The 57,671-nt window shown below is 47.1% G+C and carries 51 protein-coding genes and 1 pseudogene (1 of these 52 running past the window's edge); 18 read left to right on the plus strand and 34 right to left on the minus strand.

Annotated features, from left to right (window positions below):
• Positions 1–106: 106 nt before the first annotated feature.
• Both M3P05_RS14975 and M3P05_RS14980 read right to left on the minus strand, forming a co-directional pair.
• Positions 107–1,012, minus strand: coding sequence for a protein kinase domain-containing protein (locus M3P05_RS14975; protein ID WP_249700683.1), 906 nt, complete (start codon positions 1,010–1,012; stop codon positions 107–109).
• A gap of 179 nt (positions 1,013–1,191) precedes the next feature.
• Positions 1,192–1,836 carry a hypothetical protein gene (locus tag M3P05_RS14980; protein ID WP_249700684.1) on the minus strand — a complete coding sequence of 215 codons (645 nt, stop codon included), beginning with the start codon at positions 1,834–1,836 and terminating at the stop codon, positions 1,192–1,194.
• A 183-nt stretch (positions 1,837–2,019) separates the two neighbouring features.
• Here M3P05_RS14980 and rnr point away from each other — a divergent pair, with 183 nt between their 5' ends.
• Together rnr and rlmB are read left to right on the plus strand one after the other, a co-directional pair.
• On the plus strand, positions 2,020–4,611 hold the full coding sequence (rnr, locus tag M3P05_RS14985; RefSeq protein ID WP_249700686.1) for a ribonuclease R: 2,592 nt from the start codon (positions 2,020–2,022) through the stop codon (positions 4,609–4,611).
• A 138-nt stretch (positions 4,612–4,749) separates the two neighbouring features.
• On the plus strand, positions 4,750–5,493 hold the full coding sequence (rlmB, locus tag M3P05_RS14990) for a 23S rRNA (guanosine(2251)-2'-O)-methyltransferase RlmB (RefSeq protein ID WP_249700688.1): 744 nt from the start codon (positions 4,750–4,752) through the stop codon (positions 5,491–5,493).
• A 1,834-nt stretch (positions 5,494–7,327) separates the two neighbouring features.
• On the opposite strand, the gene M3P05_RS21265 is transcribed toward rlmB, so the two are convergent.
• From M3P05_RS21265 to M3P05_RS15035, 8 genes and pseudogenes are all read right to left on the minus strand, one after another.
• Positions 7,328–7,681, minus strand: a complete 354-nt coding sequence (locus tag M3P05_RS21265) for a DUF819 family protein (protein ID WP_408635923.1) — start codon at positions 7,679–7,681, stop codon at positions 7,328–7,330.
• A gap of 169 nt (positions 7,682–7,850) precedes the next feature.
• Positions 7,851–9,818, minus strand: a complete 1,968-nt coding sequence (locus M3P05_RS15000) for a bifunctional 2',3'-cyclic-nucleotide 2'-phosphodiesterase/3'-nucleotidase (protein WP_249700691.1) — start codon at positions 9,816–9,818, stop codon at positions 7,851–7,853.
• A gap of 246 nt (positions 9,819–10,064) precedes the next feature.
• Positions 10,065–11,792, minus strand: a complete 1,728-nt coding sequence (locus tag M3P05_RS15005) for a CyaA/EF/ExoY family adenylyl cyclase toxin (RefSeq protein ID WP_249700693.1) — start codon at positions 11,790–11,792, stop codon at positions 10,065–10,067.
• Positions 11,793–11,863: 71 nt separating this feature from the next.
• Positions 11,864–12,789, minus strand: a pseudogene (locus M3P05_RS15010) (dicarboxylate/amino acid:cation symporter).
• 100 nt (positions 12,790–12,889) lie between these two features.
• Complete coding sequence (locus M3P05_RS15020; protein WP_249700698.1) at positions 12,890–13,111, minus strand: hypothetical protein; 222 nt, start codon at positions 13,109–13,111, stop codon at positions 12,890–12,892.
• 214 nt (positions 13,112–13,325) lie between these two features.
• A complete protein-coding gene (locus M3P05_RS15025) occupies positions 13,326–13,535 on the minus strand; it encodes a cold-shock protein (RefSeq protein WP_249700699.1) in 210 nt (69 codons plus the stop codon).
• 349 nt (positions 13,536–13,884) lie between these two features.
• On the minus strand, positions 13,885–14,826 hold the full coding sequence (locus tag M3P05_RS15030; RefSeq protein ID WP_249700701.1) for a dihydrodipicolinate synthase family protein: 942 nt from the start codon (positions 14,824–14,826) through the stop codon (positions 13,885–13,887).
• A gap of 347 nt (positions 14,827–15,173) precedes the next feature.
• The gene (locus tag M3P05_RS15035; protein ID WP_249700702.1) at positions 15,174–15,479 is read right to left on the minus strand and encodes a DUF962 domain-containing protein; all 306 of its coding nucleotides are present in this window, start codon (positions 15,477–15,479) and stop codon (positions 15,174–15,176) included.
• A gap of 130 nt (positions 15,480–15,609) precedes the next feature.
• Between M3P05_RS15035 and M3P05_RS15040 the strand changes: the two genes are divergently transcribed.
• Positions 15,610–16,782, plus strand: a complete 1,173-nt coding sequence (locus M3P05_RS15040) for a hypothetical protein (RefSeq protein ID WP_249700704.1) — start codon at positions 15,610–15,612, stop codon at positions 16,780–16,782.
• 38 nt (positions 16,783–16,820) lie between these two features.
• Here the strand turns inward: M3P05_RS15040 and M3P05_RS15045 are convergent, their stop codons facing one another.
• Complete coding sequence (locus M3P05_RS15045; RefSeq protein WP_249700706.1) at positions 16,821–17,915, minus strand: glycerol dehydrogenase; 1,095 nt, start codon at positions 17,913–17,915, stop codon at positions 16,821–16,823.
• A gap of 272 nt (positions 17,916–18,187) precedes the next feature.
• Here M3P05_RS15045 and M3P05_RS15050 point away from each other — a divergent pair, with 272 nt between their 5' ends.
• Positions 18,188–19,057, plus strand: a complete 870-nt coding sequence (locus M3P05_RS15050; protein WP_249700708.1) for a class I SAM-dependent methyltransferase — start codon at positions 18,188–18,190, stop codon at positions 19,055–19,057.
• 86 nt (positions 19,058–19,143) lie between these two features.
• The gene (gene selD, locus M3P05_RS15055; protein WP_249700710.1) at positions 19,144–20,178 is read left to right on the plus strand and encodes a selenide, water dikinase SelD; all 1,035 of its coding nucleotides are present in this window, start codon (positions 19,144–19,146) and stop codon (positions 20,176–20,178) included.
• A gap of 63 nt (positions 20,179–20,241) precedes the next feature.
• Here the strand turns inward: selD and M3P05_RS15060 are convergent, their stop codons facing one another.
• The 9 genes from M3P05_RS15060 to M3P05_RS15100 all read right to left on the minus strand — a co-directional run bounded on the left by M3P05_RS15060 (position 20,242) and on the right by M3P05_RS15100 (position 28,291).
• Positions 20,242–20,493: a hypothetical protein gene (locus tag M3P05_RS15060; protein WP_249700712.1), complete on the minus strand. Its 252-nt coding sequence runs from the start codon at positions 20,491–20,493 to the stop codon at positions 20,242–20,244.
• Between the two features lie 168 nt (positions 20,494–20,661).
• Positions 20,662–21,090: a secondary thiamine-phosphate synthase enzyme YjbQ gene (locus M3P05_RS15065; RefSeq protein WP_249700714.1), complete on the minus strand. Its 429-nt coding sequence runs from the start codon at positions 21,088–21,090 to the stop codon at positions 20,662–20,664.
• Positions 21,091–21,147: 57 nt separating this feature from the next.
• The gene (locus tag M3P05_RS15070; protein WP_332842020.1) at positions 21,148–21,480 is read right to left on the minus strand and encodes a sigma 54-interacting transcriptional regulator; all 333 of its coding nucleotides are present in this window, start codon (positions 21,478–21,480) and stop codon (positions 21,148–21,150) included.
• 61 nt (positions 21,481–21,541) lie between these two features.
• Entirely contained in the window at positions 21,542–23,014 is a 1,473-nt protein-coding gene (locus M3P05_RS15075; RefSeq protein WP_249700716.1) for a WD40 repeat domain-containing protein, read from the minus strand.
• A 150-nt stretch (positions 23,015–23,164) separates the two neighbouring features.
• Positions 23,165–23,386, minus strand: a complete 222-nt coding sequence (locus tag M3P05_RS15080) for a hypothetical protein (RefSeq protein WP_249700718.1) — start codon at positions 23,384–23,386, stop codon at positions 23,165–23,167.
• 152 nt (positions 23,387–23,538) lie between these two features.
• Positions 23,539–25,959, minus strand: a complete 2,421-nt coding sequence (gene ptsP / locus M3P05_RS15085) for a phosphoenolpyruvate--protein phosphotransferase (RefSeq protein ID WP_249700720.1) — start codon at positions 25,957–25,959, stop codon at positions 23,539–23,541.
• Positions 25,960–25,968: 9 nt separating this feature from the next.
• Entirely contained in the window at positions 25,969–26,601 is a 633-nt protein-coding gene (dhaL, locus tag M3P05_RS15090; RefSeq protein WP_249700722.1) for a dihydroxyacetone kinase subunit DhaL, read from the minus strand.
• 91 nt (positions 26,602–26,692) lie between these two features.
• Complete coding sequence (gene dhaK, locus M3P05_RS15095) at positions 26,693–27,760, minus strand: dihydroxyacetone kinase subunit DhaK (RefSeq protein WP_249700724.1); 1,068 nt, start codon at positions 27,758–27,760, stop codon at positions 26,693–26,695.
• 330 nt (positions 27,761–28,090) lie between these two features.
• The gene (locus tag M3P05_RS15100) at positions 28,091–28,291 is read right to left on the minus strand and encodes a hypothetical protein (RefSeq protein ID WP_249700726.1); all 201 of its coding nucleotides are present in this window, start codon (positions 28,289–28,291) and stop codon (positions 28,091–28,093) included.
• 163 nt (positions 28,292–28,454) lie between these two features.
• Here M3P05_RS15100 and M3P05_RS15105 point away from each other — a divergent pair, with 163 nt between their 5' ends.
• Positions 28,455–28,820, plus strand: a complete 366-nt coding sequence (locus tag M3P05_RS15105) for a hypothetical protein (protein ID WP_249700728.1) — start codon at positions 28,455–28,457, stop codon at positions 28,818–28,820.
• On the plus strand, positions 28,817–29,155 hold the full coding sequence (locus M3P05_RS15110; protein WP_249700730.1) for a hypothetical protein: 339 nt from the start codon (positions 28,817–28,819) through the stop codon (positions 29,153–29,155). The genes M3P05_RS15105 and M3P05_RS15110 overlap by 4 nt, the downstream gene beginning before the upstream one ends.
• 67 nt (positions 29,156–29,222) lie before the next feature.
• Here M3P05_RS15110 and pfkB read toward each other — a convergent pair whose 3' ends face one another.
• Positions 29,223–30,182: a 1-phosphofructokinase gene (pfkB, locus tag M3P05_RS15115; RefSeq protein ID WP_249700732.1), complete on the minus strand. Its 960-nt coding sequence runs from the start codon at positions 30,180–30,182 to the stop codon at positions 29,223–29,225.
• Between the two features lie 241 nt (positions 30,183–30,423).
• On the opposite strand from pfkB, the gene M3P05_RS15120 reads away from it, so the two are divergent.
• Entirely contained in the window at positions 30,424–30,606 is a 183-nt protein-coding gene (locus M3P05_RS15120; protein ID WP_249700734.1) for a hypothetical protein, read from the plus strand.
• A gap of 186 nt (positions 30,607–30,792) precedes the next feature.
• Here the strand turns inward: M3P05_RS15120 and M3P05_RS15125 are convergent, their stop codons facing one another.
• Both M3P05_RS15125 and glnK read right to left on the minus strand, forming a co-directional pair.
• On the minus strand, positions 30,793–32,064 hold the full coding sequence (locus tag M3P05_RS15125) for an ammonium transporter (RefSeq protein WP_249700736.1): 1,272 nt from the start codon (positions 32,062–32,064) through the stop codon (positions 30,793–30,795).
• A gap of 122 nt (positions 32,065–32,186) precedes the next feature.
• A complete protein-coding gene (gene glnK, locus M3P05_RS15130; RefSeq protein WP_249700738.1) occupies positions 32,187–32,525 on the minus strand; it encodes a P-II family nitrogen regulator in 339 nt (112 codons plus the stop codon).
• Between the two features lie 532 nt (positions 32,526–33,057).
• Between glnK and M3P05_RS15135 the strand changes: the two genes are divergently transcribed.
• Entirely contained in the window at positions 33,058–33,378 is a 321-nt protein-coding gene (locus M3P05_RS15135) for an accessory factor UbiK family protein (protein ID WP_249700740.1), read from the plus strand.
• A 22-nt stretch (positions 33,379–33,400) separates the two neighbouring features.
• A complete protein-coding gene (locus M3P05_RS15140) occupies positions 33,401–33,655 on the plus strand; it encodes a hypothetical protein (RefSeq protein ID WP_249700742.1) in 255 nt (84 codons plus the stop codon).
• A 1,115-nt stretch (positions 33,656–34,770) separates the two neighbouring features.
• On the opposite strand, the gene M3P05_RS15145 is transcribed toward M3P05_RS15140, so the two are convergent.
• From M3P05_RS15145 to dbpA, 6 genes are all read right to left on the minus strand, one after another.
• Positions 34,771–35,478, minus strand: coding sequence for a phosphotransferase (locus M3P05_RS15145; protein ID WP_249700743.1), 708 nt, complete (start codon positions 35,476–35,478; stop codon positions 34,771–34,773).
• A gap of 1,284 nt (positions 35,479–36,762) precedes the next feature.
• Positions 36,763–37,014, minus strand: a complete 252-nt coding sequence (locus M3P05_RS15150) for a YfhL family 4Fe-4S dicluster ferredoxin (RefSeq protein ID WP_249700746.1) — start codon at positions 37,012–37,014, stop codon at positions 36,763–36,765.
• Positions 37,015–37,039: 25 nt separating this feature from the next.
• Positions 37,040–37,519: a pantetheine-phosphate adenylyltransferase gene (gene coaD, locus M3P05_RS15155; protein ID WP_249700748.1), complete on the minus strand. Its 480-nt coding sequence runs from the start codon at positions 37,517–37,519 to the stop codon at positions 37,040–37,042.
• 361 nt (positions 37,520–37,880) lie between these two features.
• Positions 37,881–39,332 carry a coniferyl aldehyde dehydrogenase gene (locus M3P05_RS15160; protein WP_249700750.1) on the minus strand — a complete coding sequence of 484 codons (1,452 nt, stop codon included), beginning with the start codon at positions 39,330–39,332 and terminating at the stop codon, positions 37,881–37,883.
• A 905-nt stretch (positions 39,333–40,237) separates the two neighbouring features.
• The gene (locus tag M3P05_RS15165) at positions 40,238–40,459 is read right to left on the minus strand and encodes a DUF2835 family protein (protein WP_249700751.1); all 222 of its coding nucleotides are present in this window, start codon (positions 40,457–40,459) and stop codon (positions 40,238–40,240) included.
• Between the two features lie 149 nt (positions 40,460–40,608).
• Entirely contained in the window at positions 40,609–41,988 is a 1,380-nt protein-coding gene (gene dbpA / locus M3P05_RS15170) for an ATP-dependent RNA helicase DbpA (RefSeq protein WP_249700753.1), read from the minus strand.
• 357 nt (positions 41,989–42,345) lie between these two features.
• On the opposite strand from dbpA, the gene M3P05_RS15175 reads away from it, so the two are divergent.
• The 4 genes from M3P05_RS15175 (at position 42,346) to M3P05_RS15190 (ending at position 47,088) form a co-directional block, all read left to right on the plus strand.
• Entirely contained in the window at positions 42,346–43,767 is a 1,422-nt protein-coding gene (locus M3P05_RS15175) for a COG3014 family protein (RefSeq protein ID WP_249700755.1), read from the plus strand.
• Positions 43,768–43,784: 17 nt separating this feature from the next.
• The gene (gene lpoB / locus M3P05_RS15180) at positions 43,785–44,405 is read left to right on the plus strand and encodes a penicillin-binding protein activator LpoB (RefSeq protein ID WP_249700756.1); all 621 of its coding nucleotides are present in this window, start codon (positions 43,785–43,787) and stop codon (positions 44,403–44,405) included.
• Between the two features lie 72 nt (positions 44,406–44,477).
• Positions 44,478–45,896, plus strand: a complete 1,419-nt coding sequence (locus M3P05_RS15185) for a DUF6844 domain-containing protein (protein ID WP_249700758.1) — start codon at positions 44,478–44,480, stop codon at positions 45,894–45,896.
• A gap of 13 nt (positions 45,897–45,909) precedes the next feature.
• Complete coding sequence (locus M3P05_RS15190; RefSeq protein WP_249700759.1) at positions 45,910–47,088, plus strand: CsgG/HfaB family protein; 1,179 nt, start codon at positions 45,910–45,912, stop codon at positions 47,086–47,088.
• Between the two features lie 60 nt (positions 47,089–47,148).
• On the opposite strand, the gene M3P05_RS21270 is transcribed toward M3P05_RS15190, so the two are convergent.
• Complete coding sequence (locus tag M3P05_RS21270) at positions 47,149–47,445, minus strand: DUF1097 domain-containing protein (RefSeq protein ID WP_408635924.1); 297 nt, start codon at positions 47,443–47,445, stop codon at positions 47,149–47,151.
• 784 nt (positions 47,446–48,229) lie between these two features.
• Here M3P05_RS21270 and M3P05_RS15200 point away from each other — a divergent pair.
• The 3 genes from M3P05_RS15200 to M3P05_RS15210 all read left to right on the plus strand — a co-directional run bounded on the left by M3P05_RS15200 (position 48,230) and on the right by M3P05_RS15210 (position 52,547).
• On the plus strand, positions 48,230–49,564 hold the full coding sequence (locus tag M3P05_RS15200; protein ID WP_249700763.1) for a glycine/sarcosine/betaine reductase component B subunit: 1,335 nt from the start codon (positions 48,230–48,232) through the stop codon (positions 49,562–49,564).
• 14 nt (positions 49,565–49,578) lie between these two features.
• Positions 49,579–50,895, plus strand: a complete 1,317-nt coding sequence (locus M3P05_RS15205) for a glycine/betaine/sarcosine/D-proline family reductase selenoprotein B (protein ID WP_249700765.1) — start codon at positions 49,579–49,581, stop codon at positions 50,893–50,895.
• 140 nt (positions 50,896–51,035) lie between these two features.
• Positions 51,036–52,547 (plus strand): BCCT family transporter, encoded by a 1,512-nt coding sequence (locus M3P05_RS15210; protein ID WP_249700768.1) that lies wholly within the window; start codon positions 51,036–51,038, stop codon positions 52,545–52,547.
• A gap of 64 nt (positions 52,548–52,611) precedes the next feature.
• On the opposite strand, the gene M3P05_RS15215 is transcribed toward M3P05_RS15210, so the two are convergent.
• Together M3P05_RS15215 and M3P05_RS15220 are read right to left on the minus strand one after the other, a co-directional pair.
• Positions 52,612–53,664 (minus strand): metallophosphoesterase, encoded by a 1,053-nt coding sequence (locus M3P05_RS15215; protein WP_249700770.1) that lies wholly within the window; start codon positions 53,662–53,664, stop codon positions 52,612–52,614.
• A gap of 184 nt (positions 53,665–53,848) precedes the next feature.
• A complete protein-coding gene (locus tag M3P05_RS15220) occupies positions 53,849–54,640 on the minus strand; it encodes an inositol monophosphatase family protein (RefSeq protein WP_249700773.1) in 792 nt (263 codons plus the stop codon).
• Positions 54,641–55,145: 505 nt separating this feature from the next.
• Here M3P05_RS15220 and M3P05_RS15225 point away from each other — a divergent pair.
• Positions 55,146–55,880: a YHYH protein gene (locus tag M3P05_RS15225; RefSeq protein ID WP_249700775.1), complete on the plus strand. Its 735-nt coding sequence runs from the start codon at positions 55,146–55,148 to the stop codon at positions 55,878–55,880.
• Here the strand turns inward: M3P05_RS15225 and M3P05_RS15230 are convergent.
• Positions 55,877–56,620, minus strand: a complete 744-nt coding sequence (locus M3P05_RS15230; RefSeq protein WP_249700777.1) for a hypothetical protein — start codon at positions 56,618–56,620, stop codon at positions 55,877–55,879. The two genes, M3P05_RS15225 and M3P05_RS15230, sit on opposite strands and share 4 nt — an antisense overlap.
• A 390-nt stretch (positions 56,621–57,010) precedes the next feature.
• Positions 57,011–57,671: the final stretch of an NADPH-dependent 2,4-dienoyl-CoA reductase gene (locus M3P05_RS15235; RefSeq protein WP_249700779.1), read on the minus strand. 1,403 nt of this gene lie beyond the right edge of the window; only the last 661 of its 2,064 coding nucleotides appear in the window; its start codon lies beyond the right edge, outside the window — the gene reads right to left on this strand; its stop codon occupies positions 57,011–57,013.

Consider the following 57,671-nt stretch of genomic DNA (forward strand, 5'->3'; position numbering starts at 1 on the left):
TAGGGAATTAATTATTCAGCGGGAATTGCTGACTCAGAGCGTGTCTCAACGACAGGATAAGGCACTTATTGCTTGAATCCAGCCATATCATTCGTTATGTATACAATTACTCAGCAAAAACATCCAGGCTACTTCTAGGATAAAAAGGTGTCTCCTTTTCCAATAATTCTTCCAGAATTTTCTTATCTTTAGAAAAGCATTTTATTAAAAAGTCTCGTGTTCTATCTGGAATATCAGAAAGCCATATATCTTGATCTGATCGTAATTCAAGCATTTTCATGTCACAGTCATCATCACAGCTATACGTAATCAACTTATAACTACTTTCCAAGTAATTAAAATTATTGCATTTATGCAAAATTTTAAGCTGTAAGTTTATTAACTCAAAAGAGACTCTATGAAGAACTTTCGTAGTGTCACTAGGCCTGTCTTTTTCTTCCGTATGTGAATTCTCAAAGTCTATCAGCTTTATAACTCTTTCCTTCTCAAAAAACACCATATTTTCAAATTTATAATCACCCCCGTATTGTATTTTCAGTTGGTGTAACTGTTGAGCTGCTGCAAACAACTGGTGAGAAATTTCATTAAAATCTTCTACTGTTAAAAAATTAATTTTTTTCGATATAAGTTGAGCAAGGTTATCACCTCCTTTCTCAAAAACAAAATATCTGTGTCTACCTTCATTAAAAAAACCAAAAAAACATATCAAATTATGTTTAGGATTATTCTTTAAATGTTGTAAGCATTCTAATTGCTTCTTAGCGAACATCTCAAATTTCAATGAATCTACTGCTACTTCTTTGATCGCAATTTCACAACCATTCTGGCATTTAGCCTGATAAACGCTTCCATAAGCACCCCTCCCAAGCATTTTTCCAAACTGGAATAGTTTTTTTGTAGGAGGAAGAGCAGCAGAAACTGTAAAACCATGAAAGCAATTTTTTTTTATAGTAGAAGTCTCTGTGCCAGAGGCAAGGCAAGCTCCTCCTCCTAAGGTTTTTTGTATAGCCATGACAAGATCCCCAGTATGAAATGATTGTTAATTTCGACAGGATAAATTTAAAATATGTACATGTTTTTTTCGTTAAATAGCTAACAATCTAGCAAGTATAAATAAATCGGGTAGCCGGAGGCCCCCTGTGTCAGGATAGATGTCGCCTCTTTTGATTCCGCTAGACAGCTTCTAAACTCCTAAAAGAAAAAACCGTAGATTACTTGCAGAACGCCAAAGCGGGTCTTTGATTTCATAATTTGCTCAGGTGATTCGCAAGGTAATACTCCCATTCCACCTTCTCCAAAGACCACACAGTTTGCCCTTGAAGCGTTAACGGCATTATAGAAATGATCGGGAAGCACCTGATGACCACTTAAGGCGTAGTGGTCATAAAGATCCGTTGGATCATTAATAGATTGTTTGATTTCACCAAGAGCAAGATTACACAAACACTGCCCAGCCCTGAGCAGAGTGACTTGAGCGCTTTTGAGTGTATCTCCCCAGGTTCTGGCAGGAGGGCGCTTCAGCATTCTCAGGGCATATCGTAGACGTTTTGGAGAAGATGCATTTGCAGCTTTTTTCGCATATCTACGAGAATGTCTGATTTGAGGCTGAACGATTTCTTTTTCGATCACCTGACGGCGACGTTCAAAAAAACGATCAACTCTGCGAGACAAAACACCAACGGAATTTGAAGCATTAGTACAAATTCTCGCCAGACAGCGAAATGGGGCCATGGTTGTACAATTGTCTGTTTTTTTCGGTTGTCCTGCATATTCCACTACTGCAGCAACAGGGTAGGCTCCCTGAGAGGGAGTCGTTTGAGATGAACTGGCCAGCATAGGGCACCTCCATCAGTTCGTGAGTTTCGATACCAGCATGACTTTTGACCCATATGGTGGAGAAAAGTTAACTGAGAAGGCTGTTAGAATAACTGACAAAATCACATGGAATAGGTTCTCTGCATCGCTTGAAACGCCTGTGATGCGTATAATTGGGAACTTAATGATCTATTAGGGACAAACATGTCTGAATCCTGGAGGTCTGAAGACCCCGATGCTGGCCTTGAGGCCAGTAAATATGAAAATCCTGTACCCAGCAGAACCCTTATCTCCCAACATCTGGAAAAACGCGGAGCACCGGCCCGGTACGAAGTGCTCGTTGATGAGTTTGGCCTGACGGATGAGGATGAGCAGGAAGGGCTGCGGCGTCGGCTGATCGCCATGGTACGGGATGGACAGCTGCTTCAGACCCGCAAAGGTGCCTTTGGCCTGGTAGATAAAATGGATCTGGTGGTTGGCACTGTACAGGGCCACCGTGACGGTTTTGGCTTTGTTCTCCCCAATGATGGCAGCGATGATCTGTTTCTGACGGCTCGACAAATGAAAGAGCTGTTTGATGGTGATCGCGTAGTCGTTCGGGAGACCGATGTTGACCAGAGAGGCCGTCGCTACTGTTCAGTTGTCGATATTCTGGAACGTAGTGTAACGACCGTTGTTGGCCGTTATTTTGAAGAAGACGGTTTGGGTTTCATTTCTCCAGAAAGTAAACGGATGACCAATGATGTGGTTATCGAGCCTGGCTCACTGATGCCCTGTGAAGGGCAGGTGGTGCTGGTAAATATCAAGGAGTACCCAACCCGCCGTCATCTGGCTATTGGTGTGATTCGTGAAATCCTTGGCGACCGAATGGATGCCGGGATGGAAATTGAAATCGCCCTGCGCAGCCATGATATTCCTCACGAATGGCCAAAACAGGTTCTAAGTGCGGCAAAACGCATCAAACCTGAGGTTTCTGAAGAAGATAAAGCGCATCGGATTGATCTGCGCCATGTGCCTTTCGTCACCATCGACGGTGAAGATGCCCGTGATTTTGATGATGCCGTGTTTGCCGAAAAGAAACGTTCTGGTGGTTGGCGTCTGTATGTCGCCATTGCTGACGTTTCCCATTATGTGCAGCCCGGTTCAGCTCTTGATAAAGAAGCACATATTCGTGGCAACTCGGTGTATTTTCCTGGCAATGTTATTCCGATGCTGCCGGAAGTGCTGTCTAACGGACTGTGCTCTCTGAACCCTCATGTTGACCGGCTGGCCATGGTCTGTGAAATGACCGTGAGCGCCAAAGGCAAGTTAAGTGGTTACAAGTTTTATGAAGGCCTGATTCAGTCCCATGCCCGCCTGACTTACACCAAGGTAGGCACCATGTTGCAGAAGACTGAAGAGGAAGAAGGTCAGGCGCTTCGCAAAGAATATGCAGAGTTGGTTCCACACCTTGATGAACTGTACAAGTTGTACGGTGTGTTACGGGCGAGTCGTGAGCTGCGTGGTGCCATTGATTTTGAAACCACGGAAACCCGGATTCTCTTCGATTCCAATCGCAAGATTGAGAGTATTGTGCCGACAGTGCGCAATGATGCTCACAAGCTGATCGAAGAATGCATGTTGTGCGCTAACGTCGCGACAGCACGATTCCTGGAAAAACATGAGCTGCCTGCCCTGTATCGCATCCACGAAGGCCCTACGGATAAGAAGCTTGAAAATCTGACAGGTTTTCTTGGTGAGCTGGGGTTGACCTTACCTGGTCGCAGCAAGCCCACGCCGAAGGACTATCAGCAATTGCTGTCTGCGATTGAAGATCGTCCTGATGCCCATGTTATCCAGGTGATGATGCTGCGCTCATTGAGTCAGGCGGTTTATGACCCGGAAAATATCGGGCACTTCGGTCTGGCATTTTCTGCTTACGCGCACTTTACGTCACCAATTCGCCGTTACCCTGATCTGCTGGTGCACCGGGCTATCCGGCATGTCATTCGCTCCGACAGAAAGAGTAAACATGTCGAGCGGGTTGATGGTGCTAAACCACTGTCGCAGAAAGCGATATTCCCTTATGACCTTGAAGCCATGATTGCACTGGGAGAGCACTGTTCCCTGACTGAGCGTCGGGCTGATGATGCTACCCGTGATGTGACCGACTGGCTGAAATGCGAGTATATGCAGAGTCATATTGGTGAAGTCTACGACGGTGTTATTGCAACCGTGACTGGTTTTGGCCTGTTTGTTGAACTGACTGATATCTTTGTCACTGGTCTGGTTCATATCAGTACCCTTCCCGGTGATTACTATCACTTTGAACCCAGCCATCAACGCCTGATGGGCGAGCGCACAGCAACCCGTTTCCAGCTGGGTGATCAGATGACTGTGCAGGTTGCGCGGGTTGATCTGGATGAAAAAACCATCGATTTTGAGATGGTGGGTGCATCCATGGCCAGTCGTAAGGGGCGCAGGAAGTTTGCAGGCAAGAAAGGTGACAGCCTCAAAGACAGAGCCCAGGCTCGTCGGGCTACTGGCCGTAAACCTCGTCCAAACAGAGATGCAGGTGAGCCCAGCGAAGATTCATGGGAGAATCGCCCCCAGCGTCGCTCAAGAGCCGCAACTGATTCTGAAAGTCCTTTTGGCAACAAAAGTAAGAAGGTCAAAGACAAAGGAAAGAAAGTGCGCAAGGATAAAGCCAAGCGTGCTTCCGGCAAGAAGAAAGCGGCCAGAAAGTCTGCGACTTCAGCCAAAGCTAAACCCTCTTCAAAATCTGGACGTACTCCAAGAAAGCGTCCTATTAAATAAACAGCCTTGAGCTAAGCAAACAGCCCTGAGCCAAGCAAAAAGTCTTGAGCGGAAAGTGCGAAAGCACTTCAAGGTAAAAAGTATTTCGATGTGAAGCCCCGGCACTGACAAAAGCAGCCGTCAGGGTGGAGAGAATCAATGACAGACAACGATATTTCCTTTGGTGTTCACGCAGTTCAGGCGCTTCTGGAAAGTCATCCTGACCAGATTATGGAAATCTGGTTTCAAAAGGGGCGTCGCGGTGGTCGCCTGGAAAAGCTGATCGAGGAAGCTCGTGAAACCGGTATTCCGGTGAAGTTTGTTGACCGTGACCGGATTGAGCGCAAAGTTGATGGTGTTCACCAAGGGGTTCTGGCACTGGTTCGTGCCGCCAAGGTGTACCGTGAGAATGATCTTTATTCCTTGCTGGATAACCTGGATCAGCCGCCATTCCTGTTAATTCTGGATAGCGTGACAGATCCCCATAACCTGGGAGCCTGTATGCGCTCTGCCGATGCGGCTGGTGTGCATGCTGTTATTGTTGCCCGCGATAAGTCTGCACCGCTGAACTCTGTAGCGCGTAAAGTGGCCTGTGGTGCAGCAGAAACTGTTCCACTGATTACTGTAACCAACCTGGCCCGCACTATGCGTGAGCTGCAGGAGCGTGGAATCTGGTTGATTGGTGCAGCAGGTGAAGCCAGCAGTAATATCTATACGACAGACCTGGTTGGTCCACTGTCTATTGTGATGGGAGCTGAAGGGAAAGGTCTGCGCCGTCTGACCCGTGAGCACTGTGATGCTCTTGTTCATATCCCCATGGTGGGAAGTGTCAGCAGCCTGAATGTCTCTGTGGCGACAGGTATCTGCCTGTTTGAAGCATTGCGTCAGCGCACTCAGCACTAATAATATTGGGCCGTTCACCCCGAACATTTACAAACATGCTCTCGTTTTCACTTGACCCTTGTGAAATTCGAGGCAGTTTATCAGATGTCCGGGTTGATACTGTACATACCGAAAAAGTTACGACAGATGTCGTGTTTATGAAATAATGTTCCTGAACTCATCCGGCCTCTCCTTGGCATAATTTATATTCTTTCATACGCTCCCTTCATGCATGGCTGTTGGTAGTGATGATATGTTTAATTGTATCGGAGGAGCCTGCTGTCCGGGAAAACAGTGGGGCGTATTTAGCGGATTCTTTTTTGCCTTGGTTGTTTTAGCGGGGGGAGCTTTACGGGCATTCGGCGGTATTGATGGAGGGAAATCAGCATCTAAATCATCTGTACCTTTGCAGATAGGGGGAAACCATGATGCAGGTGAAGCCATAGTTCAAGAACCCTTGGCAAGCTTTCCACTGACAAACCAATCTCTGGTGAAAGGCATGGTATGTCCTCATTGCTTGGGGAGAGGGGCTAGTCAGGGTTGCTGCGAAAGTGGGTGTATGGGAAATCTCTGTGCGCTGGTTGGGAAATTATCCAGTTGTTTCCAGCGGCAACCAATACTCAGTGAGCATAAAGACTTCCAAAGCCTTATTCCACGGCCGTTTTTTTTACCAAGTTTATTGCTTCGCCCTGACCTTGATGGAGAGCATGTTTTATTCCTCAGTAAACTGTTGGCTATGTTGAGTTGTACTCCTTTGACTCAAGATGCTCAAGAAGACTTGGCCGCCTTCTGGCAGGAATTACAGCTTGAAGAGAAGACACTGGTTCAATTCTTTTCCAGTAAAGGTTGTGACACATCATTTGATTTACCGGAGAGTGGGCTCTCACTTTATATATTGAACTCGTTGCCTTCGAATACTGTTGCTACGATGCAAAATATTCTGGGGATGCCCCGAACCACTCTTGATGATCAGGCTGTAGATAAGCTGCTTGAAGGTATTCCGTTCTCAGGCTGGGTTGGCAAAGATGGCTCCTTGTTCACTTTTACAAAGTATGCCCAGTTCGACCCTGGCTGGACTACAAGCTTATTTTATTACATTGCGGTGAAAACCGGGTTGATAAAAAAAGCAGAAATGCCACCACATCAACCAATTGATTTAAGCTTGTGGGACAAGTTCACAGTTATTATGAACGGAGATTGGGGAACTGGCTACTGGCAAGATGGAGCGAAAGATTGTCCGGCTAAACAGGTGATGGCATCAATACAGAGACATAGAGCCGATATTGCCGTTCACCTGGGGGATGAGTACTACGCAGGAACAAATACAACAGTTGCAGGTGCTCCTGGGGAAGAAGCGACCCATTTCAGTGATTTGTGGGATCCTCGCACACAATACTCTTTTGCCCTGGGGTCAAACCATGGAATGTATGACGGTGAAAATGGGCTGGTTCATCAAACACTGGCTTCTCCCACTTTTGCTGCTCAAGGGGGAACCAGTATATTCGTGATTAAAACCCGGTACTGGAATATCGTTGGGCTTGATAGTGCCCGTGATAATCCGAGCACACTGTTTGAAGTTGGATACATAGGCCAGAATCAGATTACACTGCTTCAACAAGTTGGTGCTGATGGGAAGAAAGTCATGATACTCACTCATCACAATGCACTGAGTCTTGATGGTAAGGAACGAATGCCAATCTGGTCTCAGGTGGTAAAGGCTCTGGGACGAGATCCTGACTATTGGGTTTGGGGGCATAAACACATAGGAACTGCCTATTCCAGTTTTTCAGCAGCCGGTAACACAAAGGCGTTTTGTTTTGGGCATGGTGCAATTCCTGTTGGTGTGGCTTCCCAACTACTTCAGGCCGATGGTTCTTTTATTCCACAAGTTACTTATTACGCTCATACTCCACTGCCTGATCCTGATATAGCACAAGAAAAGCGTGTTATGAATGGATATGCTCTCTTCGATTTTAATGGAGATAGTGTAATGGTACAGATGTACAATCAACTTGGACAACTGGAATGGAACAGTGGCACAGCTGGCAATGCAGCAGGTAAACAGATCAATCTTGAAGAGCTTGGCCAGTAGCATGCCTACGGCATGGATTGCCAGAATCATAAAGCCAGCAACAATATAGACAGAAGCTTCAGTCAGTTCACCGAATTTTGCGCTGGAAGCGATTAGAGCCACTATGATGCACAGCATGATGCTGGACAGTTGCTTGAAACCAGGCACACGGACTCAGCGGTGTCATGGCGCAGCCCCCGCCCCCAGTGGCAACACCATTATCGGAAAGAGTCTTTAATTAAGCCAAATAAAAAGCAGGAGCAAAGAATCAATCGATGCTCCGGCTTTTCACTGAAGGGTTAAGATATTACTTGGTCAGAGTAATCTGATACAGAGCAAAGCCATTTACATCTGTTCCAACTTTCTTAACCGGGTACTGAGAACGCTGCTCAATAAACTTCGCTGCTTTTTCAGAAGAGGCGGTTTCAAATACGATGTTCAGCTGGGTATCGGTATCCAGAGGAGTGAAACGCCAGTTGTTGTCAGCAGTTGGCTTAACCTCGCCGTTAACCTTGCTGGTTTCGGAGATGTAGTTCGCCAGAATTGAACGCGTTTCATCAGGAGCTGCGAAAGCAATATTTTCCTGACCAGCACCTGGGAAGTGGCCACCACCGAATGCACGGTAGTTGTTGGTTGCCAGCAGGAACTGCTTGTCATCAGCAATTGGCTGGCCCTTGTAGGTCAGGTTCTTGATGCGGTGAGAGTCTGCGTTAACCAGATTACCTTTACGGTCGTAACGGGCAGGCTGGGTGATATCAATCTCGTAGCTTACGCCTTCAATAACGTCGAAGTTGTAAGTACGGAAGTTATCCCAGTCCAGCAGATCCTGCTTCTCGGTGGTGTTCAGCTTGATTTGTTTGAACTGACCAGCGGAACGCTCCAGCCATTCACGAACGTCAACACCGGTTACCTTCAGAGCAACCAGAGTGTTGGGGTAGAGGTACAGGTCAGCAGCATTCTTGAAGGTCAGAGTGCCGGATTCCACTTCAGTGAAGTTGGTTGGGTCATTCTTGCGGCCACCGGCTTTGAATGGTGCCGCAGCAGCCAGAACAGGCAGATCGGCCAGATCAGGGTCGCCCTGGATGAACTTCTCAACGTAAGCCTTCTGAGCCATGTTGACGATCTGAACAGTTGGATCGTCCTGTACCAGCGCCAGGAAGCTGTACATCACATCGCTGGACTTACCGATAGGACGGTTAACAAAATCGCTGGTAGCCACACGATCTTCTTCGACCAGTTTGGCCAGGCCTGCATCGGCTTCAACCAGTGCAGTACCATCTTTCTTGGCAATGGCACGTGCTTCAGAAACACCGTTTACAACTTTCCAGTCATTACCGCTGCCTTCCAGAGTCAGGTCAACAACACCGACATGGCTGCCCCAGCGGCCAGGCATGACAGAAGCAACGCCGTTGATGGTGCCTTTCTCCAGATCTACGCCTGGAATATCAGCAAACTCTTTGCCCGGGAATACGCTGTGGCTGTGACCAAACATAATGGCGTCGATGCCGGAAACCTGGGAGAGGTAATAAGTTGAGTTTTCCGCCATGGCCTTGTAAGGCTCGGAACTCAGACCGGAGTGTGGGATAGCAATAACAACATCTGCACCCTTGGCTCGCATTTCAGGAACCAGCTGGCGGGCAGTAGCGGTGATGTCAGTCACAGTCACTTTACCATCCAGGTTCTTACGGTCCCACTGCATGATCTGGGGAGGAACAAAACCGATAAAGCCGACCTGGATGGTCTGCATCTTACCGTCTTTGTCTTTTACGGAAACGTCCTTGATGATGTATGGCTGCACAAGGGGCTTACCTGTGCCGGCCATATGGACGTTGGCATTGATGTACGGGAAGTCGGCACCGGCAATAGCATTCTGCAGGTATTCCAGACCGTAATTGAATTCATGGTTACCGATGTTGCCTACATCGTAATTCATCGAGTTCATCACTTTATGAGTTGGGTGCACTTCGCCCTTTTTCAGGCCTTCAGCCGCACGCCAGTCACCCATTGGTGAACCCTGAATCAGGTCGCCATTGTCAACCAGAACACTGTTGGTGACTTCTGCACGAGCCTGCTTGACGAGGGAAGCGGCACGAACCAGGCCAAAGCGGGTAGTGGGCTTGCCCTTGTAGAAATCGTAATCAAGTACGTTGGAGTGGATATCAGTTGTTTCAACAACCCTGAGATCAACAGATGCCGCCATTGTGGCAGTGGAGATGAGCAAACCGGACAGGGTGCAACCTGCCAGTTTGTAAGCAAATGAATAACTTTTGTTCATTGGTGACCCGAAGCCAATTAAGTGAATTGCAGTCGAGGCGGATGCTAACACCTAAGAATGTGGTGTTGTATTGTGGTGAATCACGTAAATTGATTTGAGTTTGAGCACTTTTGTAATGATTTAGGGTGATATGAGTTGAAATATGCTTTGGGGAGTTGGGAGCATATACCGACAATTCAGATGGAGTGGAAAGCCACTCTTCATGCCGGGATGCACGAGTACGAAGAGTGACCTCTGATCTTAATCTTAATAAACAGCAACAGTTCCCAATTCAAATTGTTTAATCAATGATCCAACCTGACTAAACTTTCTCACCGCTCTTGCATATTGAGTTCCGCAGTCCCAAACTGCATGCTTGCGGACTCTCCTTTGTGTCACTGATACCTTTTTATTCGCCTGCTTTTTGTCGTAATCGTGCTGCAGCAGATTCAACCTTTGCTTCACGAACGGCATTTTAGCTTCAAGAACTGCTCGATTTTCAGTAAACCACTTTGGCCGGATATCTGCCAGATCCCCCCACATTGGGTTGATAAACATGTAATAGTTATTGTCTACAAGAAGCTGAATAATCAGTTTCAACTGCTCTTTGTTATAGACAGTCACCACCTGCTCATTCTTGCGCTTAAAGGCTGGAATAGCTTCGATAACCTTGCGCGGAAAATAGATTGTGGCAGGGAAGTTATCTTCCAGCTTACTGAATGGGCTTGTGCAATCGGTATTATGATGAACCAACGGGTTATCACGATTGATGGCACTGACTTCTGACTTTCCGTAATGCCTGATCATGTCATAGGTGCGGGGGGATACATTACCGATATCCTGAATTTCGGGCTCAAGGAACTTATTGAGTTTAGATTCGCGGCGTAGCTTGGCGATATGGGTTTCTCTTCGACGCTCCTGAAAAGCCTCTTCTTGTGTTAATGGCCCGTAGTTTGAGCTTCTTCGGCGACTTGCACGGCGTTCATATTTATCAAGGCGTCCGTATACAGACCCAGGGGCAATAAGTGGGACAGGAAGTCGGTCTTTTCCACCAAGATCCAGTTCTTCACGAGGGAATGCTTCAAACAGGGGATCTGCATCAGCAGTAATTGGAAGTTTCTTTTCAGGGTGGCACAGAACATTCAGGGGTTCTTTTTTGCCATCTACAACATTGAAAATATACCAGTATCCATCTTTGTTCAGTTCTGCCACCTGAGTGAACTCTGTCCAGTCATTGGCAAAAACCTTGAACTTAATCTGGCAGGGATTTCCAGCTTTATCTTTGATCGTTTCAAGCCTTTCAAAATGCCCTGAATTGATTGTCTCCAGTTCTTCAATCCGAGCAGTACTTATCTTTAACTGCGATGGGATGGCATGCACAGAACTGATGCCGGCGACTTCTTTATTGTATTTATCAACAAGCGCTTCATCTTCACCATGAAGTTTACTGTAGTGCTGATCAATACAAATAAAACTTTGCTGAAGTCCCCAGCTGGAACTCTTTCCTTTGATTGGAAATGGTTTGGTCGGGTTGCCTTCCAGGATAGGCCTTTTACACAGTGCATCGACAGGACGGATTGCAAAAGGGTTGCCCCTTTCATCAACAGCCAAAATAAAGTCTTCAATATACTTTTTGGGCAGTCCTTGCTTTTTATCAGCTGCAACTTCTTCAACTCCCCAGACCATACTGTCTATCATGAGTTCTTCTGAGGTTTTCTCCGGTCCTACAGGAGCATCAAAGTTTGATAAACCACTGCGACGCTTGCGGTGTGGAGCTGTTAAGGAAACTCCGGAAGTTCTGGGGAAGCTTGCGGCTGAGTCATCTCCATTTTCCCTGCCTGAACTATATGCAGAGTCACTGGAGTCAGTACTGCTTGAAGAAACTTTGCGAAGGTTGAATTCAGGCGTCTTGCCAGTTTCTTTTACTGTACTCCTGTCTTCCTCAATAGTTATGGGGATCACTGGTCCCTGACTTTGATCAATAATATTCTGCATGGCTCTCTCCCTGAACATAATAATCATTGTTTGGGATAAGTATATGTATAAAAAACACCCTTTTTGGGTCTTTAAAACCATGGTCTAAGTCTATTGGCCTGTTTTACAACTAAGGTCGCAAGGCGTTGTTGAAGTTTGGTCGAGGGTGCTTTGAGCAGAGTCCCTTCTCTTGCGTTGGAGCTGGCAGTGGACAGGGCAAACACAATCTGCTCGCGGGTCTTCTGCAGGAAGTCGACGGGGCTGCGGCCGGTGGTCAGGAAAATCATGGCTGGGTAGAACAGGAACAGCCAGATCATCATGACAATAACGCCGGTTCCAACATAGGACATCACACTCAGAATACTGTTGATATCCAGAGTGGCTGCCATCCTGGCGGTTAGGGCAAATACGCCAACCGGAGCCAGGGACATGATCATGGTGGTCAGCTTCATCATCAGGTTGTTGGCAACCGCAAAGGCTTTGCTGGCACTGTGAGTGTCGTGATTTTCCAGTTTCTTGATGGCAACACCTGTCATGATGGCCATAAAGAGAATCTGCAGAATATTACCGGCAACAAATGCCTTGAATGGATTGGCTGGAACAATACCAACAACCATTGTCAGCAAGGAGGGTGGTTCTTTCAGGCTTAGAGCAATGCCTGCATCAGCCAGTCCAAGGTTGGTACCGGAACCCGGCTCGATCACCAGAGTCAGGCCAATAGCTGTGGCAATAGCGATTACGGTGTTATCAGATAAAGGCTGACAGTTTTAAAGCCCAGCCGGCCAAACTGGCTGACATCTTCCAGAGTGCAGACTGCATTGACTATGGAGATAAAGATCAGAGGTACAACAACCAGTTTGATCATGGAGACAAACAGAGTGCCAACCGTGCCCATTGTGTTCTCGACCAGATAGGTTTGCAGCAGACCACCAGGAGCAGCAACGGCCTGAATAAGGCCGCTAATTACCAGGCCACTGATTAAGGCGAGAAGAACGCGAGAGGCAAGGATTTTACTCATGGAAATATCTGTCTCCTGTAAAGCAGGATCGTGAAGAGATGTGTCTCATTATGGAGGCAGACTTTACTGATAGAGGTTGCGACATACAAGATGCTGAAAATCAATATATTTTCAGAAAACAACTCTGAAAATATTTAATATACATTAGTATTTGCTGTTGCTGTTGCTGTTGCTGTTGCTGTTGCTGTTGCTGTTGCTGTTGCTGTTGCTGTTGCTGTTGCTGTTGCTGTTGCTGTTGCTGTTGCTGTTGCTGTTGCTGTCGCAAAAGGAGAGGATGCTTTTTATGTGGGATAGATATGACAGGAACAATATCCTCTGACAAAATCAGTCGTGCGGATTGTACGTATTTCGCGGGCGGTTGTGCTTTTTACCAGCATTTTGTCACTGGCATTCTGGTAGGTGAGAGAATTAAAGATGAAGAATGAAATAAAAAAGGGAGCAATAGCAAGTGCTCCCTTTTTTCTCAGTCATTCTTTTCGCGGCCTGTCAGAAAAGAGTGGTTGCGAAAAGAACGGCAGGACAAACAGTGTGCCTAATTACAGGACAACAATGTTCTCAGCCTGCAGACCTTTTTGGCCTTCAGTTACGATGAACTGTACTTTCTGGCCTTCAACCAGAGTACGGAAACCGGAACCGGTGATGTTACGGAAGTGAGCGAAAACGTCAGAACCGTTTTCCTGCTCGATAAAACCAAAACCCTTGGATTCGTTGAACCACTTAACAGTGCCGTTTACAGTTTCGGACATGATAGATATCCCATAATTTAATTGAGTAATTTGCTTTAAAAGATAAAGCAGGTTTGGCAGGAAATGTCGCAATTACTTATAAATTACAAGACGAGGTACAACGAGATAACTTCGAAAAGCTAATAATAAATATCTGACTTTCTTCTGCCCAGAGGGCATTCTACAGGTGGTCGTAGTGATGTCAATTCAGGAAAAAATAAAAAACTCAGGCCCGCTTTTCGCCTTGGGAAAATGCTTGATCTGAATCCTTTGATTGTTGTTTTTTTTACAAAATCAAATCGAAAAAGATACAGTTGTTTGGGCGATTTTTACCATCTCCCAAACAACTATAAAGGTCGCCTGAATGTGATCAGACAAACCTTTGAAAGAATTCAGGAATCAGTTCAACACCTCTTTCCCGGACGGGATCGAGATATTCATCATCAACCCATGAATAGGGCCAGCGCAGTCTTTGATGGAGATCACCACACCAGCCGCTGGCAACGGCCATAAACTTATCGCAGGCATGCCAGGGGAGGTTGTGTTCAGTAACGAAAGGATTGATGCACTCTTTCATAAACTGCTTGATTCGCTGTTCCAGTTCCAGACCGGCTTCAAAATCGCTCTCAATCAATTCATTCCAGGATTCTGCTGCGCAGGGGTTCATAGCCGCAACGCTGGAGTAGGAACCCTGGGCACCGCGTTTCATCCCACTGGCAAGATGTTCGCCGGGAACAAAGACAGACAGGCGCTCCATAACCTCCTGCATGCTTTCATACCAGTCATCGTCACCACCACAGGTACTGATACCGGCAAGCTCCGGAATTTCATCCGCCAGCCACAGGTAATCTTCTGGAGACAGCTGGGTTTTTGCATGACGGGGATTACAGAGAATCAGGCTGTGCCCGCGGGCATTCTTTGCACAACCCTTTAAAAAGCGAAGGGTACCGCGTCGGTCAGTAGGAACCCAGTCAGGAAGAATCAACTGGATAGCAGCAGGAGCCTGGTCAGCAGCGGCTGCTATCCGCTCAAGGCTTTCAAATGGGTGGGCGTGATTAGCACCAATCTGGTATGGAATGCCGTGTCGCTGGCATGCGGAAGCAAATCTCTCGATCAGACGGCAGTATTCACTGAAGGTAATGTTATAGAACTCTCCGGTACTGCCATTGGCGTAGACACCATGAATGCCCGATGCACTGATGTGAGAGATCTCTTCGTCAATAAAGCTGTAGTCGAGGACGCTGTGCTCTTTTATCTGCAAAAGCAGAGGGCACCAGGTGCCGCGAATATCCGAAGCTGTATATACATTCATAATGTTATGCCCTATTGCTCTCCCTGCCGGCTGGAGTCTTTGTTGCAGGCGGCAATAGCTTTATTCGTAAGTGCTGGCGCACATTAATGACGATTTGGTGAGTTATAAATCGTGAGTGACCGCTATTCCATGATGTTTATCAAGGTAATGTGAGGGAGATAAACTGGTTTTGTAGGGATAATGAATGTTTATCTACGATCTGTTGACAGTGGTGTGATCGTAAAAACCGAAAGGAAAAACTTTCTTTGGGCGAAATTTTGGAGAAACTTTTCAGAAAACTTGCCTAGATGATTGAAATCCCCAGCTTGAATGCATCAAGCCAGGGATCAAAGGCAAGAAATAGAGAGCTATTTTGCCAACTGTTTCATGACGAAATCTTTAAGCATTACCCAGTCTCCCATAAAACTGTAGAGCGGATATTTGAAAGTGGCAGGCTTGTTCTTCTCAAAGAAAAAATGCCCAACCCATGCAAACCCGTAGCCAACAACAGGTAAGAGAAATAGCAGCCGGTATTGAGCTGTTATCAGACTATAGGCAAGGAGAATCAGCACAAGTGTGCTGCCTATATAGTGCAGGTTTCTGCAGACAGGGTTGCTGTGTTCGTTCAGGTAATAGGGATAAAACTCGGCAAAGGACTGAAATCGCTGGTTCAAAACTGGCTCCACATTTTTATTATTTTCTTCATTCTCTTGAAATTGGAAGAAATAGTCCACGAAAAGAAGCTGCCTGTCAGGTTTGATCTAGAATCCGTGGCTTCATCACTTATAGGGTGTAGGTAGTCCGATGCAGAAATTCTTTTGCACTGCACTTGTAAAGAGCAATAGTTTTTTAGTGTTTGTTTTATGCTTGGGAGTTGTAAGCACTGTCAGAGGGGTAGGGCTGACACCTTATTTCAGCCTTATGTATCACTTCGACAGGGCCGTATTGACTTATGCAGATTCTAAGGAAGCAAAGCAGATGTCATTTACAGATTATGAGGATATAGTTACACGTTTGATTGATTCAGGCGTAGATAGTCAAGCAGGGGAAAGGGATTGTGTTGCTGAAGAAATGGTTGGTCTATTCCTACAAGACCTGCAGCGAAATCTAACCAATAATGACAGGGATGATGTATTGCAACCTGATCATCCTGAATTTGACCACATTGTGCAGGATGATTTGGAAAACTACCTGAGCCTCCTGAAAACTATTCTTTTGGCTAAGGTGAAACAGGAAAAGTTCTTCTCCTCGCTAGGAGAACTTTGCCTGAAGTTTCAAAAAAATGGCAGAACACCCAGAGGCATAGTTGAGGTTGATTATGATCTGGAATTGCACAAACAATCTGATGCGCCCATAGATTATGAAGCCTGGGCAGAGTTTTACAATGAATATGACAGGATTGTGAGTGATTTATGTAACTCATGGCTCCAAGAATGCATCAGTGGAACAACGAAAGTAGCCCAATATAGAAATGTTATGAGTGAGAGGATGTGCGAAGTAGCTTTTCACTCTTTCAATGGATGTCAGGTATTAGAGATAAAGAAATTCAGTTCTGCCTTTGGTAAAGGGCACGCTGGGAGATTGGCTCCTTCTCGCTCTTTCCAGGCCGGAGGCGTACCTCTCTGGTTCAGACTGGATAGGGGAAGAAGAGGGACCAGTACGAAAAAAGTGTCACTTTACCTACACCAAAAAAGATCAGGCAAAGAATTCTCTAAGTGGCCTTCGTTAATACAGGTACAGTTTTTTGCTGCCGGAAATGCCTTTGCAGGACGAGCAAAAAATACAGGCAACCTGGAAGTCGCCCTGGATATGAGGCCCGTTATTTCTTCAAGTTCGAAAGCTGCAGCAGCCACAAGCAACATCATTCAAATTCATGAGGTGGCTGACTTTGTATCTACTGACGACAGGAAATACCTGACAGAGCAGTCAATGCTATTGGGTGTTGCTGCAAGAGGGGTATGGAGTGGAAAGAAATAACTCAGAGCGCTCCCTAGGCACTCTGAGTAAAAGAACGTCTATTTGGACAATCTGCGTAAACCTTCAGCATTAGCCACTTTGAGTGCTGCAAACACATTGCGCATGCTGATTTCACAAGGCTCATTGTGAATAGTTTCACCCTCTGCACAGGCTGCTTCTGCCACGGCCATAAGGTCGGTATCTGAAATATCCTTCAGGCCGATCTCTCTCAGGGTAATAGGTAGACCAACAGCCTGGCAGAAGTCGTAGACCATATCCACGGTTGCCTGATCCTGATCACTTAGGAACATCATGGCCTGAATGCCGATGGCAACTTTCTCGCCGTGAAGAGCGCCGTGGGTATCGGGAAGAACTGTCAGTCCATTGTGAATGGCGTGCGCTGCTGCCAGACCGCCGCTTTCAAAGCCGATGCCGCTTAGCAGTGTGTTCGCTTCGACAATATGTTCCAGTGCCGGGGTGACAACACCGGCCTTGCAGGCTTCGAGAGCCATGGGGCCGTACTCCAGAAGAGTTTCATGGCACAGCTTCGCCAACGCATAGGCAGAGATAGGCCCTTGCCGTCCTGTCATATTGCCACTTTGATTCTTGTGGCAGTGATCGGCCTCAAACCAGGTTGCAAAAGCATCACCCATACCAGCAACAAGCATGCGGGTTGGTGCTTTGGCAATAATGTCAGTGTCAACGATAACCGCATCCGGGTTTCTGGAAAGCAGCATATAACGGTCGAAGTTACCACTTGAGGTGTATATGACTGAGAGCGCACTACAGGGTGCATCTGTAGAAGCAATACTTGGTACGATAACAACCGGGTGGCTGGTTAGATGTGCAGCTGCTTTTGAGGTGTCAAGAACCTTACCGCCACCAACACCGACAATGACTTTTGCTTCATTATCACGAGCCAGGTTACAGATTCTCTCAATTTCCTCATCACAGCATTCACCATTAAAAATTGTCGTGGAGAAATTCAGGCTGCGAGTGAGAATGTGGCGAATCCGTTCGCCATACTGTTCATGAACAAAAGGATCAAGTAGGACGAGAGCGTTTTTTCCTAACCGTGCCGTTTCTTCCCCAAGAACCTCAAGAGCCTTGTCCCCCTGGACATATCGGTTGGGGAAAATGGCTGTAGTAATCATATAATCCGCCCTCATTTATCATTCGTTTTTTCTGCGTTTCAAACCGTATTTACCACGCTGTTTGAAAGTTGCTGTTGTTTCATGTCAAGTCTCTTATTTATTCGCTTTATAAAGATTTTCTGTAATCCGTAACTAAAGAAACTTGTAACAAACCTGCCGGATAAAAAATAAGAAGTCGATTAAAAAATGACACCATGTTAACAGCAGTGGTCAGAACTCTTGTCTAAACTCCAGCTCCAATAAACACCATGTTGATAATGAAGAGCCTAGTAATGACATCTTTTCGTAACCGTTTGAGATTTGGATTATCCCTCCTGCTTGCCGTTTTCCTGACCTGTTCAGTTCATGCCGACAGTAAGGATCACTACACGCTTGATAATAAATGGGAAAAAGCAAGAGAGCGTCTTCAGTATCTTGAAGCGATGTCTAACCCCGGAACATTTGAGCGTCTTGAAAAACTGGAAATTCAAAAAGGCTGGCGTTGCCTTGATGCCGGGGCTGGTTATGGAGGTGTTACACGCTGGCTGGCCGATAAAGTAGGGCTAGAGGGCCATATTGATGCTCTGGATATGGATGCTCACTTTCTGCAGGAAATTGACAATCCCAATGTTCAGGTTCTTGTTCGAAACCTTGTTGATGATTCCCTTCCTGCAGAAGCTTACGATCTGGTGTTTGCCCGTGATGTGATATTTCATATTCCGGAGAGAGAAGCTGTTATCAAAAAGCTGGCAGGCGCTTTAAAGCCAGGAGGCATTCTTGTTGTTGAGGATCTGGCTATGTTTCCGGGGCGTTTCAAGAACTTTTCTGAAAATCCTGAAGTCAGTCATACGGCTGATAGGTTGTACTACATACTGAATGAGCGCGAGTTGATGTCATTTACCTCTGCCTATGAAAACCCTAAGATCTTTGAGCAAATTGGTCTGGAAGAGGTGAGAAGCAGTGCATACTCAACGTATCACCATGGTGGCGATGAGGAAGGTAAAGTGCTGAATTTTTCAATGATTCAGCTGAAACCATTGCTGGTTGGCAAGTTAGGTATAGATGAAGATCTTTATGAAAAATCTCGCCAGCAGTATTTGGAGAAAACAGCCCGCTGGTGGGGGATGTCCCGAGTTGTGACAGTGGGAACCAAACCACTGTAAAGAGTCTTTATATAAAGAAGGAGCCCGGTTAAAGTGCCGGGCTTTGCCCTCTATTGAACAGGGCTGCTTTTGAGGACAACTTCGATATGAGTGATATCAAACTCACCGAATACAGCCATGGTGCAGGTTGTGGCTGCAAAATCTCTCCCCAGATTCTGGATCAGATTCTTCAAAGTGGCATTGAAATGCCAGATTTTCCAGATCTGCTTGTTGGTAATTCCTCGAAAGATGACGCCGCTGTTTTTGATATGGGAAATGGGGAAGGTGTGATCAGCACCACCGATTTCTTTATGCCGATTGTTGATGACCCGTTTGATTTTGGACGTATTGCTGCTACGAATGCCATCAGCGATGTTTACGCCATGGGTGGCACACCCATGATGGCGATTGCGATTCTGGGTTGGCCTGTCAACAAGTTAGGGCCAGATGTAGCTCGGGCTGTTGTGGATGGTGGTCGTCAGGCCTGTAAAGAGGCAGGAATTCCTCTTGCTGGAGGTCATAGTATTGATGCCCCGGAACCCATTTTTGGCCTGGCTGTGACCGGGCGGGTACCTCTGGAAGGGCTAAAGCAGAATGATAAGGCCCGGGTGGGTGACAAACTCTATCTCACCAAACCGCTTGGTATTGGCATCCTGACGACGGCTCAAAAGAAGAAAAAGATTGCTGATGAGCACGTTCATATTGCCCGGGATGCAATGTGTCAGCTTAATCTTCCGGGAGCCGCATTTGCCAAGCTGCCTTGTGTCAGTGCCATGACCGATGTCACAGGTTTCGGCTTGCTCGGGCACTTGCTTGAGGTTTGTGAAGGCAGTGGGGTCAAGGCGCGTATTCAGGAGTCAGCCCTACCTCTGCTTCCTCATGTTGAAGAGTATCGGGCAGCTGGTTGTGTGCCTGGGGGAACCGAGCGCAACTTTGCCAGTTATGGGCATAAAGGACCTGACTTATCCCAGCGCCAGAAAGAGCTTCTATGTGATCCACAAACCAGTGGTGGTTTATTGGTTGCGGTCAGCCCTGATGGGGAAGAAGAGTTTCTGAAGGTTGCTTCTGAATTTAATTTGGAACTGAGTCCGGTAGGTGAGCTGCTTGAGCAGGACTCAAATCATCTGATTGAGATGGTCTGATTGTATTGAATCCAAAAAAACGGGAGCCTATTTAGCTCCCGTTTCTGGCAATCACGTTTAGGGTTAAATAGGGCGATTGCCGTAATTGGATTCTGGTTTCTTGGGGGGATCTGCTGTCACATTTGAGGGAACCTCCTCGATCTTTCCCCCTTTAGCCAGATACTCTTCAATTTGAGTATTTAGCATCTCCCTGAGCCTTCGACGGGATTCAACGGTGCGTTCGTCTGGTGATTCATCTTTGCTGCCCAGATACGAAAAATCAGGGCCATCACTGTTTCCAGCTTTAGCTTTTCTGGTAGGCTTTTTCCGTGCCATGAGCCAGTCCTCTTATGTGCTGGTGATGCCTCGGGAAGAGGTCACCATTTATTTATTATTCTTATTGTTATAGCGCAGACTTCATGTCGCGCAATTCCATTTATAAATCCTTTTTCAGAATCTTGCCAATAAAAAGTGACAGATAATTTACAGAACCTGATTGATTTATCAGGAAAAACCCTGCCCCTGGAGGGTTGCAACCAGTTGCCTGTGGCCTCCGTGATCCCGGTGCTCTCCCAACCAGATTCCCTGCCAGGTTCCCATAATCAAATGACCATTTCGGATAGGGATCATTAAATCCGAACCCATAACGCTGCTCTTGATATGGGCGGGCATATCATCGACCCCTTCGTAATTATGAAGATAATGCGGCTCATTATCTGGTATCAGTTTATTCAGGTGCCGCTCCATATCGCCTCTGACCGTTGGATCGGCATTTTCGTTAATTGTCAGTGATGCTGAGGTGTGCTGAATGAAAAGGTGCAGTAACCCTATTTCGATGTCAGCCAGTTCTGGAACCTGGTGAATGACTTCGTCAGTAATTAAATGATAACCCCGAGGGTGAGGTGTAAGACGAATCAGTTTTTGGTGCCACATAAAATCAACCTCCCCGGAGTTGTAAAATAATAATGGTCAAAATAGCGTCCTTATCGGCTATTTCAAACCAAGCCGTTTAGCCAGACGGTGCAGGGTACCAGCATCCAGCCAGCAGCAAGATATCATGATCGCGTTCTCTAATGGTGGAACAGCTATGGGAAACACGCTGAGTCGGTAATAAAGGCCGGAGCAGAAGTTATTCTCCATAACCTCATGCTTAAAGTTTTTGTTGGTGGCTGCCACGATGCGAGTGTTAACCCAAAGGCTGCGATCATCACCGATGCGCTGTAGGTCATCGTACTGAAGAACACGCAGCAGTTTTGATTGCAGTGACAGCGATAATTCCCCAATTTCATCCAGAAAAAGAGTGCCGCCATCTGCCAGCTCAATTACAGCCTCGGATTTGCAAAGACATCAAATAAAACAAGACAGTTGTCAATAGCATTCCAAATTACTGAGTCATACCAATCTGGCTGAGCACCCAGCTTGTAGCTATGGATTTAAAGTTTCTGGCCATCCCAAACACCTTGCTCTCATTGATATGAAGGCGCCAGACTTCTATTGCTTCGCCTGAATGAGCTAAACTCGCCAGATATTTATGATCAGGTGTTAGCCAGAGATATGCTATAGACTTGCGGTCTTGCCGCTTGAGCGTTAGAGAAACCAGCCCGGTGTTGATGTCCCAAATCCGGATAAGTCCTTTTCTGTATCCAACTATCAAGGTTTGCCCATCTGTGGATGTTATGAGTGCAGTGACATGATCCCCACAACAATACTCAGACACTAATTCACCAGTATTGAGTGAATAACCATAAACACCCCCTTTAGCAACATAGAGCACTTTATCATCCTTACTGGTAACCGCAGGAATGGGCATAGAACCTTTAAACTCTATTTGCCGTGCATCTGCCTTACGCGAATAAACTCGAATGCTATGATTTTTTGAGGCTATAACCCATCGCCCTCCAGAAGAAACCTCTGCACGTCTGAGAAAATCATCATCACCATCTGCACTCCTTGGTGTGGAGAAATCATATATTTTTGACTGACTCCCTTTTATATCAACCTTATGGATCTTGCATTCCGAGGCAACAAGAATAGTTTCATTGTCTTCAAATACAGCAAACCGGATCGTCGCACAAACATCAAGGCAAGTCTCATATACAACCGTATCATTTCTCCAGTCTATTACCTGAAGAGCCTTTTTATCATCCATATATGCGAAAATCAGCTTTCCATTTGGAGAGAATCCTCCTGCGGCGTTGGCGTAGTTAACCACCCCCTTTTTGAGGGATTGCGGTAGCTGAAACGTCGCATTTTCAAAATCAACAATTCCCAGCAGGTAAGTATTCTGGTCATGAACTTCAACGATCATCATCATGGCCTTGTTGTCTGGAGCCATTTCTACCTTGCTGATCTCTTTAATCAGTCTTCCAAAAGCAAAAGAAAAGTCAATACCATAGGATTCTGCCGGGTGAGCCAGGTTATGGATAACCACAATCTCATATTTATCCCCTCTCCAGGGAACCATCATCCACTGACCATCATTACTGATTGTGACCAGAGCAGGTGAAGACGTTGTTGTTGGTAAAAGTTTTTGTTCCGACTCTCTGGTTCGAACTTTTTGAAGTCTTCTTTTTCCTTCTAAAGCCTTGAGCACTTTTTGTTCACGGGTCGGTTTTTTCTCAAATATTTTTCGGAATAGTGAAGGAGCATGCTGCTCACGTTTATTCACAATCTGAATATTTTTGATAAGTTTAAGAGGGGGTGATAAGTGGTTGCAAACGGCTTTGGGGCGACCATTAAGCGTCAATGACTCAGAAGCCAGAGTCAGATACTTGGGAAAGAGTGAACAATCAGAAAACTCTATATGCTCACCATCAACAACCACAGACAAATATTCTGGCTGGTGCAGCGCACCCATACTAGTTTTTTTTTCTTAGCAGCATAAAGACTCTGGCAATAGCCATAGAAGAAGATTGTCAGGATAATACAGAGAAGTGCTTTCGCTCTTTGAAATAAAGTCTGGAAGCGACGGCAGGCCATATCGATATCCCATATCTGAAGATGAGGCTCAGTCTAGTAAATCATTTCCACGCTTTTGCCCTCTCCCTGCAAATGTATACATGGTTTTGAAGCTGACATTCAGCTGCTCCATCAATAACCAGATACTGCCGTAAGCCAGCAGAGCTGCGACAGATCGGACAGACATGGCTTTACCCATAAAATGGGCACTTTTGTTTTTATCCAGCCATTGCAGAGACAGGGACAGTATCTCAACTTTTGTGATTAGCAACTGAAGAGAGTTATTTGATTAGAAGACTGTTCGTTTTTTTACAAAAATCTGGGAGTGGTCCGGAGGAAAGTTCGACAGCTCTTAAGCAACTGTCTGGGTACTTAATGCCATCAGAACAGAAAAGCCCGGCCTGTTGCAAGGCCGGGCCGATATTAAAAGCAGGCTAAAGCTTCCTGCTTCGCCTGGGCCATATCAACATTACGAATACTGGCTTTAAGAGCGGGAATAGCTGTCGGACTTGCGCTGAACTTAGTCACACCCATGCCCAGCAACAGTGACGTGAACTCGGGATCTCCTGCCATTTCCCCACATATACCAACAGGAATACCTGCTGTTCCGGCAGCATTGCAGGTTTTGGCGATAGCTTTCAGAATGGCCGACTGCTGATAATGCGCCAATCCGGAAACGGAGGCATTGCCTCTGTCTGCGGCCATCACATACTGGGCAAGGTCATTGGTCCCCAGTGAAAAGAAATCCGACTCTTTAGCCAATTGCTCTGCGTTAAAAACAGCAGCAGGAACTTCGATCATGATTCCAATCTTCAGCTCAGGAACAGGGATGTGCAGTTCCCGGCGGCACTCGTTCAAGAGTTCTTTGGCTTTATGGAGTTCATCCACTGTTGCGACCATAGGGAACATGATCTGAATATTGCTGTGCAGGTCTGCTGCCCGAATAATGGCTTTCAACTGGCTCTTGAATAACTCCGGATACCGAAGGCTCAGGCGAATACCCCGGCAGCCAAGAAACGGATTCGCTTCACTCTCAGTACGTACCGAGTGCATGGGTTTATCGCCACCAATATCCAGAGTTCTGATTATCAGAGGATCACTCCCAAGCTTTGATGCAATGTCGCAGTAAATCTGGCATTGCTCCTTTTCTCCGGGAAGGTTTTGCTGATCCAGAAAGAGAAACTCAGTGCGCAGAAGCCCAACTCCCCGTGCACCGACTTTTTGCAATGAGATTACCTCTTCAGGTTTGCTGATATTCGCCATGACATCAGGACAAAAACCATCAAGTGTTTCCGCATCTTTCTGAGAGTCTTCTGCTTCCCTTGATTTTTTAACCAACCATTCTGTGCGGCGCAGTTCAAGTTTTGTAATGGTTTGAGCATCAGGGTGTGCCCAGATTTGACCGTGAAAACCATCCAGTATCACTTGCTGGCCATCATGGATCTTTTCCAGACAGCCTTCAGCGCAGACAATAGCTGGAATGCCAAGAGCTCTGGCAAGAATTGCACTGTGAGAAGTTCTTCCTCCCTGACTGAGACAGATGCCAAGAACCTTTTCACTATCGAGGCAAGCTGTATCTGAAGGCGTCAGGTCATCAACCAGTAGAATGGCAGGAGAGTCCAGCTGCTGGTGTGGAAGATCTGTGCCGAGAAGGTTTGCTAACAGACGCCTGCCAATGTCAACAACATCATAGGCTCGTTGCTGCATATACTCTGATTCAGCGTTTTTATATTGGTTCGTCAGCGAACCAATTTCGATTATCCATGCCTGCTCTGAAGAATGACCCTTGCTGATGCAGCTCTGCACCCGATCCAGAAGTTCAGGGTCACTCAATATAAGCTTATGAGCGGCAAATATTGCTGAGTGATTGCTCCCCATCTTACCGGTGCTTTCCTGCTCCAGTACCTGTAACTCCGTAAGGGTTTTTTCCAGAGCCTGAGTGAAAGTTTGCCACTCAGCTTTTTCTCCCAGAAATATGCGCTCAGGAACTTCCGGCATAACCTGGCAGAAATGTTTTGCCCTTCCAAAAACAATACCCTCGGAAGCAGGCTGTCCGTTTATTGCCCCTTCCTGCTTGTGCGGTTTTACTATTACTTCTGATTGAGGTTTTGTTGATATATCTTCACCGAAATGACGTTTGGCCAGGGTCAGAAAAGCCCCAATGGCTTTCTGGGCATCAGGGCCAGAAACAGCGAGATGAATTTCATCATGACAACGCGCATCGAGTGCGGCAATGCTGTTCAGACTGCGAATATTGGCCGACTTGCTCTCTCTGGATAATGTGCCCTCAATATCAAACTGCGCCAACTCGGAAACCAGATTGGCGGCGGGACGGGCATGAAGTCCATGGGGATTTTGAATAACCCACGAAGCTTTGAGTTCATTTCGATCAAGATCAGGAGTTGGCTCTGGAGATGAACTGATTACTACAGACTCATCCCCCAAGTGTTCCTGTTTTGCGGAGAGTGCTGAGCAGGCTTCTCTGGCCACCTCATTAAGCGACATGCCTGCAGAGGCTGCGACAGTTGCAGCAATCGCTCCTTCCACAAGAGGGGCAGAACAAAGAGTAATATTGGCAGAGGTATTCGGGGCAATCAGATCAAGGGCAGTTTCTGTGCTGAGCAGAGCACTTCCCATATCCATAAGAACAAGTACACCGCTATGGTCATAAACCTGCTCTATGGCCGTCATAATCCTAATGGCATCCGTTCCAATGGGGTTATCCTGGTCATCAATGCCGCCGGCAGCTGCCAGGGAGCATTGCCCCTGGTTCATTTGCTCTGCCAGCTCCAATACCCCTTCGGCCAGTTTCCGGCTATGGGAAACTATAACAATTCCAACCATAGAGTCCTTCTAGGCAAGTGTTTTTTTGAGTGCCTTGATCATCAGCATGGATGAAGTCGCACCAGGGTCCTGATGGCCAATACTGCGCTCACCAAGATAGCTGGCGCGACCTTTTCTGGCCTGCATGGGGATGGTTGCCCGCATGGCTTCTTCAGCCGTATGCAGAGCCAGATCTATAACCTCGGAAAGATCTTTATCGTGATCAGCAGCATGATGCATGGCTTCCATTGTGGGCCACCAGACATCACACATTGTCTTATCTTCTGGCTTGGTGCGACCTCGGGAGACAATACCGCCGACGCCGTCATCCATCGCCGCAATCAGCTCCTGAATTGAGGCTTCTTCCTTACCATTCAGTGATGTTGCTGCTTTAAGAAAGAATGTGCCGTACAATGGGCCACTTGCGCCGCCAACACTTGAGAGCAGTGTCATACCGGTTTGCTTGAAAATAGTCCCCAGGCACTTGTTCTCATACATGGGGAGCTTTTCCATGACCTTTTCAAAACCACGATTCATATTCAGGCCGTGGTCAGCGTCACCAATGTCGGAATCCAGTTTGGTCAGGTATTCCCGGTTTTCTTTCAGTTCCGTCGCCAGCTCCTGCAACCATGAGACGATGTGTTGCTTAGTTACTACAGACATCAGTTTCTTCTCTTATCAACCTTTATCGATTACCAGTTTCTGGCATCATGGCATCCATGCACCGCAAGATGGATCCCAGAATTTTCAGCTATCAGCCCCAGCGCAGGGCCATGGTTTCCACAGGAGCTTCCCAGAGCCTCAGGATCTCATCATCAGCCTTCATAATGGTCAGAGATAGCCCTTCCATATTCAGGGATGTACAGTAATTACCAACCAACCGGTGAATAATTCTGAGTCCGGACTCTTCGCAACAGGAATGGAACTTCCGGTAAGCACCAAGCAACTCTGATTCAGGGGTTGCTCCCATACCGTTCAGGAGAACAATAACTTTGTCGCCAGCACCCAAAGGCTCTGTGGTGTGTTCAACATCGTTCCAGTCACCTGTTTCACGATCCCATTCCCGGATGACACGGCTGTAGTGCTCATCGTCGATGATGCAGCCGAACATATCCTGAACCAGAGTGTCGCAGTCTTTGTATGTGCGACGCTCGATCCCCGGCTCACCGTGGATGCCGACACCAAACTCCATTTCATTCTCTTGAAGAATGAAAGACGGTTCTCCGACAGCAGGAACAACGCAGGTAGAAAGAGCTATGCCAAAGGAACGTGTGCGGTTATTCAGTCGACGGCCAAGTTCTTCCAGCTGCTCCATGGAGTAACCTTCAGCTGCAGCTGCACCCAGAATTTTCTCAATCAGAACTGTGCCAGCCACACCACGGCGACCCGCAGTATAAAGGCTGTCTTTTACAGCCACGTCGTCGTCCACTAAAACAGTACCAACTTTCACGCCTTCAGCATGAAGCAGTTCAACGGCTGTTTCGAAGTTAAGAACATCACCGGTATAGTTTTTTACAAGAAACAGAACACCCTTCCCGGAATCAACTGCCTTGGCACATTCGTACATCTGATCCGGTGTAGGAGAGGTGAAAACCTCACCGGGACATGCGCCTGTCAGCATGCCCTTGCCAACAAAGCCTGCGTGCATAGGTTCATGGCCACTTCCACCTCCGGAAACAAGCGCGACCTGATCCAGCGAGTGGGCTCCCATAAGATAGACAAAACGGGGCTCATCGCTACCGACCAGCTCGGGGTTGGCCATTAAGAGACCTTCGACCTGTTCCTGAACAACGTCTTCGACTTTATTTATTAGCTTTTTCATTCTGACTGCTCTCTTCAAGAATGGAGCCGGGGGGTTATTTTACTGACAAAGTGGTGGTTTCTGTGTAACACGACATGATTTCACAGTGATATGTACTTATATGTTGCCATGGATCAACAATTATTGAGACTGTGCAAGGCAGGAAGAGCTGAAAAAGTGGTGGGTCAAATCGACCTGTGATTTATTACCTCAGCGGGAGACTGCTCAGTATGCCTAATGGTTTTGAGTGTTTCTGGTTTAGTTGGGAACGCGCTCCAGTATTTACATTTTCCTACTCGGGGCAGAAGAAGCGTTACTTTCTTCTGCCGCTGCTGTGTGAACTGAATCAGCTCAGTTAACAGATGTGTCCGGCAGTTTGGTGTGGGTAACAACAACTGATCCGTACTCATCCCGGAATTCAATCCGATCGGCCTTTGCGAGTGCGGCCATGCCGAGAAGCATTTGAGACATTACTTTTCCAGCTTCTTCAACGCCATTGTCTTTGATGTATCTGGCCAGCGTGTTAGCCAGCTCATTCTTTCCTGTGGCCATTCCATGCCCCTTTGTTTTTATCGTTATTATCAAACCAGAAAGCTAACAGCGCTGTTACCCCTTCCTGTATAGAACTTCCCTGTTTCTATCATGTCATAAGCATAATCCTTTGTCTTTTCAGTATAGGAGACTCCGGCTGTTTAAAAGTAAGAGGCCAAACTCTATGAAGATAGATAAAAAGATTTGGATTATTGCCTTGGTTGTACTTCAGTATCTCCCCTCCACTCAAAGTACGGCTTTTGGATTCCAAGGTTTTCAAGACAGGTGTATGGAAATCATGGATCCACTTTCTGGTTCCAACCCTGAAATACAAAGCTATCTGGAGAATCTGTATGAAGAGTCTATCAGCGACGGTGGATTGTCAGGCTGGATACGTTTGCAGGACAGTATGGAAACTCTTCGCAGCCATGCCGACAAAGGAAGTCTCTACAAGTTTCGTGGAGCTGTCGTAAAAAAATTTGAAAAGATTGCATGTCACGTTTGGACTGTATTCATAAAGCTGTCTCTTACATATCGAAAAAGAATGTGAGTAATCTCGCTGTAAAAGATACCCATGTCCTGCTGGACAGAGAAAAAATCAACCATGATTTTGTCCAAACAATGGCTGATAAAAATGATTATGCATATGCAGCAATATCACTTTTTTACGCTCATGTATTTGAAATGGAAGAAGAGGAAAATATTCTATATACGAGGCAGCTCCAAGATGACTTGGCTTGCTTATCTTTGAATGGAATCAAGGGCGAGTTTGTTGGAAGAATGGCAGACAAAGCATGTCGTAATGATCTTCAGTGTTTCCATATCTTTACTGAAGCGATTGTGAAAATGGGGCTGGATATCGGCGTGTATTTCAGATTGTCCTGACAGCCAGTTTACCGGGCATACTGAAAGAGTCTGCCCGGCTCCGCGTTGATATGATGCAACGAGACTTTTAAGCCGTTATGGCTTCAAATTCATTAACAACAACCAGCTTCCTAAGTGCAGATAAGCGATGGATATCAGCAATACCTACACCAACCTGAGAAACTGCCTGAGCTGCAACAGCTGTTGCCAGTTTTAATGTTGCTTCATTTGACCAGCCATTCGACAGGCCATAAACCAGTCCAGCAACCATGCTGTCTCCAGCTCCTACAGTGCTGACCAGTTCTGAATCCAGTGGGAGCGCTTCCCATACCTGCTTTTTGGTGTACCACCGGCAGCCTTTGCGGCCATGGGAAACCACAACATGCTGAGTACCAAGAGCCAGTAGTTCGGCAACAACCTCAGCCTCTTGCTCAGAAGAAGTAATACTGTGGTTACACCACTGTTCCAGCTCATGGATATTGGGCTTAACCAGAAATGGTACCGCCTTGATGGCTTTGCGTAATGCCTCACCGCTGGTATCAAGAACAACCCGTGCGCCCTGTTGCTTCAGGGTTTTAGTCAGAAGGTAGTACAGGTTTTTCGGGGCGCTTTTGGGCAGACTGCCACTGAGCACAACCCAGTCGCTTTTACGGCTGGCTTGAATAAGACGCTGGGTGAATTGTTCAATATGCTTGGAATCCAGAGGCATACCCGGTAGGTTGATTTCGGTGACCTGATCGTTGGTCTCAGCCAGTTTTACATTGATGCGGGTTTCGCCTTCCACATAAAGACATTTATTGGTGATCAGGTGTTCTTTAAAGAACGCATCGAATTTTTCCCGGTTCTTTTCACCGAGTATTCCAGTAACAGAAACCTGTTTACCAAGATCAGTTAACACTTTGGCGACATTGATACCTTTACCTGCAGCACGAAGATTACCACTGCTGGCAATATTCACGGCATCAAGGTTGAGAATGTCACATTGGATAGTGAGATCGAGAGCGGGGTTCAGTGTGACGGCCAGAATAGGCTTGCTTACTTCATTCATACTACAAGGCTCTCCGGCACAGGGGGCAGGCAGTACTTGCACTACATGACCATACCTGCGGAGCGATTTCATTTGTGTAATTGCTGTAGGCGGATACTGCTGGTTTCGGCATGGGATTGCAATATATCTGTTGGTGCTATTAAGCAGGGCAGTGGTTGTATATTCAGTTTGGTACCATGGAAACTGGAACAGGGTTATCGCTGAATACCTTCTTTTGCATATTGAGAGAGGGAGTCAGTTAATGAAGGAAGTAGTTATCAGGGATTTTTGTGGTAAGGATTGGCCAGCCGTTTGCGTCATTCAGGACAGTGCCAAGCCTATTGAACTGAAAGGATCATGCGATCAGCAGGCATTAAGGGTGTATAGCCGTATACAGGTCTGTCATGTTCAGCTTTACGCTAACAAAACGGGTGGATATTGTTAACTTTGGATTTCCCGAGCTTTCTCTTGTACATAAAAAAGACTCCAGACAAACAACACTGGAAGTATTGTTGCCGGAGTCTGGTGTGTCAAAGTCGCTTGTAGCTATGTCATCGTTATCTGTTTTATGTCACGACATGCTTGTACCGACAAATCTGGTCGCTTTTGATAAAAAGATCATTAGAGTGTTTTACTTCATCGTAAACTCAGGGTAAGCCTCCATCCCGCATTCTTCGATATCCACACCTTCGTACTCAACTTCTTCACTAACCCGGATTCCAGTGATGAGTTTGATTGCACTCCATACGATCAGACTGGTTCCAAATACCCAGGCAAAGATTGTTAGAGCACCAACCAGCTGACCGGTAACAGTTACGCCACTGTTTGTGAAAGGAACAACCATCAGGCCAAAGAAACCAACCACACCGTGAACCGAGATTGCACCAACCGGATCATCAATCTTGAGCTTATCCAGTGCCAGGATTGAGAAGACAACTATCACACCGCCAATGGCACCGATCACAGTCGCTTCAATTGGAGTTGGAGTGCTGGGCTCAGCAGTAATAGCAACCAGACCAGCCAGTGCACCGTTCAGACACATGGTTAGATCAGCTTTACCGAACAACAGACGGGCAGTAATCAGAGCGGCAACCAGACCACCTGCTGCGGCAGCGTTGGTGTTCAGGAATACCATGGCAACGCTGTTGGCATTGGCAATATCACCCAGCTTCAAAACTGAACCGCCGTTAAATCCAAACCAGCCCATCCACAGGATGAAAGTACCGAGAGTTGCCAGTGGCAGGTTGGCACCGGGAATGGCATTTACTTCACCATTACGACCGTATTTGCCTTTACGGGGGCCAAGCAGAAGAACACCAGCCAGAGCGGCGGCAGCACCAGCCATATGCACAATACCGGAGCCAGCAAAGTCAGAGAAACCAAGGTCACCCAGATTATACAGGCCGAAGACGTCATCACCATTCCAGGTCCAGGCACCTTCCATCGGGTATATGAAACCGGTCATCACTACAGCGAAGAGCAGGAAGCTCCAGAGTTTCATCCGTTCAGCAACAGCACCGGACACAATCGACATGGCTGTAGCTACGAATACAACCTGGAAGAAGAAATCTGAGGCACCGGAGTAAATAGAACCACCTTCAAAACCATCTTCGCGGGCAGCAAAATCAGCCAGTGTACTGGCGACATAGTTATCTCCAACCAGAACACCACTCAGAAGTACGCCACCGCCGTACATAATGTCGTACCCGACGATCAGGTACATGGTGCAGGAGATCGCAAACAGCGCGACGTTTTTGGTCAGAATTTCAGTGGTGTTCTTGGAGCGAACCAGACCGGCTTCGAGCATGGCGAAACCTGCCGCCATCCACATCACCAGCGCGCCACAGACAAGGAAATAGAAAGTGTCCATTGCATACTGCAAATGGAATATTTGATTTTCCACGATAAACCCCCAGGTTCATTTTTATTCTTCCGGACTGGCCCTGAAGCCTTCCAGCTTTATTTTCTTGGGTTTGCGAATGCCGCCCACACCGGCATACGCACAAAACAGGACAGGTTCGCTGGCTAGATGGCAGCGGTATCGGTTTCGCCGGTACGGATCCGAATAGCCTGCAGCAATTCGGTTACGAAGATCTTGCCATCGCCGATCTTGCCGGTATTGGCCGCTTTGGTAATGGCTTCAATCACTTGATCAAGCAGGTCATCACCAATGGCCACTTCAATTTTTACCTTGGGCAGGAAGTCCACCACGTATTCAGCACCGCGGTAGAGTTCGGTGTGGCCCTTCTGACGGCCAAAACCTTTTACCTCTGTTACCGTGATCCCCTGTACACCGATTTCGGAAAGAGCCTCCCGAACATCATCAAGCTTGAAGGGTTTAATAATTGCAGAAACTAACTTCATAACACCGTCTCCTGAACGTTTGCCGGTTATTCTGTGGAGTCAATCTCCGGCCGTTTTTTTTACCATGCAAATGATTTTTCCATTACCTCTGGGTGACGAAAAAGTCATTTCCCGCTCATGGCTGTTTGGGTTGTCCTGAGGGTCAGGACAAGTTTACTCATTTGTCACAGCTCTTATAAGGTTTTTGCTCGGCTTAAGTTGTCAGCAATGCACCCGGTCTGTGCGAGTCCCTTCTTCAGTGCCGGTTTTGTTTTTGTTAACTGGCACTGATGACGACCTGCTCAGGAGATAGCAGTCATCGTGCCATGTTGAGAAAATCGTTGTGATTCATTGGGTTGTGCGGATTTCTGCAATAATGAATGGAAAAGGTGCATAACTGTGGAACATAATGGTGCACCAAGCCTTTGGGTGGGTTCTTGGTTGATGCGCCGTAATGGTGCGTTAATAGGGCCCGATAGATCTCGACTGAAATGTTGAGTGCAAGGACATATATTAAAGCCGTATAAAGGTATTACGGTATCGTGGGGGAATTATGATCGATAAAGCAGTATTTATTGGCAATATTGCTGAGAAGTTGCATGAACTGGCTTCACATGCACCAGGTCAGCCCATACGGGAGGATCTGGAAAAAAATATCCGGGCCGTTCTGACGACAGCATTCAATAAAATGGAATTACTGACCCGCGAAGAGTTTGCCGGGCAGGCTGCCGTTCTCCAGAGAACCAGGGAGATGGTGGAAGCACTTGAGAAGCGAGTAGCTGAATTGGAAAAGCAAACTGAGCAGAATAACTCTCAACATGAAACTGCCGTTGAAAGTGTTGAGACTGAGGATACCTTCAACAAGGACGGTTAAGCCTACTAACCAGGCTGTGCCTATGAGCACAGCCGCAGTTTGTTTTCACTGTGGACTTTTCAGTGGAGGAGGGCTCATAGATCTGGATCATAATGACACTATACGAATGGCATTCCCTGAGTTAGAGCCGGATTCAGAGCTAATAGTTATTGTGACCACAATATCATCATCGCTGATAGCTGAAGTCAACGCTCCAGGCTCAGGTTTCTCGTCAATGACCATCAAGGGTAGTGGGGGCGGTTTGGATAACCTCTTTCTAGGTGACGCTGCTGAGTAACGCCTGACATGGCGGCCAGCTCCTGAATTTCTGATTCTGACTTCTGGAAAAAGGGTTCTAATGAGCTCATTTGGTGTTCCCGGCTCAACAGTTGGCCAGTTTTCGGGTATAAGACATCTAAAGAAATCATCGTTCCTGAATACTTTAGTCCATACAGTAACCATGCGATTTCCTTAGCCGTAGTCGCGAATTTCTCTGATGGCTATTGGGCGACCGTCTTTTATAACACTCTGGGAATATTCATTGTCTCCAGAAAATGAAATATCTCCATAGTTGCCGGCCACTGTCGAAGGATCCAGAGAAGCACTTAGCTGGGCCAGGGCAGATACGCCTTCGAAAATAAATGCCTGGGTTGTTTGATAATTTCCCTCTTGGTATGGGGTGGTATGTAATTCAGATTCATATAAAAAACTTTATTCAAAATAGTCTTGTTATCAGAACTGAAATCTGAAGAAATTCTATTTGTATAAACAAGACGTATAGGTCTTCCCTGATATTATTTGTGAGCATTTCTAAATAGCCAGCAGAATGGATCTTCAAAGCCTACGGGTTTGGTTCCCTTGTTACGACAAACTATCAAACACAGCGTGTCCATGATTCCGAACCTGGGCGCAGGATTTATGGTCAAGTCATGACCGATGGATCGTCGTAGCAAGGGAGCCACCCCCAAATCCATTGATCTTGGCAAAGGTTTGACCGAAAAACAAAATCCATGCCAAATGGACGAAGGATCACCATGAGTTAACCCGCAGGCCATTATGCCTGACAATATGCGAACATAAGACCCACCCGAGACTCTCACAGAATACAGAAATCATACTGATTGAAGGGTGGATATGGATGTAGACCCACGAAGCCCAAAGAAGCCCAAAGAAGCCCAAAGAGGTGCCTTCAGGGCGCAGTTGTACAGTGCTTTCTGACTCAATCCTGCATCATAAATAATCTTGCAGATAATACGTTATCTCGTGGCCACTGGAGCGCTGTCCAGCGTGTTACCAGGCAGATTCCAGCCTGCCGTGCAATAGCTCAGTACCTTCCAGCACGGGATATTCTTAATCTGTCCTATTTAGACCCTTCCAAATATTACCGCACCCCCTCACTGATGAAAGGTCGGTTTATGAGGGCTTTAGTTTATTTGGGATTTCCTGAAGCAGGTTATTTAATCTCTGGCTCCAGATCACTTCCCGGCAACCATGATTCCAATCAGCCAGCACATGATAGATCTGGCACAGGGATAGCCAGGCAAATTCTTTTTCAACATCTTCCTGACTTAACCGAAGTCTGGAGTGCTTTCTGTAACACGTGATGGCATCACTAGTGCTGAGTCCTTCCGGCCTGCGGGTAGACAGAAGCGTGACCAGATCCCAGACAGGGTTATGCACTGTTGCCAGATCAAAATCAAAAAGCATCATCGAGCCGCCTTTGGCTTTTGGAACCCAGAAGTGGTGCCAAAAGCAATCGCCATGAATTACTGTGACGTTCCTTTCTTCTTTAAGCTGTGGGCGAATCTGACTGTTCCAGTAATGCACAGCTTCAGGTAAGAGAGTTCTTAACTGTGACGCCAGTTTCTGTGAGTAACCTTCCTCTTCAAACTTACCCACAAGCCTGCAGCAAACAGGAATGGTTTCCAGCAGTGGCAGGGCATGATCACGATACCTCCCATAGCTGAGATCTTTATCAACAGGTAGATTATTAATCATGTCATTATGAAATTGAGCCAGACAGGCGATGGCTTCTTTAGCAGTAGAACAGTCAATCAGACCTGTGGAGAAAGTTTCTTCTGCTTCAAGAAGCAAATTATGAGTGGCTCTATATTCAGGCATTAAGCTAAAGCATGTACTTACTTCACTATCGAAGCCTGATGCCAGAACCGGGGCAGTAAAAGCAGAATCTGTCTTGTGGGTAAGTTGATGAAACAGGGCTTCAAAAACACCGCTATCGACTGGGGATAACTTCAGAACGAGCCGCTCTGGTAAAATAGAGACCTTATCAGTGTATTGCAGCTTTAGTTCCCCAATGTAGGAACTGTGGTCACCAGGGCGTTCGGTTAGCTCGACAGATAGTACTCTCCCCTGTTTGAGCAGACTGTGCTGGTAAAAAAGTTTGGTGAGATACTCTGGGTCCTGAAATCTGGCAAGAGCAAGCAATGTATTAATCTCTAGATAGCTTCCATTAACTATAAGTCAGGAGATCAATTTCAAGCAGCTTCCCGGTCACAGTCTCTCTCCACACTCTCTCATTCATGCACTGTCAGATAAGGAGGCCAGTGCCGGGCAGGAGTTCTGTGTATTCAAAACGAAGGTTGAAAATATATGAAGGTTTGCTTTATCCGGTTTCTAAGCCTCCTGGAGGTTACCAAAAAAAGAGGGTTCCAAATAGCAGAGTCAGAAGGTGGGTTGACCTTAAAAATTGTAAGAGCCCAATATCCGAACCCTATCCGCTTGGTGTACAGGGTACACCTGTATCTTTTCATTCGGTTTTTTTTCAGCGACCTGGAGAAAAAGTATTTATCTGATGAAGCTGCTTTAGCTCTTTTGCAAGCTAACTGTGGTAGTGATAAAGAAGCAGTGGAAGTTTTGAGACAACGAAAAGAAAGTTATTTCTGGTTGGAAAAATGCTGCCTAACTTGAGCAAGCGGTTTGGAGGTGTTTGCCATTTAAAAGGAATGAATTTCGAGAAGAGCAGGAGTCGGGGAAGTTGGCTGAAGACGGTTTCACAAATCTCGAAATTACTGTATTCATCATCCTTAAATCGCTTTCAAGCAGCGAATTGGGATAGGTAAATATCTGAATTAATAAAATTGAGAGAAAAAATACAAAAGAAAACATTGAGTTTGCGAGAGAGATTCCTTTGTAAACGAAGCAATAAGAAGAGATACACTCCATATTGTTCAATTAATAGATGCCAGAAGGCAGAAGGCAGCATCTACAAATGAATGAATAGGCAGGTTATCGAACGCACGACTTTATAGATGAACACCAGGATTCAAGTCAAAGACGATGTTTGGGAAATATTGTCCGCCAATGGCTAAGGAATCTGACTACATTCCGGCAATGTACAAATAGAAGGTTGTGGCTGCTGCTTCATGGGAAGCAGCAGCGCAGGCATCAGGCCTGACCAGTGATGATCTGGTACTTCTCCATCAACTCGTCTTCAGTTTCTACGTGCTCAGGATCCTTCGGGATACAGTCTACCGGGCAGACCATCTGGCACTGGGGCTCATCGTAATGACCCACGCACTCAGTACACAGAGTGGGGTCAATTTCATAAATCTCTTCACCTGGAGAGATTGCACTGTTGGGGCATTCAGGCTCACAGACGTCGCAGTTGATGCAGTCGTCAGTAATTTTTAGGGCCATACTACGTCTCGTTTCTAAGTGGCGTTCAGTTACCGTACTTCTGCTTCAGGGCAGCCTCTACTGCCGGTGTGACAAACTTGGAGATATCGCCATTCAATGACGCAATCTCACGTACCAAAGTAGAAGAAATATAGGAGAGCTTCTCAGACGGAGTCAGAAACAGGCTCTCTACATTTGGGGCCAGAACTCTGTTCATATTGGCTAGCTGGAACTCATATTCGAAGTCAGAAACTGCACGCAATCCGCGGAGAATTACGCCAGCACCTACTTCCTGAGTAAAATCCGCCAGAAGATTACTGAACCCCAGGACTTCAACATTGTTGAGATGAGATGTGGCATCTTTTGCCAGCTCAACACGTTGATCCAGAGAAAAGTGTGGCTTTTTACGAGGGCTCTCGGCAACGGCAATAATTACGCGTTCGAACAGCACAGAGGCTCGCTGCACCAGATCACAGTGTCCCAATGTGATGGGATCAAATGTACCTGGGTAAATAACTGTTCTCATCAAGGCCTTCAGTTCCTCTTATATACTGGCTGCCATAAACTCGGATACATTATGACTATCCGACGGCATCCTAGCCGGGAAAATTGAGGATGCTAACGGACGAGCTGAAATCGCACAAGTCGGCTATCCCCCTAGTTGGATGGGCTACTGTACTGTGAAAAGAAGATGGAGTGTTTGACCCTGTGCTCATCAAGTGAATGTTACCGGGAATCATTGAAACTCTTTGTAGATTGTGGTCGTTCTTTGTCAGTAACCACTGAACCATTGCTGTGATTGCTTATAAGTTGATTTTTTATAAGTATGATTGCTTTTTGTTATTTATTCAGGCTCTGAGTATTCAAACTCAGAGCCTGAAACAAAGCTATCGAACAAAAAGCTTGAATATCAGTTTGCCAATAAATCCGCCGTAGGGGGGGTACATCATCTTGGCAGCATTGAATTTCCCTTTCAGCATCACAGCCTTGGCTTTAGAGAAGGTCAAGAAACCTTCATAGCCATGGTAATGTCCCATCCCGGAATCACCGATTCCTCCAAAGGGGAGGTCATCAACGGTCACATGGATCAAGGTGTCATTGATGCAGACACCACCTGAATGGGTATCCTGCAGAACGTGAGCATGGGTATTCTTTTCGTGACTGAACAGATACAGGGCCAGAGGGTGTGGACGTTCGCGGATATAATCAATGGCCTGGTTCAGGTAATCATAGGGCACAAGCGGAAGTATGGGACCGAAGATTTCATCCTGCATAACAGACAGGTTCTGATCAGCGTTGGTAATGATATGAAGCGGCATCCGACGGCTGCCATCATTAACCTGTGATTCACCCACCACATGAATATCAGCACCATTCTCCCTGGCTTCTTCAACCAGGCGATTCAAACGCTCATACTGACGATCGTTGATGATGCTGGTGTAATCACTGTTGCCATTCAAGCGCGGATACATTTTGCTGAACGACTTTTTATAAGCGGCAATGAAGGCGTCCATTTTTTCTCTTGGACAGAGAATATAATCTGGAGCAACGCAAGTCTGGCCGGCATTAAAGGATTTACCAAAACAGATTCGCTCGGCGGCTTCTTCAATATCGACATCTTCGGCCACAATGGCCGGAGACTTTCCACCCAGCTCCAGTGTTACCGGAGTCAGGTTTTCAGCTGCTGCCCGCATAACAATCCGACCAACCTGGGTTGAGCCGGTAAACAGCAGATGATCAAAAGGCAGTTTGCTGAAATCTGCGGCGACACTTGCATCACCATTGATGACTGCGATCAGATCATCCGGAAAATGCTCTTTCATCAGTCGGGCAAACAGCTGTGAAGTTTTTGGGGTGAACTCCGACATCTTCACCATCACCCGGTTACCGGCTGCCAGCGCACCAACCATAGGAAGAACTGCAAGCTGGAGAGGGTAGTTCCATGGCACCATGATACCTACAACACCCAGAGGCTGGTAACGAACGTAAGCTTTGGCGGGTTGCAGGTGCTGCCCTACGTGACGACGGCTGGGCTTCATCCATTTTTTAAGCTGACGGCAGGTTGCATTAATATCCTGCGTGATAGGCATCATTTCAGCCAGCCGGGTTTCCTCCGGGGCTCGGCCTGCGAAGTCATCGCTGATGGCTTGAATGATTTCTCTCTGATGATCCAGTAGAACCGTTTTCAGCTTTTTAAGATTGCTAATACGGTCATCCCAAGAGAGGTAAGGTGCTGCCCGAAAAGCTTTTTTTTGCTTCTCAAAAATTGGCAGAAAGCTGTTTCCAGGTATTTGAACAGGATCCAGAGTGTTGGACATTGTATCAACGGCAGTGGCCATGGCATTTCTCCGGTTCTGTCGCCTTTCACTTTCTATAACACCTGATCCCAGACTACGCGAAGTTAAGGCGGGGGACATTTATTCTTGTTGTTATGCCGAGGAATTTAGAGCAACAGCCGGGGAATGTAAACCAAGTACAGGCGTCCTGTTAGGGCGTCTTTATCGTCCTTTCGTACCAACACCCAGTTACCCTTTGATATTCAGAGGTTTTTCAATGGAAGGGGTTTACCATTAATTTTGTCTTTGTCGAGACTCTTATACTCGTTAACGCAGTTTTTTCTTCTTGACGATAGGGCTGGTATATGAATAACCAAAAGCCAGACTACTGCAGCAGCTCCAGTATTAAGCCCTGCGAGATACTCTCAATACCACAGCAGTAGGCTTGCTTTGGATCAGTCTCTGCAAACGATCAAACCTTCAGCTCGACTGACAGCAAAGCAAAAAGCTGGGTTGGCCCTGATTCTTGTTGGAATAATCGTCGCAGATACCTTGAACTGGACGGCTTTCGGACGGAGAAGCCTGAGGGTAGCTAAATCCAGTCAACTCCGCTGGCTATTTTATAACGCCAAAATTGCCTGACACCTTATGCTTCAGGCCAGTGTCAAGAAGATCCTGACCACCTACAGATAGACAGTGGAACACGGGTTGTTGATGACAGTGGCAAGGTGCGAGCGAAAAAAACAACAAAGATACATGGGACACACAAGGTCAAAGATAAGGCGACTAGAGGCTACAACGGGCAGGAACTGGTTTTTCTGGTGTTGGTCACAGAGAAGGTGACTATTCCAAGCGAAGTTTCAATACCATAGCCAGATACCTTCCCCCAAAGAGCGGGAAAGTATAGGCATTGATCCTCAAACATCATGAAAAGAGAAGGTCATTAAGAGAGATATCTGGCAGCGGGGTCAGCCAACCCGTCGAATCCCTTTGAACTTTCCTGAACTGTCATAGCTGATCTCAAAGCGGCCGTGAATACCGTGATGGGATACAAACTGGGCAATAATATCAAAAGGAAGGCTAATGCTTGTGCCATCATCGGCCACGGCCCGCACACGCTCTTTCTGCCTTTTATAAAACATCAAAACCTGTTCGGAATTAAGACTGATACTGACAACCGATTTACGCATGTTTCAACATCCCTGATCTTGTTATTCCTGACTGTTCAGCCACCTAATAATAATAGAAAAACCAGAACACTTATGCCAATACACTGATTTATATAGATTTTTATCTATAAAATAGCCAGGGATCACTCTCCCTGGCTATTTTTCCGCTTTTAGCGAAACTTACGCACCCGGAACTGACGGCCTTTGATTTTGCCATTCTGCAATCTCTTGAGCGCCTGGTTTGCAACGCAGCGCTCAATGGCAACATATGCCGTGAAATCAAAAATATCGATCTTGCCCACATGCTTTCCAGGAATTCCGGCATCTCCCGTCAGGGCACCGAGAATATCGCCAGGGCGTACCTTGTTTTTCTTACCGCCATCAATATTCAGGGTTACCATCGGCGGTTCCATCTCAATAGGGCGATCATGAAGCTTGGCCAGATCACCATATTCCACCGGACGCATTTGGTAGGCTTCAATATCTTCAATCTTGTACTGCTCTTTCTCGGTATAAAGACTGAGAGCCAAACCCTTCTTGCCTGCGCGACCAGTCCGACCAATTCGATGGACGTGCACTTCGGCATCACGAGTCACTTCATAATTAATGACGGCCTGTAGATCCTTAATATCCAGACCTCGGGCGGCAACATCTGTAGCCACAAGAATAGAGCTGCTTTTGTTGGCAAACTGAACTAGAACCCGATCACGATCTCGCTGATCCAGATCCCCATGAATTGCCTGGGCATGGAAGCCATGGATGCGCAGATCTGCAGCAACATCATCACATTCAGCTTTTGTGTTGCAGAACACAACGGATGATTCCGGCTGATAGTGATGCATCAAACTAACAAGAGCCTCTCTGCGTCCAGAGCGGGAGGTTAAAAAGAATTTCTGCTCAATCACCGTATCATCGTGATGAGACTCAACCTCGACTTTAACGGGAGAACGCTGAAAGTCTCGACTGATTTCCTGAATACCTTCCGGGTAAGTCGCAGAGAACAACAATGTCTGCCGATTTGATGGCGTCTGCTCCGCAAGATCAGCAATAGCATCCCGAAAGCCCATATCCAGCATACGGTCGGCTTCATCCAGAACAAGAGTCGAAATATCATTAAGCTTCAGCTTGCCTTTACGCACATGTTCCTGAATTCGGCCAGGTGTTCCTACTACTATATGGGCACCGTGTTCCAGAGATGCAATCTGAGGACCAAAAGGCATTCCCCCACAAAGGGTCAGCACCTTGATGTTGTGGGTAAAGCGGGCCAGGCGGCGCAGCTCTTTTCCCACCTGGTCGGCAAGTTCGCGTGTTGGGCAAAGAACCAGTGTCTGCACCCGATATTTGCGCATATTCAGGCGGGATAACAGGCCGATACCAAACGCCGCCGTTTTGCCGCTACCGGTCTTGGCCCGGGCAATCAAATCCTTCCCCTTCAGGACATGAGGCAAACTCTGAGCCTGAACAGGCGTCATGCTCTTGTAGCCAAGAGAGTCAAGATTGGCGAGCATTTCCCCTGATAATGGAAGGGAAGAAAAGCGGGTATCGATCATTATTTTCATCAGGCGGGTAAAACAGGGCAGCTATGATAACAGGTTAAAAATATCGATTATGTAGCAATTAACTGAATAGAAAATAAATAAACCACTAAGAAATATTTCCTTAATAATGACCAAAACGAAATAAAAATATTAACAAAAACTCTGCATTGATTACTTATCCTCCTAATGAAATGTCAGATACATCTCTATTACCAGAGGGAACGCATACATACCTTATTGAGTAACATTATGTTCCTCTTATAAAATTCGCCGCTCTCACCGCTGACCACGGAATGGATGTTTAATTGAGAACGCCCCCTAAACATCCAGGCAGCTGTATATTCGAAAATCACACACAAGACGAACGGAATGACTCTCAAAGCTCTTCTAAAGCTGACAACAGCCATAGGTGCTTATTCTCTCCTTGCGGGTTGCGCATCTGTTTACCAGGCCAACCAGTTCGATGGATTTGAAAAAGAAATCACCCAGGGTGACCTGGTAAAAGCCACGAATGATGCCGTCGATCAGGCAGATGTGGACACAAAAACAGGCAAGCCCACAGACCTGCTCTGGACCCTGCAGGCTGGCTCTCTTCTGCGTATGGAAAAAGACTACAAGCGCAGCACCGAGTTCTTCGATGCATCTGAAGATATGATGTACAAAGAAGATACAAAAAATGCGAGTGTTTCTGCCGCCAGTCAGGTCGGCAGTGTACTGGTTAACGACACCATCCTCCCTTACAAACAGACCCATTTTGACGGGATCATGGCTAACACATATAAAGCCATGAACTTCTCTGCACTCAATGACATTAACAATGCCCGCATCGAGTGGAACCGTGTTGATGATCGTCAGCGCCGTGCTGTTGAAGAGTACAGTAAGCAGATCGCTGAAAAGAAAGAGCAGGCTGAAGCCGAGCGCAAGAAGCTGGCCGCACAAAAAACCAGTGGCCCTGCCCCCGATATCAATGCCAGTGTGAAACAGTCCAATGCGATTCTCGCCAGACAGGGAATCGATATGAACACCTGGAAACCCTATGCAGGTTATGTAAACCCCTTCACAACTTATATGCATGGTCTGTATTTCCTGCAGAACGCACAGGATCGCAGCGATTATCAGCGTGCTTATGAAAGTCTGAAACGCGCCTACGCACTGACTGGCAATAAAACTGTTAAGGCTGATATGGATATCGCGCGTCAGGTTGTTAATGGTTTCCCACCCAAGAAGATTCGTCCACGCGTTTGGGTGATTTTTGAAAATGGCCTGTCTGCGGAAAAAGACGAGTTCCGTATAGACCTGCCGATCGTACTTTCCAAGCAGAAGATTATTTACACCGGCATAGCTCTGCCCAAGCTGGTCGAGCGTCAGCGTGCTTATCAGAACCTGGATGTGGATGGTGTTAAGACCACCGTTGTTGGTGATATGGACAAGATCATCAAGGCCGAATTCAAAGAAGAATTTACCTATATTCTGATTAAGGAGCTGGCCCGTGCCACGCTGAAAACATACGCACAGCAGCGGATGAACAAAACCAATCCAACCGCAGGTGCTCTGATGACTGCCTATCAGCTGGCAACCACTTCTGCAGATATCCGTTCCTGGACCACTCTGCCCAAAGAGTTCCAGGTTGCACGTATCAAACGCCCTGCAAATGGTTCTATCACCTTAAGCGCCCCCGGGATGATTGAGCCTCTGAATGTCGAGATCAATAAAGACAGTCAGTTCAACATTGTTTATGTAAAAGCTGTCAGCGCCCAGCAGACACCTTCAATTGAAATTATCAGTATTTAGAGAAGTAGCACGAAGTAATGATTAAGAAGTTCATTAAACCTGCAGTTGTCGCCTGTGTCATGACCCTGATGGCAGGCTGTGCCACCCAAACAACTTATGTTGATCCTGCCCAGGACAAGACGGTTGTGATGGGACTGGACTACAAGGATTTTAATAGTGCTGCAAAGCAGGCAGTAACTGGTATCGCTAAATCTCCGCTGATGGTTCATCCTCAAATGGCTCAAGGTGCGCGTTATGTTATTTCCGTTTCCCCAATTGTTAACGACACTACCCAGCGTATCGACACAGATCAGCTAACAAAAAAGATGCGTTCAGAATTACTCAAAACCGGGCGATTTATTACCACAACTGCCGTGACTGCGAATGGCCCTGAAGATGCGATGACCGAAAAGGTGCGTAAACTCAGCAGCTCCAAGCTCATTAATCAGGCAACTGTAAAGAAGAACGGTACAGTGATTGCGCCTGATTTTAACCTTACCGGTAAGATCATTCAGCGTAATAACAAAGTTGATCGTAACACTCAGCAAGTGGATTACTACTTCCAGCTAACCCTGACAAACCTGGAAAAGGGGCTGGCTTACTACGAAGACAGCATCCAGATTATCAAGCGCGGCTCCAACAAGTCAGTTTCCTGGTAAATTGCCAGCCGGTCTGCAGTTTCTGCAGACCGGTTTCCAGATATCCAGTCAAACCTATAAAAGGAATTTCAGATGAATAAAACACTGTTGGCTCTGGTGCTGGCGACTGCCTCACTTTGCCCGCTCTCTGCCAGTGCAGAGCAACAACCTGCAACAGAAACTGCAACGGTCGAAGAATCCGCTAACCAGCCAGCCCAGACTGCTGAAGCCGTTATCGAAGCCAGTGAAAAGAAAGTTGATGACGCCTTTCGTGATGTAGAAGAAACAGCTCGCAAATATGTACGCAATCAAAAAAGAAAGTACAAAAAACAGGGACGCAGTAATGAAGTATTTATCAGCTCCGGCAGTGCACTTGTCAGCGAACCTTCCAGCTCTACCAACTGGGGCGATGCCCGTGTTATTGCTTACCAGGAAGCACAGAATAAAGCCCGTGAGTCATTTCTGAAGCAGCTTTACAGCGAAGTATCTTCTGACATTATCAAAGACAGCTTCAAAACCAATAAGCAGCCAGAATTCGAGCCTGAGGATCTGCAAAGCCAAAGCAAGATGGAAAGCGTGCTGAATAAAGTCGTTGCCTATGCTGATGCCGTTCTGGATGAGAAGCTTGAGGAAAAGGGTGTTGACCCTGCCGAGTATAAGTCTGCAAATCCTGAAAAAAGAAAGGTCATGCTGAAGAAGGCCTTCAGCAAAGCCGTAACTCGTAAATCCCATGGTGACCTGAGTGGTGCCATGATTGTTAACACCTACGAAACCACTGATGCCAATGGCAACACAGCTGTTGCCGTGGTTATGAAAACATCTGTGAAGATGAAAAACTTCCTGAGAAAGCTTCGTACCAGCAAGGGTGTTATCCAGCCCAATCCCAAAAAGCATGGAGTTGATATCGAAGAGTATCTTGAAGTCAACCGTGAGAACCTGATGTACGAATACGGTTTGCGGATGTTCTACGATGAGAACGGCTATCCCGTACTGTTGTCTTTTGCCCAAGCAGGTAATGACTGTAATCCTGTTGATTACGAAGAGTGTGTAGACAATCGTGACTTCTCCTTTGATGAAGCTGAGAACGATGCTTTCTCCCACTTTGCAGAAGCCTACAACCTGAACGGCGCGTCTGAAACCTCCACTTTTAAAGGCAAGGAAAAGACCAAAACAAACAAAATCACCAAAACCGAGAATGGTGTTGAAACCACTCAGGAAACCATTAACAAGATCATTAAAGAAACCAAAGCCATGTCCAGGATGACTTCCAGGGTTAAAGACCTGGTTGGTATCAGTGAAGTTATGCGCTGGACAGAAAAGCATTCGGTTTCCGGTCGTGAACTGAACGGAGTGGTACTGGCCTGGCGCCCTGAAACCGAACAGGCAACCAGAACCTTCAAGGCTAACAAAATCCCATCTGCACCCGCTCCTCAGCAGCAGACGGCAGCACCAAAGAAAAACTCTGCCCAGCAGGCTTCCAGCGCCTTCCTGATGGAAGACGATGATTTCTAAAGGATTGAAACGAATGATGAAAAGGCTTACAGCAGCAGTTATGCTGCTGATGGCCCTCCCGCTGGCAGCTTTTGCAGCTGTGATGGATGTGGAGGTGACCGGATATGGTCTGACTGAAGATGCCGCTATCGAGCACGGTTTAACCCAGGCTATCCGGCAGGTTAATGGTGCGGATATCAGCAGTGTGCAAAACACTGTGAAAATTCAGACCAAGGTTAACGACCAGAAAGATACTGTTTCTGCTGTCAGTCGAGGTACGGTAGTCGGAACAAAAGGCCAGATTGCCGGTTACAGCATTCTGGATAGAAACTGCTCTGATGATGAATGCTCCATCAGCATGAGTGTTCAGGTTTTCCAATACAAAACGCCAGGCCTGTCTGCCGAATCACGCCGCAAGATTGCAGTTCTGCCTTTCACCGGAGCCATAGAGTTCCGCAAAATGGTGACAAAAGGGGTACAGGACCAGCTGGTTCAGAGCCGCCGTTTTGCTGTTCTTGATCGTGAACACGAAAAAGAATACCAGGCAGAGAAATCACTCTGGCAAAGTGAAGATGCAGCCATCTCAGAAAAGGCCCGTATGGGTAAAGTGCTGGGGCTGGATTACATCCTGGTTGGTACCATTGAGAAGGCCAGGGCCAATCGCTGGATCACAACAGTTGAACTGACAGGTGAGCAGGAGCAACACGTAAGAGCTACCGCGACTGTTCGTTACCAAATCATTGCTGTTGCCACACGCCAGGTTAAGTGGGCTGACACTGTCTCCGTTACTCTGAAAACTGACAGCCTGCAGAAAACTGCCGATGCGATCAGTAAGAAGATTACTGCTGAAGCTCTGGGGAACATTTACCCAATGCGGGTTGTTGGTATGAATGGTGATCAGGTGATCCTGAATCAGGGCGGCAAAACCCTCAACACAGGTGATGTTTACCACATCTATGCTCTTGGGGAAAAGATTGTCGATCCTTATACCAAGGAAGTACTGGGTCGGGATGAAACTCCAATTGCAAGAGTTCGCATTGCACGGGTTACAGCCAAAATGTCTTATGCCGATGTGATCAAAGGCGATGTGGAAGATATCCAGAAGCTTTACATCGCCAGACGATACAAGCCCAAGGCATCACCAAAACCCAAGAAAGCTGCAGCTCCTGCAAAGGAACAGAAGCTTCCTGAGGCTGGCGGCGTCTTTCTGTAAAATTTCTTACCGCATAAAAAAACCGGACGATATGTCCGGTTTTTTTATGCCTGAAACCTCTTAAGTCAAAAAGCCTAAGCAGTCTTTTCGGAACCGCTTGTAGGTTCTTTGGACTGGTTCAGCCTTGCATGCAGCCAGAGTCCGGATGCTTTCATGGCGTATCCAAACACAGCTCCCACCAACAAAGAAGGCAGGATCAGCTGCCATAATCATATAGCCGATCACTTCCACATTCATAATAGTGGACAGTTTGATGATAACCATGGCCCAGAACACACCGGTCAGATTGGTAAGCATGCTCTCAGCCAGGCCGGCAACACCGTCACGGGGAGAGGCAAAGTACGTCGTACAACCCAGGAAACCAGCCCAGGTGCATTTTCAGCACTGGGTCACAGGTGAATACCAACGGAAATCAGGCAAAATGGTACGAAAATGCCAGAACTCAAATTTAATGCCTCTATACCACTAATAATTCAGGTATTTTTTTGGCAGAAATTGTATAATTAGCAAAATAGTGTCGATAGGCTAATAAAAGTTACTCGTAGTTAACCAATTAACCCGTCTTGGCTTCAGTAATTAACGACAATAGGTCCGAAAATTGATCTATACCAATTAATTACAAACGTAATGAATGTAGTTTTAGCATCAACCTAATTCCTGATGCAGCCGAACAATGTTTTACGCTGATTCAAACAAACCACAATCACTAAGCTTGGATTTCTTGCAAAAGATTGCAAAGCAACTCCTGATTTTTTGTGGTTTCATGAATCAATTTCACCCGGCTGTTGTTTCAATAATACAAAAATACTACTTCTTCTTAACCTCAGTTTTCTCCTCTTCTTATTCCTACGTTGTAGATAAGTCTATCGTTTATATCCTAACCTGGTGGATTGGAGCTATTAATTCCTCCAGGATCCAAGGGTCCTAACTACCTGTTAATACAAGCTTGCTGTCAATTACCGGCAAAGAATTATATGCGCCTTCATTTACCTCGGTAATGTGCTTCTTATTGTCTTTTGACAACAGAGAATACATTACTCGTGTGTAGCTATTTAATAAGGAGCGTAATTTTATGGCTGTTGATTCTTGGCACCTTGATTTCAGGTATTAATTCAAACTCAATACGAGTAAGAGGCTAGCTATGAAACTTGAGCTGGGTCACTTCCATGTCAAGGAAGTCACCTTCGGCGATTTCACTCGCTTTGAAAATGGTGTCCTCACTATTAACAAAGAAGAAGCACTCGCCGTTGTACGTGAAGATGAGCACATTACCGAAGCGGATCTTGTTATTGCCCGTCCAGGTGAAGAAAAGCGCATTGTTCCCGTTAAGGAAGCTGTAGAACCCCGCTGTCGCGTTAACAGCAAGTTCGATAATTACTTCCCCGGTGTTACCGGTTCTGATCTGTATCAGGTCGGTGAAGGCCGTTCCCACGCCCTGAAAGGCTGCAGCGTTCTGGCTGTTGGCAAGCACTGGGGTAGCTTTGGTGATGGTCTGATCGATATGTCTGGCGAAGGTGCTCAGTGGAGCTACTACTCCCAGCTGATCAACGTTTGCCTGGTTGCAGACACCGACGAAGAATTCGAACGTCACGAGCAGCAGAAGAAGAACCACGCCCTGCGTTGGGCTGCACACCGCCTGGCTGAATACCTGGGTCGTTGTGTGAAAGATGCAGAGCCTGAAGAAGTTCAGACTTTTGACCTGCCTGCTGTTACCAAGCGTGAGCAAGCTGTTAACGAACTGCCTTCTGTTGTCTATGTCATTCAGACCATGACTCAGATGGAAGAAGAAGGTTACAACGATCTGGCATACGGCTGGGACCTGAACAAGTCCATCCCAACCTATATGCATCCGAACGAAGTTCTGGATGGTTCCCTGATCGGTGGTTCCTTCATGCCTACCTCCTCCAAGTGGGCAACTTACGATTACCAGAACTGTCCAACCATCAAGGCTCTGTACGAGCAGCATGGTAAGACTATCAACTTCCTGGGTGTTATCACCTCCAACCTGAACGTTGCTCTGGTACAGAAAGAACGTTCCGCCCTGTTCGTAGCCCAGATGGCTAAGAGCCTGGGTGCTGACAGCGCAATCGTTGCTGAGCAAGGTTACGGTAACCCCGACGCAGACTTCACTGCCTGCATCGTGGCCCTGGAAGACGCTGGTGTGAAAACTGTTGGTATGACCAACGAATGTACCGGTCGTGACGGTCGCTCCCAGTCTCTGGTATCCATGGATCCAAAGTCTGACGCTATCGTTTCCTGCGGTAACGTTTCCGAACTGATCGATCTGCCTCCGATGAAAGAAGTTATCGGTGAGCTGGCTGCCCTGAGCCGTGACGGCATGTCCGGTGGCTGGGAAGGCGACGAGATCCTCGGCCCCTCAGTCCGTGAAGATGGTTCCATCATCATGGAAAACAACGCCATGTTCTGTGGCGACCAGGTAATGGGCTGGGCTCAAAAGACTGTTCGGGAATACTGATCGGGGATACGGCAATGAAAAAAGCGATTGTTTACATCAACCAGTTCTTCGCCGGTATCGGTGGCGAAGACAAGGCTGATCACAAGCCAGAGATCCGCGAAGGCGCGATCGGCGGCGCAGCTGCTATCCAGGCAGCACTGAAAGGCATCGAAGTCACTCACACTGTGATCTGTGGTGACAACTTCATGGGTTCTTACCGTGAAGACGCCATCGCGATCATCAGCGAAATGCTGGAAGGCAAGGAATTCGACGTATTCTTCGCCGGCCCTGCATTCCGTGCCGGTCGTTACGGTGTTGCCTGTGGCGAAATCTCCCGTGCCGTGACTGCCAAGTTCGGTGTTCCTGTGTTCTCCTCCATGAACGATGAGAACCCTGGTGTGGAAATGTTCCGCAAGGAAATGGTGATCTTCGAAGGCGGCAAGAGCGCTGCAGCCATGCGTGGTGACGCAGCCAAGGTTGCTGAGTACGCAAGCCGCGTTATCGCTGGTGAGCCTGTTGGTTCCGCTGCAGAAGAAGGTTACTTCGGTCGTGGCAAGCGCCACATGGTTTTCGATGCTGAGATGAAGCCTGCGGCTGACCGTGCAGTAGAAATGCTGCTGGCCAAGATCGCCGGAAAACCATTCGCTACCGAACTACCTATTCCTAAGACCGACTTCGTTCCTATCGGTGCACCGATCAAGGATCTGTCCAAGGCTACCATCGCCGTTATCAACACCGGCGGTATAGTGCCTGTAGACAACCCTGACCGTATCCAGTCTGCCTCTGCTACCCGCTGGGGTCGTTATGACATGACTGGTATGGAACGCCTGAAAGGTGGTGAGTTCAAGACCATCCACGCTGGCTTCGACCCAATGATGGCTGATAACAACCCTAACGTTATCCTGCCTCTGGACGCTCTGCGTCAGATGGAAAAAGAAGGCAAGATCGGCAAGCTGCACGAGTTCTTCTACTCCACAGTTGGTACCGGCACCACTCAGAAAGAAGCTGCCCGTATGGCCAGCGAGATGGTTCCGCCCATCCAGGAAGCAAACGTAGACGGCGTGCTATTGGTCTCCACCTGAGGCACTTGTACTCGTTGCGGTGCAACGATCGTCAAGCAAATCGAAAAAGAAACTGGCCTGCCTGTTACTCAGCTGGCCAACCTGGTACCGGTTGCCAAGACCACTGGCTCCAACCGTATCGTCCCCGGATTCGCCATTCCGTACCCACTGGGTAACCCGGAAATGACCGAAGAAGAGCAGTACCAGATGCGCTACCACCGTGTGGAAGTTGCTCTGGATGCGTTAACCCAACCAGTAGAGGAGCAAACTGTATTTAAGGTGAAATTCTGAGAGTAACTGCCGGGTGGCTATTCACTGGGCCACCCCCGCAGAACAAAGTCGTGTAGATGTCGCCAGCAAGGATGCTGGCTTCCTCACGTTGTTCTGTTGTCACAGCTCTCAAAAATAAATTTCCATTGGGGGAAATTAAAATGCATCACAATACAGAAGGCGACAAAACAGTATTTGTCACCGGTCTTGCTCTAGTTCTTGCCATCGTAATCCTTGGCATGATGTTCCCGGAAGCTCTGGGTACTATTGGGGGTAAAGCCATGAGTTTCCTCACCGGAGGCTTTGGCTGGCTCTATAACGCGAGTGCTTTTGCATTTGTTATTTTCTGTCTCGGCGTCGGTATGAGCCGTTTTGGCAATATCAAGCTGGGTGAAGGTGATCCTGAATTCAGCACAGCAACATGGTTCGCCATGCTGTTCTCCGCCGGTATGGGTATCGGTCTGGTGTTCTGGGGGGTTGCAGAACCTTTGAACCACTGGTTGAATCCGATCTCCACTATCGAGGCTGGCTCCGTAGAAGCCGCTGAATTTGCCATGCGCAAATCCTTCCTGCACTGGGGTCTTCAGCCCTGGGCTATCTACAGCGTTCTTGGCCTGCCTCTGGCCTATCTCATGTACAATCGCAAAGAAGATGGTCTGATCAGTAATCTGCTGCTGCCGTTTATGGGCAAAGAAGGCCCACGCAGTGGCTGGGGTAAGCTGATCAACGTTCTTGCTCTGTTCGCAACTGCTGCCGGTATTGCTACCTCTCTCGGCATGGGTGCTCAGCAGATCAACAGTGGCCTGTCCTTTGTATTCGGCATTCCCGATACTGGCATGGTCAAGATTGTCATGGTTTCCATCATCACCGTTCTGGTGATCCTGTGTACTGTTACCGGTATGCAGAAGGGCATTAAATACATGTCCAACCTGAACCTGGCTATCGCTGCAGCTATTCTGGGTCTGGCGTTCGTCTTCGGTCCTACCGCTGAAATCATGAACACCTTTACCAGCTCTGTAGGTAACTACATGCAGAACTGGCTGTCTGACAGCCTGGCTATCGGCAATGACCCATGGTACGGCAGCTGGACTGTGTTCTACATGGCCTGGTGGATTGCATGGTCTCCTTTCTGTGCACCATTTATCGCCAAGGTATCCAAGGGCCGTACTATCCGTGAATTCGTTCTCGGCGTACTGATCGCACCTTCCCTGGGTTCTTTCGTGTGGTTCGCAATCTTCGGCACCATGAGCCTGAATGTTGGCGTTGAAGCCGCTGCTCAAGCGATTCAATCCACGTCCACAGCTCTGTTCGTGATCATGGAAAACTATCCTATGGGTGGCCTGATTTCCGTACTGATCATCTTTGTGCTGTTTACCTTCTTTATCACTTCCGCCAACGGTGCGACTTATGTACTGGGTACTCTGTCCTCCAACGGTAACCCTGAACCATCCACCAAGATGAAGATCATCTGGGCTGTACTGCAGTCTGCCCTGGCGCTGGTGTTGATGCTGGGAAGTGCGAATGGTCTCAGCCTGCTGCAGACAATCTCCATTGTCGCGGCTTTCCCATTTGTGTTCGTTCTGATCCTGAGTATGTTCTCTCTGATGAGATTCCTACACGAGGACTACCCTGCCGAGGCAAAGGAACTTCCTTCTGCTGAGCAGGCTGGCTGATAACAGCCTTACGACAGCAGCCCTGTTTTAGGGCTGCTGCTTCCCTTCAATCAGGAACCGCCAATCATAAGGGTTCCCTTTCCCCATTGAGCTTTGCCCTGATTGCCACATCATTTTTAAAAAACAGTATTTGACCAGACTCTCCGGTCTGAATACTGGTATCAACGGCAAAAATCTGTCCATTGCTCAGCTTCTTGATTTCATTCTGAGGTGTATGGCCAACAACAATTCGCTTCGCACCGTACTGTTTCAAAATATCAGCAACCTGCTCAACCGTTAACTCACCAGAAAAGTAACCCCGATACCAAACAGGACTGACCCTGTTATGGTAAATGCCATACTTTGGTGAGCTTCTGACTTCCTTGAGAGGCATATCGATAGTGATGCGGTAGTTATTGTTAACCAGATCCAGAGGCTGCTTATGTTTTGAGAAAGAAGGTGACAACCCACCATGGGTATAGATAGTGTCATCAATCTTGATAACAGTGGCCTTGCTTCTCAGCCAGCGCCCCAACACAGTATTCTGGTTAAAAAGATCTTTATATGGCTGTTTGAACAGCTCTGCTGTTTTCAGATATTTGTCATTCAAGTACCGCTCGTCGCCCAGCAGAACCATGTATTCGTGGTTACCCAGCAGGTAGTGAACTTTACCACCGGCCATTTCAGCCTGCTTTTCAAGCTTCATAACCAGCCATAATGACTCGATGACATTTGGCCCCCGGTCAAAAATATCTCCAGTGATAACAAAGTGGCCATCACCAAAACTCCAGTTCTCTTCTTCGTCGATAATGTTGTTATTTTTCAGAAGTGTGATGAACAGATTATGCTGGCCGTGGATATCGCTTAATACAGCTACCGTTCCATTGCTCTTATAGCTGGAAATCTCGGCAGGAAAATCTGTTGGAAACGAGTCCTGAGGAAGTTGAGTGTAGGTCAGTTCATTGTTAGCTACACGGGCAGAGAGTAAGTTGTCCTGTTCAATAAAAACGTACGGACCATCGTTAATACCTGCATCACTTGCAGAAACATAATGCTCCGACATAAAGCTATCTACTGCCGCACATCCAGAAATACTCGCTGCAATAGCACAAGCCGCAACAATATGTTTTTTGGTCATTCCATTATTCCTTACTGTCTGAATAACTCTTAAAAAACCGGGTTAATATTGGCTTCTACAGGCCTACGCTCGCATTATGTCAGCCAGATATTAATCTTCCGAGAACTCACCCCCCCCTCCCAGAAATTGTAGTGACAGAGAAGTTTACATACCACATATTGTGTGTAACTGATTTTTATCCTTACTAGGGAAAGATTTTTTTCAAAACATTAAACAGATCAGGTGTCGCCACCAGCACTTCTCCGCCATTTCGAAGATATGAATCTGGAATTGGCAGCATTGAATTACCAACCTCCCTGTTCAGAAGAAAACCTGGCATAACATCCCAGCTGTTTAGAAAGTACTCCTGATAACCCTGTATCCTACCTGCAGCCAGCCATGCCAGGCTCAAACCGGCACACCCTATACGACGGTATTCACACCCTGTTGCCAGCAGATTTATCCGCTGATCCATACATGCCGGAATGCTGCTATGCCTTTTGCAGGTACCGACAATAATGGTGGATTCATTGGTTGGTAACTGCTGACTCTCAGATATGTGCTTCAATGGCGCACCGTTCAGAGTTGCCCCATGCCCCTTGACTGCCACATACATCTCATCCCGCTCCGGATCATAAGTAAAACCAAGAACAGGCTGACCATCTTTCACTAACGCCAGTAACACACAGTACAGGGGAATACCTTTAACAAAGTTACCTGTGCCATCAATGGGATCAATAACCCAGGTAAGTTTTCCTTCTGCTCCATCATGCATGCCGGTCTCCTCGCCCAGCACGCTGTCTTCAGGGAATGTCTCCTTTATTCTCTGGTAGATAAGCTGTTCAACATTTCTGTCTGCCTCGGAGACAAAATTCTGTGGCCCCTTGGCTTCAATGGTTAATTGCTCCCGTTTCTTGAAATATTCTGCAGCCAGGGCTCCAGCCTCCCGCACCAGAGGTTCAGCAAACTCCCGGCGTTTCTGGATTTCAGCACTCATATCACTACTCCAGGCTTTTGCGGCGAAAACAAAGATCAATAACAACAGAAATGTGTTCTTTATGTGCGAAACACCTGTTCCGGCGGAAGAAGACATTTTCATGATTCCTGCTCGCTCAAAAACGGGCAAGAGTAGACCTGCCAACCAATATCTGCAGATTCAATACACTTGATAGATGGCCCGGGTTCATGGAAAGTAGTCGAATAAAAACAATAAACGATCACGGTCATGAAACCTGTTCTTCACTTTCTTCCATTAGCCCTTCCCATGATTGCCCTATCCATAAGCAGTCAGGCTCACCAGCACCGAAGTCATACGCCACCAGCCGAGGCTATATCAGCCTGCAACTATTCGTCAGAAGGAGACAGTTGTCAGATCTCAGGAAGAGGACGCTCCATAACAGGCATTTGCCGTACACCTCCAGGAAGCAATGAACTTGCATGTGTTCCCGAACGGCCCCGATATGGGTAATGGGTCAAATGGATCTGGCGGCTTAGGAGGCGGGATGCCCCCTGCGCGGGAGCACGATATTGTTCAAAGTGACGGCATACTCAGAACTCTTCCTGCCAATCCTGAAACAGAAGAAGAGATCACGCCTCTGCGTCTGCAGGATTTTGGCCTGGCAGTGAATGGTGTCCCTTTCGATCCGGGAGCTGCAGAATGGTACAAGGGAAACCGGCGCAGCGAATGGCAGTATGAACCAATGTCAGGTGCAATTCCCCTTGGCATAGATGCCAATATTGCTCATGTTCAGCCAACCGGTGCTTATCACTACCATGGCTTACCAGAACTTCTGCTTCTGAGCCTTGGGATTAACCAGAACTCCCACTCACCACTGGTCGGCTGGGCTGCTGATGGTTTCCCCATATACTCGCAATATGGCTACCAGAATCCCGACAACCCGAATTCTCCCATCGTGGAAATGACCTCAAGTTATGCACTGCGCAAGGGAGCAAGGCCATCTGGCGGTGATAACCCAGGCGGCCGCTACGACGGGACATTTGTTGCCGACTATGTTTATACGGCCGGCGCAGGAAATCTTGATGAATGCAATGGGCGATTCACAGTCGCACCTGAGTTTCCTTATGGAACCTATGCCTACTTCCTGACAAAGAAGTGGCCAGTTATTCCCCGATGTTTCTGCGGCGAGCCTTCCGATGATTTCTCCAGGGGCCCGGTAGAAATCGCAGGTAAGAGAATGAAGGAGAGCGCAAGTTTGCGCTCTCTTCTGGTGCGTTAACGCTGATAGAATAACGTCACCTGACTGCCGGAAGCTGGCTGCCCGGTCATCATATTAATGCGCTTGGTGATTTGAATGTTTGGCTTCTCCATCTGCGCTTTCAGTAGTTCCTTGGGCTGCTTCACTTCCACCCCGGCACCTTTGATAAAGCTGATATCACCATTGCCATGACGATACTCCAGGAAGTCACCAACCTTGCCCCGGTAAAACTCTGCCATCTGTTTCATATCCATATCACTGACAAATACGGCTGCAGCCAAATTGACTTTCATGGCACCAACCTGACCGCCAATATCTTCCGGATACATATGATTAATCAGCTGACTTTTTGGAGGAATGGGTAACGATATCTGGTCGGATCCCCGCTGGCTGGCCATTTGCTGAAGAGCTTTCGCCATATCCTGAAACCCGGCCCGGGCACCAATCGGGCTGTTCATTTCAGCCTTGTTCTGGGCAATACAGCGTTGCTGAACAGACTGCGGGATACCCTTTTTTTCCAGACACTGTGAATACTTCTTTAACGCAACCTTAAACTGAGAAGATGAGATGTCATCATAGCTGGCAACCTGATCCCAGCATGCTTCGGTCACATCATAAAACTGATTATCAGAAAGACCCGAGCATTCCGGATTGTATTCAAAGTAGTTGAATTCGCTTTCGTTGAAATAGTCTTCAAAAATCTGTGCCGAAGCGAGTGTACTCGCGAGCAGCATAATCAGGAAAACTGCGATTCTTTTCATTGTTATTATTTCCAGTTATCTAAGAACTGCTGTTTTAGTTAGCGCGTTTTTGTAGTTATAAAAATCCCACAGAATTATATGCTCGTGACACATTAAAAAGCGAGGCTTCAGCAATACTTTCAGGACTGTGCTTTTCGAACATCTCCATCATCGTGTCCTTGAAACCGCTTTTGTCCTTGGCTGTACTTTTCAAAATGAGACAGATCTTTATCTTCCTGCATGGCATACCAGAGACTTGGCCAGACAGTTTGCAATAACAGTACGTTTCAAGGTACTGAAATGTAGACGCAATAAGGGTTGGAGGGAGTTGCAAGGAATGAGGGGGGATAAGTAAGGTAAGGGAGGAGGCTCCGACAGAATACAGTTGCTCAGTCTGTCGGAGCAGTATGTTTATAGTGATGCAGCCAGTTCACTGGCCAGTTTTATCGCTCGCTTGGCATCCAGCTCTCCGGCGTGTTCTGCCCCACCGACGAGATGGAGTTTGAATGAGCTGCTGGCAAGCTGTTCCAGCTCTTTGTAAAGGCTGTTTTCACTGACCTGACCAGCACAGAGAACAATGTTGTCCACATCAAGAACCCGCTGTTCCTTTATCTCTTCGCCTTTGCTGCCAGTTGATATGGTGATGTGCAGCCCTTCATCATCGACCTTGTCATAAGAGACACCGCCAATGGTTTCCACACCTTTCATCTTTACAACCGCCCGGTGCACCCAGCCAGAGGTTTTATTAAGCCCTTTACCGAAACTGGATGTCTTCCTCTGGAGCATATAGACCTTGCGTGGAGAGGGCTCTATTTCCGCTTCGTTCAGTCCACCCCGTTTTTCATTTGATCCATCAACTCCCCACTCTCTCATCCAGGCATCTTTATCCAGGGTAAGAGACTTGCCCTCATGGGTGAGATACTCACACATATCAAACCCGATTCCACCGGCTCCCAAAATGGCAACCCGATCACCCAGTTTCATCTTCTTGCCAAGTACTTCCTGATAGGTAACGACTTTAGGGTGTTTGGTTCCCGGCATATCGGGGATACGGGGGGATACGCCACTGGCA

The organism is Parendozoicomonas callyspongiae (genome assembly GCF_023502345.1).
Taxonomy (GTDB): Bacteria; Pseudomonadota; Gammaproteobacteria; order Pseudomonadales; family Endozoicomonadaceae; genus Sansalvadorimonas; species Sansalvadorimonas callyspongiae.

Bases quoted from the DNA above. Each gene is read 5' to 3' on its own strand.
- M3P05_RS14975 (WP_249700683.1), bottom strand. From the start codon at position 1,012: ATGGCTATACAAAAAACCTTAGGAGGAGGAGCTTGCCTTGCCTCTGGC.
- M3P05_RS14980 (WP_249700684.1), bottom strand. From the start codon at position 1,836: ATGCTGGCCAGTTCATCTCAAACGACTCCCTCTCAGGGAGCCTACCCT.
- rnr (WP_249700686.1), top strand. From the start codon at position 2,020: ATGTCTGAATCCTGGAGGTCTGAAGACCCCGATGCTGGCCTTGAGGCC.
- rlmB (WP_249700688.1), top strand. From the start codon at position 4,750: ATGACAGACAACGATATTTCCTTTGGTGTTCACGCAGTTCAGGCGCTT.
- M3P05_RS21265 (WP_408635923.1), bottom strand. From the start codon at position 7,681: ATGCTGTGCATCATAGTGGCTCTAATCGCTTCCAGCGCAAAATTCGGT.
- M3P05_RS15000 (WP_249700691.1), bottom strand. From the start codon at position 9,818: ATGAACAAAAGTTATTCATTTGCTTACAAACTGGCAGGTTGCACCCTG.
- M3P05_RS15005 (WP_249700693.1), bottom strand. From the start codon at position 11,792: ATGCAGAATATTATTGATCAAAGTCAGGGACCAGTGATCCCCATAACT.
- M3P05_RS15025 (WP_249700699.1), bottom strand. From the start codon at position 13,535: ATGTCCGAAACTGTAAACGGCACTGTTAAGTGGTTCAACGAATCCAAG.
- M3P05_RS15030 (WP_249700701.1), bottom strand. From the start codon at position 14,826: ATGAATGTATATACAGCTTCGGATATTCGCGGCACCTGGTGCCCTCTG.
- M3P05_RS15040 (WP_249700704.1), top strand. From the start codon at position 15,610: ATGCAGAAATTCTTTTGCACTGCACTTGTAAAGAGCAATAGTTTTTTA.
- M3P05_RS15045 (WP_249700706.1), bottom strand. From the start codon at position 17,915: ATGATTACTACAGCCATTTTCCCCAACCGATATGTCCAGGGGGACAAG.
- M3P05_RS15050 (WP_249700708.1), top strand. From the start codon at position 18,188: ATGACATCTTTTCGTAACCGTTTGAGATTTGGATTATCCCTCCTGCTT.
- selD (WP_249700710.1), top strand. From the start codon at position 19,144: ATGAGTGATATCAAACTCACCGAATACAGCCATGGTGCAGGTTGTGGC.
- M3P05_RS15060 (WP_249700712.1), bottom strand. From the start codon at position 20,493: ATGGCACGGAAAAAGCCTACCAGAAAAGCTAAAGCTGGAAACAGTGAT.
- M3P05_RS15065 (WP_249700714.1), bottom strand. From the start codon at position 21,090: ATGTGGCACCAAAAACTGATTCGTCTTACACCTCACCCTCGGGGTTAT.
- M3P05_RS15075 (WP_249700716.1), bottom strand. From the start codon at position 23,014: ATGGGTGCGCTGCACCAGCCAGAATATTTGTCTGTGGTTGTTGATGGT.
- ptsP (WP_249700720.1), bottom strand. From the start codon at position 25,959: ATGGTTGGAATTGTTATAGTTTCCCATAGCCGGAAACTGGCCGAAGGG.
- dhaL (WP_249700722.1), bottom strand. From the start codon at position 26,601: ATGTCTGTAGTAACTAAGCAACACATCGTCTCATGGTTGCAGGAGCTG.
- dhaK (WP_249700724.1), bottom strand. From the start codon at position 27,760: ATGAAAAAGCTAATAAATAAAGTCGAAGACGTTGTTCAGGAACAGGTC.
- M3P05_RS15100 (WP_249700726.1), bottom strand. From the start codon at position 28,291: ATGGCCACAGGAAAGAATGAGCTGGCTAACACGCTGGCCAGATACATC.
- M3P05_RS15105 (WP_249700728.1), top strand. From the start codon at position 28,455: ATGAAGATAGATAAAAAGATTTGGATTATTGCCTTGGTTGTACTTCAG.
- pfkB (WP_249700732.1), bottom strand. From the start codon at position 30,182: ATGAATGAAGTAAGCAAGCCTATTCTGGCCGTCACACTGAACCCCGCT.
- M3P05_RS15120 (WP_249700734.1), top strand. From the start codon at position 30,424: ATGAAGGAAGTAGTTATCAGGGATTTTTGTGGTAAGGATTGGCCAGCC.
- glnK (WP_249700738.1), bottom strand. From the start codon at position 32,525: ATGAAGTTAGTTTCTGCAATTATTAAACCCTTCAAGCTTGATGATGTT.
- M3P05_RS15135 (WP_249700740.1), top strand. From the start codon at position 33,058: ATGATCGATAAAGCAGTATTTATTGGCAATATTGCTGAGAAGTTGCAT.
- M3P05_RS15140 (WP_249700742.1), top strand. From the start codon at position 33,401: ATGAGCACAGCCGCAGTTTGTTTTCACTGTGGACTTTTCAGTGGAGGA.
- M3P05_RS15145 (WP_249700743.1), bottom strand. From the start codon at position 35,478: ATGCCTGAATATAGAGCCACTCATAATTTGCTTCTTGAAGCAGAAGAA.
- M3P05_RS15150 (WP_249700746.1), bottom strand. From the start codon at position 37,014: ATGGCCCTAAAAATTACTGACGACTGCATCAACTGCGACGTCTGTGAG.
- coaD (WP_249700748.1), bottom strand. From the start codon at position 37,519: ATGAGAACAGTTATTTACCCAGGTACATTTGATCCCATCACATTGGGA.
- M3P05_RS15160 (WP_249700750.1), bottom strand. From the start codon at position 39,332: ATGGCCACTGCCGTTGATACAATGTCCAACACTCTGGATCCTGTTCAA.
- M3P05_RS15165 (WP_249700751.1), bottom strand. From the start codon at position 40,459: ATGCGTAAATCGGTTGTCAGTATCAGTCTTAATTCCGAACAGGTTTTG.
- dbpA (WP_249700753.1), bottom strand. From the start codon at position 41,988: ATGATCGATACCCGCTTTTCTTCCCTTCCATTATCAGGGGAAATGCTC.
- M3P05_RS15175 (WP_249700755.1), top strand. From the start codon at position 42,346: ATGACTCTCAAAGCTCTTCTAAAGCTGACAACAGCCATAGGTGCTTAT.
- lpoB (WP_249700756.1), top strand. From the start codon at position 43,785: ATGATTAAGAAGTTCATTAAACCTGCAGTTGTCGCCTGTGTCATGACC.
- M3P05_RS15185 (WP_249700758.1), top strand. From the start codon at position 44,478: ATGAATAAAACACTGTTGGCTCTGGTGCTGGCGACTGCCTCACTTTGC.
- M3P05_RS15190 (WP_249700759.1), top strand. From the start codon at position 45,910: ATGATGAAAAGGCTTACAGCAGCAGTTATGCTGCTGATGGCCCTCCCG.
- M3P05_RS15200 (WP_249700763.1), top strand. From the start codon at position 48,230: ATGAAACTTGAGCTGGGTCACTTCCATGTCAAGGAAGTCACCTTCGGC.
- M3P05_RS15210 (WP_249700768.1), top strand. From the start codon at position 51,036: ATGCATCACAATACAGAAGGCGACAAAACAGTATTTGTCACCGGTCTT.
- M3P05_RS15215 (WP_249700770.1), bottom strand. From the start codon at position 53,664: ATGACCAAAAAACATATTGTTGCGGCTTGTGCTATTGCAGCGAGTATT.
- M3P05_RS15220 (WP_249700773.1), bottom strand. From the start codon at position 54,640: ATGAGTGCTGAAATCCAGAAACGCCGGGAGTTTGCTGAACCTCTGGTG.
- M3P05_RS15225 (WP_249700775.1), top strand. From the start codon at position 55,146: ATGCCCCCTGCGCGGGAGCACGATATTGTTCAAAGTGACGGCATACTC.
- M3P05_RS15230 (WP_249700777.1), bottom strand. From the start codon at position 56,620: ATGAAAAGAATCGCAGTTTTCCTGATTATGCTGCTCGCGAGTACACTC.